This is a genomic window from Flavobacterium sp. AC267, from assembly GCF_979258715.1.
Genome location: NZ_OZ409875.1, coordinates 807,015 through 864,685, shown reverse-complemented (window position 1 = coordinate 864,685; position 57,671 = coordinate 807,015). Strand labels below are relative to the sequence as shown.

Genomic DNA, 57,671 nt, shown 5'->3' with positions numbered 1-57,671 from the left:
TTGCATAAAAAACCAACATTGTAAAGATTACCGTTTTCTAAATACGGCATACTTCCCGTAATAATATTGATGTTGTACGAAATAGCAAATTCCTGAAAACGTTTTCTAATTGGATCAGAATGGCGTGCCAGTTCACGAATCGCTTCAGCTTCAGATAAATGATTATAATCAGCCATTAAAGGCGCGATGAATAATTCTGGAAAGAGGGCAAAATCAGATCCATATCCAGAAACGACATCGATAAAAAATTCGGCTTGCTCAAATAATGCTTCCACATTGTTTAACGGACGCATCTGCCATTGAATTAATCCCAGGCGAATGATGTTTTTCTTAAGGTTTATTAGTCGTGGACTTTCATCGTAATAAATGTTATTCCACTCTAGTAAAACGGCAAATTCTTTAGATTCTTCATCACCTTCCAAATAATTTTTGATGATTCTTAAAACGTGAAAATCGTTGCTTAACTGAAAAGAAAGTACAGGGTCGTAAAGTTCTTTCATTCTAACTTTTTCAATATAAGTTTTAGGAGTCATTTTTTTGGCGTGCTCTCTATAACTCGGAATTCGACCAGCAAAAACAATGGCTTTTAAGTTCAGTCGCTCGCAAAGTTCTTTTCTGGCATCATACAATCGACGGCCTAAACGCAGACCTCTATAGTTGGGATGAATAAATACATCTATTCCGTATAAAATTTCAGCATTAGGATTATGCGTAGAAAATTTGTAATCACCGCTAATCTGCTGATAATTATGTTTTTTGTCTACCATTTTTTCATCAACAATAAGTGAAAGTGCAGAGCCAACTACTTTTCCATCAACTAAAATTACCAGTTGTCCTTCTGGAAAAATAGAAAGAAGTCTCTCTATGTCTTCAGATCCCCAATACGAATCGGCCATTTCTGGATACGACTCGATCATTGATTTTTTTAATTGTTTATAGTCTTCAATTTCTAAATTTCGTAATTCGACTTTATTAATTTTTGCCTGCATATAGTAAGATTTATCTCAAATATACAAAAAAGAATTTCCATTTACAAACGCTTACAAATAGTTACAGTCGATAGTAAATAGTTAGTAACCGACTGTCACTCGCCGCATTTTTTCATCTTTGCACCGTTGAAGTTGATAAACAATTTCAATTTATAATAACTTTAAAATAATATACGCCATGAATGCAATGAAAAACAGAGTACAATTAATTGGGAATGTAGGGAATGATCCAGAAATTAAAACATTAGAAAGCGGTAAAAAGCTGGCGCACTTAACAATCGCTACAAATGATGTTTACAGAAACGACAAAGGTGATAAAGTGGAACAAACCGAATGGCATCGCGTAACGGCTTGGGGAAAAACGGCTGAAATTATCGAAAAGTTTGTCGTGAAGGGAAAAGAAGTTGCGATTGACGGAAAGCTGACGCATAGAAGTTACGACGATAAAAACGGCGAAAAGCGTTATATAACCGAAGTAGTGGTAAATGAAATTTTACTTCTTAGTAAATAATCTTTGTTGGATAAAGCAAACCCGACAGTCCCGAAGCGTCGGGATAAAACCTGTCGGGTTTAATTTTTATCAATATCTAATTATAAAACCGATGCGCCATTTATATCAGTTGTAAGTACTTCGCTCATATAATCAAAAAACGATCTCATATTTTTGAATGCTTCTAAAGCTTGTTCTAGAAAAAGTGGACTCAAAACCTCTTCATCTGTAAAATGTTTAATGACCAAAAATTGCTTAAAACGAAGTAAATCAATTGCTGGATGATTGACATCAAACCCTTTTGGTGCTGTTTTGAGTTGTTCGCCCTGCAAAGTCCCAAAATTACTGACGAAAGATTTTGAGTTCAATATTTCCTGGAAAGTTTCGGGATCGTGAGCAAACTCTGCTCTGATTCTTTTTAAATCTGCGGCATTTGGTCCCCAAAAGCCTCCGGCAAAGAAACTATTCCCTTTCTCCAAATGGAAATAATAACCACCGCGTCTTGCTTGCTGTTGAACGGGTATAACTTCCGCCCCAAAAAGTTTTGAAAGGAGTTTTGTCTTTAGAAAAACGAATGTCACGATAAATTCTGTAAACGCTTTTTTTGCCTGAAGCATTTTCCAAAACATCGGTTTTAGAAAGTTCTTTCAGTAAAGCGCCTGCAAATGTTTCAATGTGGTTTAATTCGACTAAATATTCAGATTTATGATTTTCAAACCAAGGCTTGTTGTTGTTTTCTTTAAGTTTAGATAAGAAATCAAGACTTGATTTGGGTATAATGATGTTGTTTTCCATAATTAAATTTGAAACCTTTTTAGAATAGAAGATAAAAGTAAAAAACCCACCAGATGTGGTGGGTTTTTCTATATTTTGTTAAGCCGTTTTTTTGAATAAATCAAACATAGGACAGCGTGAACAGCGTTTCTTTTCGCTCTTTTTATATTTTTCACAACAAGAAGATTTACAATTTTCAATCTTCTTAATTTTATCAAGGATATCTTTATTCTTCTTTTTCTTTTTATCCTTTTTCTTGTCCTTGTCTTTTTCTTTCTTGCTCAATTTTCCTCCGTATTATAAAACAGAGACAAATATAAAAGAAAAAAGTTATTTTTAAATATTCTAAATAAACTTTAACTTTTTTATTTAGGATTAATTGCGATCGAGCTAGTAACTGTTAACTGCTGAATATCACGGTCAAACAAGTAAAGTCCACCTTTATCTTCACCAATCAAGTTGATTTTATCTAAAATAGACTTAGCTGTAGCTTCTTCTTCAATTTGTTCAGAAACATACCATTGTAAGAAATTATGTGTTGCATAATCTTTTTCTTCAAAAGTTATGTGTACTAATTCGTTGATAGATTGCGAAACAAAAATTTCATGATTGTAAAGCTCTTCGAACATTTCTTTAAAAGTAGAATATGTTATTCTAGGCGCTTTTAGATCTGTAACCTGAGCATGTCCTCCGCGTTCGTTAACATACTTAACCAATTTAAGCATATGTGCGCGCTCTTCGTCTGACTGTGTGTACATAAATTGAGCAATTCCCTCAAGTCCGTGTACTTCAGCCCAACAAGCCATAGAAAGATAAGTTTGCGAAGATTCTGCTTCTATGCGGATTTGCTTGTTTAAAGCCGATTCAATATTTTTTGATAGCATAATATGTGTCTTTTTGGTAAAGTTAAAAAAAATAATCCACAACGTTTTTTGAAAGCTCGAAAACATTAACATTTGGATTAATTCTCAATAAATTTAACGGGTTTTTATTTCACCAAAAGAAGTTGGTTTTGAAAAAACAGCTTTATTTATAATCGGATTTGTGTTTTCCTCAGGCATGAAACCATCATTGAATTTTCGCATTATAAATTGTTTTGAAGTAAAGTCATAATAGCCCAAAATATAATAATCTTTAAATTTGAATATATTTTGAAATGTCTGCTCTTTTCTGAAGACTTAAAAAATAATAAATATTATCTGTGGCGAATGGCTGTTGGGGCTCTTTTATAAAATCCAAGTTGTTATTTAATACACTTTCAAAATAAACACTTTGGCTGTTATATGTTTGTGGAAAATTTCCATAAATATTATAATATTCTTCTTCTTTAGGAGATCCTCCTATGGTGATAAATGTATTTTGTTTGTTTTTAAAAGCGGTCAAGCCGATGTTTAAGAATGCTAAACGGTTTAAAAAATCAGCTGTTTTTTTTAATTCGACTGGTCTTCTGCTGTCTGTCAAAAGGAATAATGGAGAATTTTTAAAATTAATAGTGTCATTTTTCAAAGTGCTGACAGTTTTTAGTATTTGGCCGGAGTTATAATCTTTAATTTCAGCCACTATCACGTATTTATTGGCGTTTATTTGATAGAGTTTATCATCAGCGAGAAATGAATTGCTTACATTATTTGATTTATCAATAAGCGTACGCGGAAAAGATTTTTCCTTAATGGTTTGATTTTCTAGATCCAGATCAAATACGTGTGTGTTTTTTGTATTGTAATCTAAAGTCAATATTAAACGATTGTTTTTTAAGTAAATTTTGCTCTTTTGTGCGCTTTTATCTAAAGGAGTAAAATCATCTGCATCAATTTTTTCGATCGGATTTTCATCAACAACTTTATTAAAAGTGATCAATTGCGAGTTTCTGTACTTAAAATCAAAAGAAGAAAAATCAAATTCTTTTTTTCTACAATTCCATTTTTAAACGTATGCACTATTAAAACCTGCTGGTCTTCATATTTTGAAAGAACATAAAATGTATTGTTTTCTTGAAAAGTAGTTACGATGTAGTTTGGTATTGAAGGGAAATCAAACTTTACCATTTTTACTGTTTTATTCTCCAAAGAATATTTTACGGCAATAATGTTTTTGAAATCTTCAGAAGCCCAATATAAATAAGGGTTTCCATCTTCTTCAAAACTATATCCAACAAGTAATTTATTGACCGTTTTGGGAAAAGTCAATTGATCTTTAAAAAATAAGGCGCTATTGTATTTTAGAATAGTGATATTTTCGCCGCTAGTGACAAAAACAAATACATCGTGGGTTTGCTTGTTCTCGACATTTAAAATCTGAATGTTTTCATCCGTTTTTTTTAGATCTAACGGAAATGAAGTCAGCATAGTTTGACTAAATAGCGCTGAATTAGAGACTAGTAAGAATAAGAGTAGCAGTTTTTTCATGAATCTTGTCTGACAAAAATCATTCCAGTCTGAACTATTATTTAACTTCAAGTGTCCAATACAAAGCTCAAAACCTTGAATTAACTGGATTTTGAATAAAAAAAAGCCCTAAAGAATTTTCTTTAGGGCTTCAATTTTTGCAGTGAAAAAAATTATTTCACAATAAAAGTAACTCTACGTGCTAATCTTCTAGCTTCGTCAGAATCTTTTTGGATTGATGTATCTGCACCATTCGCTACTACATTTAGACGAGAAGAAGCGATTCCAGCTTTTTCAAAAATTGTCTTAACATTTGTTGCTCTAGCGTTTGATAATCTTTCGTTGTATTCTGCTTTTCCAACTTGATCAGCATAACCTACAAGGTCAATTGACGCAGATGGGTTTTTTCTTAAGTAATTTAAAACAACATCGATAGTCGCAGTTGAGTTTTCGATTGGAGTTGATTTGTTGAAATCAAAGTATACACTGTAGTACTTATCATTGATCATTTTTTTGATCAAATCGTTATCAACTACTTGTGCAGGACTAACTTGTTTCTCGATAACTACTTCTTTTTGTGCAGGAATCTTTTTGATTTGCGCTTCAAGATCTGCTACTTTGTTTTCTAAAGCTGAAATATCAGTGTTGTCGCTTGACATTACTGTCCAATCTGCATGTTTAGTGTTTTTACCTAGATACACATTTAATCCAACTGTACCATTGAAAAGTAATCCTGAAAAACCTCTGTTTCCAGCAACATAAGCACCATCAAAAGTATGATCTTGTGTTGAATTTAAAATTGTAGAGAAATCACCGGTTAAGGCAACTCTGTTTGATAATCTTATTTGTCCGGTAACACCAGCAATAAAGTTACCAACTCTGTCTCTTCCTTTAAAATTATCACTCTCTAATTGACCAACACCAAAACCAGCATGTCCTAACAAACCAAACGTATTAGTCCAAGTTTCAAAATTCATGATTCGGCCTAAGTTTGCTACAGCCTGCAAATCTATTCTGTAGTATTTTGAGTCAAATTCCAAAGAATTACTTTTATTAGTAAAACTATTGTACCCAAAATCAGCTTTCAAACCAAATTTGTTGTTAAACATATAACGCACTCCAAAATCACCAACCCAAGGGCTTGGAGTATCCGTAGAATAACCTGCCGCAAATGGTCTTTGAGGTTTAGTCAATCCGCCAGCTAACTCTATAGACCATTTATTAAATCCACTGTTGTTTTCTGTTTGTGCATGAAGTCCTGTTAATCCAAGAGCAAATGCAAGAGTCATTACAACTTTTTTCATTGTTATTGATTTTAAATTTGGTTCAAAACAACGACAAATTGTAAGTAAAAGCTTCCAGTAAAAGTCAAAAAAGTATCAGAATAGGGTAAATAACAAACTCATTTCGCATTCAAAAACTTTTTAAGAATGGAGAAAAAGTAATTTTAAATTATAAGTATTTGATGTTGATGTGTTTAGTCAAATCCGTCAATGAATTTTCGCAAAACGTATGCTTTTGAGTTCACATCATAATATCCCAAAATACTGTAATTATTTAATTTGAGAATGTTGATAAGAAAAACTTCTTTGTGAGAATCTATAAAGTAATACATCTTATCGGTCGCCAATGGTTCGTGTGTTTCTTGCGTTAATTCAAATTTTTTAGTCCAGACACTTTCAAAATATACCGAATAATTTGTGTCTAAATTATAATAGCCCGAGGAAGGGAAGTCTCCCATAAAATCATCAAACATATTGTGGCCGTTAATAAATATGGCTTTAGATTCTTGGCCGCTTCCTCCCAATGTTATAAAAAGATTTTTATTGTTTTTAAATACAGAAAGACCTGCGCTTAAAGAAGCTAATTCTTTTAAAAACTTACTTGTTTTCTTTAGATCTTTTGGTCTGCGATTTTCAATCTGCATTAACAGCGACGAATTGCTAAAACGAATAGTGTCGTTTTTGGAAACAACAAATGTTTTTACAGCTTCACCAGAATTATAATCTTTAATGTCAAATAAAAGTTCGTCTGAATTGACATTAACTTGATAAAGCTTGTTTTCGTGGTAAAAAGAGTTTGACGTTTTTGGGTTTTTATGGCCCGAAGGTCTGCATAAATGTTTTTTCTGTTATCTCTAAATTTTCTAGATTGATGTCAAACAGCTGTGTCTTTCTTATACTTTGATCTAAAGTTAGAATCAAGCGATTTGGAAGTGTATATAATTTGCTTTTTGCAACCGCTTTATACAACGGATTATATTCTCCAGAATCCATTTTTTCAATCGGATTTTCATTCAAAATCTGATTAAAGGTTTTCTCGTCGCGTTCTGCGATCACGGAAAGTAAAAGAACTAAAATCGAGAAATTTCTCCTCGGCCATTCCGTTTTTAAATACAAAAACCGTTAAAGCCTGTTTCTCGTTATATTGCGAGCAACAGATAAAAATTATTGTCCTTTTGATATTGCGTAATTATAGATTGCTCTTCAAGAGGAATTTTAAACTTCAATGCTTTGGAAGTTTTATTTTCAAAATAATATTTAATTATAATAATGCTTTTCTCCTGTTCAGAAAACCAATATAAGGTTGGGTTTCCATCTTCGCTGAAACTATAACCTATTAAAGATTTGTTTTCTACGAATTGTCGAGAGGTAACAAATTTATCCTTTAAGAAAAGGGCGCTGTTGTATTTTAGTATGGAAAGACTGTCGGAATCCGCGATAAAAACAAAAACATCATGAGTCACTTTGTTCTCTGCATTTAAAATCGCGCTGTGTGATTTACTTTTTAAATCTAATGGATAAGAGGTTAGTACTGTTTGACTTAACGTGACAGTGCTAAAGACTAAAGACCAAAAAAGAAAGATTTGTTTCATGTTTTTTTACGCTCAAAAATCATTCCGTATATACTATTTATTCATAAGCTCCTGAAATAAGTCTACAAATTGACCAACATGCATTCCATCCATTAAACCATGATGTACATAAACCGCCATAGAAATGGTTCTTTTTCCAGTTTCAGAGACCATCATTTTTCCAAATGAAATTTTAGGACAGCTGTCAGGATAAGTAAAACTTCTGGCATGTGTAAGTGATGTGAAATTTAACCACGGAATTGCCGAAAAGTGAATTAAATTATCATCATCAAAAGACCTTGTGAAAAGTCCGGTTGTGTTTTGAATGCGTTCGATTTCTGTTAATGCAATTTTTTCAAATGTTTTAAAATCGGGATCGTATTCAATTAATGAAAATCCGAATGTGCCGTCTTCGCGCCCAATTGTCGCAGATGCATCTATGCGATCGTTAATATAGATTTTATTTTCTGAAATTCGGTATCTAAAATTTTCAATTGCATTTACAGCAGTTAAAGTTTTATGCAGATAGAAAATGAAAAAGGAGGCGTTCATACTTTTTGCGGTTTGATAAGCTTTGGTACAATCAATTTCTACAGTGGCGCCAAAAAAAGGTTCTTCCATCTGTTTAAAATGAGCAAAATGCTCTTTTCTATTCCAGTTTTCTAAGTCTAAAAGTGTTTTCATTATAGTAAATTAGGAACAACTTCTGCAATAGTTTCAAATGAACTAAAGTGTTGGTGTTCTACTTTGTGATTTATTTTTTCGTGTTCCCAAGTCGTGTGAAAGGGAATATGAACTGCGTAACCGCCAATTCCCAATACGGGCAGAACATCAGATTTTAATGAATTTCCGATCATTAAAAACTCATGCGCCTGAATGTCTAAACGGCCCAATAGTTTTTCATAATCAATTTCCTGCTTGTCTGACATTACTTCGATATGATGAAAATAATGCCCTAAACCAGAACGATGCAGTTTACTGTGCTGATCTTTCAAATCGCCTTTTGTAGCAACGACCAATTTGTATTTTCCGTGTAAAGACTGTAACGTATCTTCGATTCCGTCCAAAAGTTCGATTGGTTTTTCGAGCAGTTCTTTTCCATATTGAATGATTTTTTCGATTACTTCAACTGGAATTGTGTTGTTCGAAATATTCATCGCGACTTCAATCATCGAAAGAATATAGCCTTTAATTCCGTAACCGTACAAAGGTAAATTGGCAATTTCAATTTTAAATAACTCTTGCGAAATGCCTTGATGCGAAAGATAATCTTCCATCAAAGCGCAGAATTTATGTTCGGTTTCTTGAAAATAAGGTTCGTTTACAAACAAAGTATCATCGGCATCAAATGCGATTACTTTTAAATTTGGAATTTTGCTTTTATGTAACATATTTTTTTTGTTTCAGGTTTCAGGTTTTCTTTGTTTCAGGTTTTTTCTGCCACGAATTCACGAATTTTAGCTAATTTTTTGCCACAGATTGAGATGATTTAAAGATTAAAATATCTGCTCAATCTCCAAAATCTGCGAGAGAACTTTTCCATCACAAATTGCACGAATATTTAAAGCCAATCTGTATGAAAAATTTCTCCATCTAATCCTTAGAAAAAAGCCTTTTCAAAGAAATAGTTTTATCGTAAAAAGTGATTCGGATTCCGAAAAGTAGAACGATACCGCCGAAAACCATTTGTAAAGTTATTTTTTCTTCTAAAAACAACCAAGCTAAAATCGATGTAATTACTGCTTGACTTAATAAACTCAACGAAACTCTGGTCGCGCGCATATGTTGTGTCGCGTAACTAATCGAAAGCCAGGCGCACAATTGACAAATTACGGCTTGTAAAACTAATACGAACCAGCCTGCATTTGAAAATCCTGTAAAAGGTTCGTCCAGCGAATAACATAAAACTCCCAAATAAATGCTCGAAGCAAATAAACTAATTGTCATAAACGATAAAACATCTACTTCTGAAAGTACATTTTTGCTGACCAAAAGATAAATCGAATATAAGATTCCCGATAAAACCGCAAATAGAAATGCCTGATTGAAATTTAGATCAATAAAAAATTCAAATCCAACCAAAGTTATCATTCCGAATAAAGACACGACAGTTCCGATCCAAAAGTTGGTGGCAGGTTTTGATTTTAAAAATAAAAAAGTACCAATTCCAACCCAAACTGGAGATAAATTCGTCAGCGACGAAGCCTGAGTCGCACTTGATTCCTGAATGGCAATATTCCAAACCGCCACATCTGATGAAAATAAAACACCGCAAAGCATCGCTAAAAGTGCAAATTTTAGAGTTGGAAGTTTGAAGTTATTACTAAAAAGAACGTAGGGAAGTAATAAAATAAAAGCAAAGAACATTCGATAAAATGCCGAAATTAATCCTGGCGTCAAACGCAGTTTTACTAATATCGGGAAAATCGAAATACAGAGTATACCGCAGATTAAAGCTAATCTTGGTTTGGTGAGTTTCATTGAATGAATTTTAATCGTGTATTATTTTTCAAAGATAACTTAGAAAGCAACTATTTTGAAAGGAAAAAGCGCGAATCGATTAAAAATAGTAATTGATTCACGCTTTTTTGTTGTTTTAAGCGACTAAAAATTTACTGCAGGCTTTCTGAATTTGTTTATCCGAAAACGGTTCGAGTGTTTCGGCAAGCATTTCAACGGTTTTGATGCATTCCATCATTTTTGATCTTAGCTCTTTGTCATCTCCCAATTCTGTTTCAAGAATTCGATTGAAAATTTCGGACAGATAATTGGGCTGTTCTCTAAAATCTCCTTCAAACCATAAATCGGAAAGGAATTTTGCTATCGATGGTATCACATCGTGGTGTGTTGGTTTTTGATTTTCTCTTTTTTGCATAAACCTGAAAATATTAAACGCACGAATCCCTCGTTTTAGATGTGCAAAAAATACCCCATAGGGATAGGTTTTCCCATTGTTTCCGCAGGGACATCATGACGAGGGATTCGCTTATGTTAACTCTGTTTGAAAGTTTCTAAATAAATCCTATAGTGTATTTTTTGCAGAACAAACTTACAAATATAAATTTGAAAGAAACAACAAAATGTAAGAATTTTATTTTGTTTTTGTTTTGCCGTTTTGTCATTTCGAGGAACGAGAAATCGCACTAGAAACTCAACAACAGTGCGTGAATCTCGCGTGCGATTTGCTTCGCTTATTCGCTATCGCTCGAGTCTCGTTCCTCGAAATGACAAACGATATATTTACTGTCTAAATCAGTTTAGTTTACAGTCTCTCCATTTGGTACATCCGCATCTGGATTTACAAAAACCAATTTTCCTTCCGCGTTTGTTGTCATCAAGATCATTCCTTGGCTTTCAACACCGCGTAAAGCTCTTGGAGCAAGGTTTGCTAATACAGAAACACGTTTTCCGATAATTTCTTCTGGCGAAAAACTCTCTGCAATTCCTGAAACAATCGTACGAACATCAATTCCGGTATCAACTTTAAGAACTAACAGTTTGTTTGCTTTCGGCATTTTTTCAGCTTCCAAAATAGTTCCGATACGAATATCCATTTTCGCAAAATCCTCAAACTGAATTAAGTCTTTTTGCGGTTCTGGTTGCTTGCTTTCAGCAAGATTAGCCGTTTTTGTTGCTTCCAATTTATCTATTTGTTTTTGTATTTCTTCGTCTTCTATTTTTGCAAAAAGCAATTCTGCTTCACCAATTTTATGTCCTGCTGGAATTAAATCTGAATTTTCAGAAATGTCATTCCAACCTAATTTTTTATCCAAAATAATGTCTTTTGCATCACGATCTTTCTCTTTCAAGAATTTGCTGAATCCTGCAAAATGTTCTTTAAGATCACCTAAATTCAGGATTTTAGACAATTTAGCCGATGTAAAAGGTAAAAACGGTTCAGCTAAAACGCTCAAAGCAAGAGCAATTTGCAACGCCACATAAATTTGCGTTTTTACACGCTCTGGATTGTCTTTCATTACTTTCCAAGGCTCTTCATCAGCAAGATATTTATTTCCTAGACGCGCCACATTCATCAATTCGCCCAAAGCTTCACGGAATCTGTAACGCTCAACCGAACTTGAAATCACAGCTGGATACGCTTTTAATTCGGCTAAAGTTTGTTCGTCAACTTCAGTAAATTCATTTGGCGTCGGAATAACACCTTCGTAATATTTGTTGGTTAAAACCACAACACGATTAATGAAATTTCCGAAAATCGCAACCAATTCATTATTATTTCTCGCCTGGAAATCTTTCCAAGTAAAATCATTATCTTTTGTTTCCGGCGCGTTTGATGTTAATGCATAACGCAAAACATCCTGTTTGTCTGGGAACTCTTCTAAATATTCGTGTAACCAAACCGCCCAGTTTTTAGAAGTCGAAAGTTTGTTTCCTTCCAAATTCAAAAACTCATTTGCAGGAACGTTGTCTGGCAAAATATAACTTCCTTCGGCTTTAAGCATGGCAGGGAAAATGATACAGTGAAAAACAATATTGTCTTTCCCTATAAAGTGAACCAATTTCGTTTCTTCATCTTTCCAATACGGTTCCCAGTCTTTTCCTTCGCGCGTCGCCCATTCTTTCGTAGACGAAATATATCCGATAGGTGCATCAAACCAAACGTATAATTTTTTTCCTTCCGCACCTTCAACAGGAACATCAATTCCCCAATCCAAGTCACGTGTTACCGCACGAGGTTCCAATCCGCCGTCGATCCAAGATTTTACTTGTCCGTAAACGTTAGGTTTCCAGTCGTTTTTATGTCCAACCAAAATCCATTCTGTCAAGAAATCAGAATAACGGTCTAAAGGTAAAAACCAGTGTTTCGTTTCTTTTAAGATTGGAGTTTCTCCTGTAATCGTAGATTTTGGATTAATCAAATCTGTCGCATTCAAAGTCGATCCGCAGTTTTCACATTGATCGCCGTAAGCTCCTTCATTACCACATCTTGGGCAAGTTCCAACCACAAAACGATCTGCTAAAAACTGATCTGCTTTTGCATCGTACAATTGCTCTGTTACTTCTTCAATAAAATCACCATTATCATACAGTTTTCTAAAAAATTCCTGAGCCGTATCATGATGAATTTTTGCCGAAGTACGAGAATAATTATCAAATGAAATTCCGAAATCAGAGAATGATTTTCTTATAATTCCATCATATTTATCAATAACTTCTTGTGGTGTAATTCCTTCTTTTTTGGCTTTCATCGAAATTGCAACGCCGTGTTCATCGCTTCCGCAAATAAATGCAACGTCTTTTCCTTGCAAACGCAAGTATCTCGAATATATATCTGCAGGCACGTAAACACCCGCCAAATGCCCAATATGAATAGGTCCGTTGGTGTAAGGCAATGCCGCTGTGATAGTATATCTCTTTGGATTCTGTGTCATAACTCAATTTTATTGAGTGCAAAAATAAGCAATAGAATTGAGATTTTAATATTGATAGGAGAATCGCACGTAATTTCGCAGAGTCGCACGAATAAAAACACAAAGTTTCGCAGAGATTTTTTATCTGTTTGTGTTAAAAGAATCTCGCAAAGTCGCGAAGTCGCAAAGTTTTTGTTTCACGCAGATTCCGCAGATTTAATTAGAAAATCCCTTTAATCCTTTAATATGGGGCATTAATTTAAAAATTTTGCGACTTCGCGACTTTGCGAGATTAATTCGATTTGCTTTAAAATAGATTAGCGTTTCACTTCGAAAAATCTCTTTGCATCTCTGTAAAACAACCCCACAAAATAGAACCAGTTTAAACTACGTTTGCCTCTTATAAATAAAGATATATTTCGCAATCTTTGCACTCGAAAAAAACAAGTTTATGAGCAAGACAAAATTAATCATCAATAAAAACGGATCTATTAAAATCGAAGGAGATTTTGAAATCATGGATCCAGAAGGAGTACTTTACGGTTTACAAGGAAGAGTCGCACTTGGCCTTTGCCGCTGCGGATTATCTGCAAACAAACCATTTTGCGATGGAGGACACAGAAACAATTTCGAACACGACTCAGTTGCGTTTGATTTACCGCCAATGAAAACAAACTAAAATTCATTTAGGTTAAAATATTTTAAAACCGCATTCTATTTGGATGCGGTTTTTTTGTGCAGTTTTTTTATAAAAGTAAGTTATTACTTAGAAAACAATATTACATTTACGCAACTTTAATTTCCCAAAAATGAAAAAACTAATAATACCACTGTTGCTTTTGTTTTTGAGTACAACGTATGCTCAAACTCAAAAAACGATTTCCAGCGATTGGACTTCTTTCAATCAGACAATTGATATTCAGACTGCTGTTACGAAGAAATTTAAGGTAATTGCTTCTGTTAAAGTCGAAACTGCAGAACCAGCATCTTGGGCTGGTGTCTGGGCAAGGGTTGATACTAAAAATGACGAAGAAGGTTTTTTTGACAATATGCAGGACAGGCCTGTAAAATCTAAGGAATGGAATTCTTATACCGTTGAAGGAACTTTAGATAAAAACAGCAAATCATTAAGTTTTGGAGGTTTGTGTATCAATAACGGAAAATTCTATTTTGACAAATTCGAATTGTTGATTGAGAACGATAAAGGTGTTTTTGAACCTTTTACAGTTTTGAATTCAAGTTTTGAAACGCCTGTAAAAAATGGGGATATTCCGAAATGGAGCTTTGGAACCTCAAAAGAAGCTATTGTTAAAGTAAAAGAATTTAAAATTTCTTCAGACAAGTCAAGTGTCGACGGAAAAAGCAGTATACTATTAGAAGGAAGCGGTATTAAACCAAGACCAGAAGCTAGAATTGGAAATGTTGAAGGAGCTTCTCCAAAAATCAGTGACATGATTTCGATGTTGGAAGACCTTAAATCTCGCGTGGAAAGAACAGTGAAAAACATGAGCCAATATGAAATTGATTATCTTCATGATGAAGAAGCCAATCGAATTGGAGCTTTGGTAATGCATTTGGTCGCGACCGAAAAATATTATCAGGTTTTTACTTTTGAAAACAGGGATTTTAATGAAGAAGAAAAGAAAATATGGAACAACGCTTTAAATCTAGATCAAGGCGGACGAGACGATTTTAAAGGTCACGATATTCAATATTATTTGGACATTTATAATCAAGTGCGAGCAAAAACAATTGAAGAATTAAAGAAAAGAGATGACGCTTGGTTTGCCCAAGTTCAGTTAAAATACGATATGACAAATCAATATTGCTGGTTTCACGTTATGGAACACCAATCAAGTCATTTAGGTCAGATTTTGTTTTTGAAAAAACGAATTCCACCAGAGAAACCGCAACAAAAAACGCTTCCAAAAGAGATTAAGAAATAAAACCAAAAAAGCCGCATCTTGAAAAATGCGGCTTTTTTTATGGATTTACGATAGTTTAAATAATCTTAATTTTAAAATACTCATTTATAAATGATAATGCAATTAAAAAAATAGAACACAATAAAAAGCTGATCAAATTAAATTTCAACGTAAACTGATGTTTTTTGGAACTTTTGTAAACCAAGAAAAACAAAAAACAGCAAACTATAAATGAAAGTGTAAGTAAGCCGATACCAAGAGAAAGTCCAAGTCTTCCTTCGTCATTTGGGCCTAATAAATTGGCTAAACCTGCCCAAAATCGCATCGCTAGCGGAAAGAGTAAAAAAGGGTATAATTCTCTTTGAGGATATTTGTTCAGCAGAAAGTAAAATACAACAGCTTGCAAAATTGTAAACAACGGTCCTGCCAATGTTACAATATTTCTATGCCACGCTTCTCTGTATTCACCAGAAACTAAATTGACAGAATTTAAAGATGCGGTCATTTTGTTTCCAAGTATTTCGCCCATGCTCCAATGAGCCAATTCGTGAAAAAGCGTGCTTAAAAAAACCGCTGTTATAATAATTAAAATGTATTTTAAATCTACTTTATTATGTGTACTATTTTTAGTCATTTTATTAATGTGGTTTTTTAATATTGTTAATGCAGTTTTATTTCTTGGTTGGTAAATAAACAAATAATAGTTGTAATATTATTCTTTCTACATCTAAAGTTCTCAGCGTATTTTTAGTATATTTTATCAGCCGACATTTTATATCAAATAATTCTTTAAACATTAAATAAATCCTACTTCAGATGAAGTAATTTTTTAAAATGTAAGTGCTTGTATTTAAATTAATTACTTTAATTTTAGTTCGGTATAAATAATGTACTTATTTATGGAAGAACTTACTCATATCAAATCAATTATCGGAATCATTCTGGGTTTAAGTTTAACGCATCTTATCAAAGGATCTGTAATTTTTATTCAACATCCCGGACGTAAGAAATTTTATTTTGTGCATGCACTGTGGGTGTTTTATGTTTTTTTAATGCTGATTCATTTTTGGTGGTGGGAGTTTAATCTTAAATTAATTCATGAATGGTATTTTGCAGATTATTTCTTTATTATCTGTTATATTTTGATTTATTATCTGCTCTGCGCCATTCTTTATCCAGACGATTTAGTAGAGTATACAGGTTATGAAGATTATTTTTATTCCAGAAAGAAGTGGTTTTTTTCTATTTTGGCCATAAGCTTCACGCCGATATAATTGATACCGCAATTAAAGGAGGAGATTATTTTTTATACAATCAAACCGAATATTTTGTTCGCGTTGTAAGCCACATTATTTTATGTTTTGTGGCAATAAAAGTCGATAATAAAAGGTTTCATATTATTTTAGTACTGCTTTTTATTATTTACGAACTCTCTTATATTTTGAGATTGTTTAATGTTGAATAAAATGATGAAAATTAAATTGCATTTAGAATGAAAATTAAACTTTCCATAGCACTCTTTTTTCTTTTGTTTTTAAACAAAGGAATGGGGCAGAACAAAATAAATCTATTCTCAGAAATCAATTACAATTCAATTCCTGCGATAAATTTAAGCGAATATAAATCGGTTCAGGAACGTGATTCACGATTTCAAAATCCGAATATTGCGTTGGGAGTCGGAATTTCTGGCAGTGGATCGAGAGCACAGTTTTTTAGTATGGGCGTTCTTTTAGGATTGGAAGAAGTTCAGGAAGAAAGTTCCAAACGCAATTTTTTAAATGAAATTGATTATTTCTCCACCGTTTCTGGAGGCTGTTATTCGGCGGGATATTATTTAACAATATTGAAAAATAAATTGCAATACGATAATTGTACTTTCAATGAATTTTATTTTTCTAAAGCAGATGCCTTTAAATCGGAAGTAAATAAATCGGCGACGCTTTTCTCTCTTTTAAATAACAGCAGAAACGAAAAAGGAGAAAAAATCTCTATGGCACAGCGGACTGGATTTAGAAGTTTTGCAATACGACAGCTCCAATCCTGAAAATCAGAATAAGTTTAAAAACCAAATGCTTTTAGCTGATTTCTTTGTTCCGAAAGACAGTAAAAAAACTCCAGAATTACCCATGATGGTGGCCAACGGAACTGCCTATAATAATGGAGAACGATTTCCTTTTATGCCGCATATTATTCGGGCATTAAAAATCAATTCGTCTTTGGCTCCCAATAAAGCATCAATTCCGCTTGACGAAAACCTAATTAATAACGGATATGATTTTCCTCTTACGTATGCTATTACGGCGAGTTCTGCTTTTCCAGGGGTTCTTCCCAAAACAAAATTCGGAATCAAAAATCAGGATAAAATTTTGTGTGTGATTGATGGCGGCGCTTCAGATAACATGGGTTATGAAACTTTGATTGAACTGCTTCATAACGACTCAAAAGTGAAAGACAAAAACAAAAAAGCACTTTTTATAGATTGTTTAGGCCAAGGTAAAAAAGCACCTTTTATAAATGATGAAAAAATCAGATTGATTTCCTTGTTAGAAACGGCTTCATTATATACCGTGCAAACCCGATACATGACTTTTGAAAGAGATGTCGAAAATGTACTGGAACGCTATAAAATTCCAACTTCAAATTATCAGGTTATTGGATTTACCACTTTGCGAAATCATTTGTCAGATCTAAAAAAAGATCAGCAATACGAAGATTTGGTTACGCAGTTAAAAAACACCGATGACGAAGCTGGCAAGCTGGCTGAAGGTTCATGATGATTTTAGAAATCTGTTAATTGCTAAATTTGGAGCTGAAAGTTTTAAAAAAGACAAAAATGGCGAATTGCGGCTTTCAAGTTTAGAAAAAGAAAAGTTTAAAGATTTTGGTGCCAGCGAACTTTTAATGCTTTATGAATATTCGTCGCACGTAGAAACCAAACTCAAAATTACACCCGAAGAAAAAGAAATGCTATTGCTTTCCGGACGTTTTGCGACGTATTTAAAAACAAATGAACTGAAAGGATTACTGGCAGAAAATAAGGGCTTTTAGATTACTGTTCAAAAACAATCTTTTTTGTTGTTTTTGCTATTTTTATAATGTCATAAGGTCTCGATAATCTAGAACTAAGATCTCCGTTTTTCAATTTTTCAATTTCGACAATTATAGTATTGCGGTTTTCTGTAATTCCAACAACATCTATTGAGTGTCCGCCGCTTCCTTGTGTTCGATCAATAATGACAATGATTTGATATTGGCTGAAATCAATATTCGTTTCTTTAAAATCTTTGGTTAAATTATTTACTGCATCCATTTCAGTCAATAATTTGTTCCATGTTGCAAGCATCTTTAATAATTAAATGCCTTTGGGCTACACTTTCGTCATTAGGGAAAGAATCTCCCTTACCAACCACAGAAAACGGCACATCAGACTGAGGTAAATCGTCATTTTCACAGCTCGTTAAAGCAAGCAAAAGAGCGAAAATTAGTAAAATATGTTTCATGACTTTTGGTTTTGGTTGGAAGAACGATAAAGCACTGCTTATTTAATAGATGCTTTTTTTGTAAAAGGTTGCTTAAAGTTAGTTAAAATTTTTATGCATCATTCTTATTTATAACGTAAATTTTCATTAAAGATTGCAATAAGTTAAAGGAATGTCGTAAAAATATATTTTTTATAAAAATAGAGTTCAGAATTTAAATTTCGGTTTACTAATTTTAATAAAATTAATTGCCTCCAGCTTTAGCTGGAGGTTTTGTTATGGATCGTTAAATAGGCTTTAGCCGAAGTGTATTATTTGGCTAAAGCCCTTTATGAAGCAATATTTTTTGATCTCCAGCTAAAGCTGGAGGCAATTCAAAGATTTAGATTTTTCAATTTTTCACTTTCGAAGCTAAAACACCTTTGTCAAAGTTTCAAACTTTGACAAAGGTTTCTGTGGTTAAGGAAAATACGAAACAAGTTTTGATTGGAATAAACTATTTCAATTCATTCTCATCCATCAACATTTGTTCTCTTATGTAAGTTTGAAAAGATTTATTAGTGTAATAAAGCTCTCCGCTTTCATGCCAAAATTCAACCACATTTCCATCGTTACGATCAAAGTCAAAACCGGAAAAATCGCCAGAAAAATTATCGCCAAAAAAATAAATATTGGATTTCAATTCGTAATGATCACTAAGACCCAAATCTTCTAAGTCAAACAAAGATGATGTGATATTAAATTGACAATTTCTAAAACTACCAGAACCAATTTCTTGTAAATAAGTTAGGTAATCTTGAGGTAGTTTTGGATATTCTAAAAGAAGATTTTTAATTTGATTTTTGCTTGCAAATTCCCTTTTGTTTTGCTCATCATTGTTTTCAACCTTTTTCAGGAATTCCTTTTCTAAATTATAGTTTGTTGACATAAACCAAATTAGTTTTGTTTTCTTTCACAAATATCAGAATTATAAAGTTGCAATAAACGTTTGCCTAATTCTGAATTCTCAGAATTTGCAGATATAGTTGTTTTCAGTTCTATGTTCGAAGAATTGTTTAAATAGCTTTCGATTATTAAAATAAGATTATACTCGTTTGCGCCTCCTATACTAAAACGTTTGTAATTCTTCTCAAAACTAACTATAGTTCTTTCTTTGCTTGCCTTTAATGCTTGCCAGTCTGATTTTTTATGATGAATACTAGTTCTGTCTTTTAAACTGAATTTATTGAAGTTTCTTCTTATGCTCTCACCAATGATTTCTATTGGACTTTTAAAATCAATAATCTCATATGTTTCTTGTTCAAAATATATAGGAGTTTTTATTTCCCTGCACATTGGCACAAAAATTATTTCAGAATATTTCTCCGAAATATATACATGTAAACTCTTTTGAACCTTTTTTTCCACTGTGGATTTTCGAAGAAATAAATTTTTTATTTTCATCACATTTAAATTAAAACGACAAATGTAGTGTTACTTTTCTTACTTTAAAGAAGTAGCGATTATTTATCTAATTATTTGAAATCAATTAAATTTTCCCGCAACTTTGCAAAACAAATTTTAAAAACAAATTCAAAATGGAATTCGGTAAAATCATCATTTCAGAAACTGCGCCGAAAAGCGAAAATCCGCAAGATGTTGTTAATTCAAATATTTCGGTAATTAATTTAATGCGAGAAGAAAAAATAGACGACGATTTGATTCACGAAGATGCGTTGATGAGTTACTACTTGGATTTTTACACCTCAAAATATACCGAAGGAAATTTTTCAAAATTCGTGTACGATTCTGGCTGGAATAAAGAACTTAATGAATTAATTGAAGAAGGTTTGGCCTTAATTGGAGCCGAAAAACATTTGGCTTTATTTCAGGAACAAAGTAGAAAACTGCGTTTACAAAGCAACATTAAATTGGGGAAATTTCTGCAGGGAAAATTCGACGTTCCAAATCCGTTTCGTGATCTTCTGAATAATAATGATTATTTTGAATTGGATGAAAATCTGGTCGAATTAAATGCATCGTTTTTAAAATCACATCCGGATACAGAAGTACTTTCGGTTGAAGAGATGTTCTCGGCTTTAGAAGAATTTGTTGGGCATGAAATAAAAAGAGATTAAATTATCTAAAGGGCTGTTTTTAGTTGGAATTTTTATTGTTTTAGGAAATAGGTTTTGAAATTTTAATTTTTTTAGTATGAATTGTAAGAAAATTATATATTTGAGCACCCTAAATCTTCTAAACAAATAATGCCTATGAAAAAATGTATTCTCTTAAGTGGCGTTTTATTGTCCTTGATCGCCTGCGGAAAAAGTGACAAGAGTACAAACGAAACAGAAATTCAGAATCAAGAACTGCTTTCTCAAACAGAATCAAATACTGATTTAAATAACAAACCGCTAAAAAAACTCATTTTCAAAAATCTGGATGAGATAAAAGATTCGGAAGAATTAAATCTGCCACTACTTTCTAAAGTTGCTTCCAACCTAAAAATCAAATATTCAAACATTAAAATAGACGAAACGAGTTCTATTAACTACGACGATAAAACTGCTTTTTTTGTTCTAACAACTGTAGAGCGTAATAAAAAGAGCCACAAAGCGGAAGGTTATGAAAATTTGGGAAATTATTTTCAGCGTAAATATTTATTTGTAAACAGAGAAGACGGATGCATTATTGCAGAAGAATTTGATGCTAATTTAGGTTATTATGATAATGAATCAATCCGTTTTTCTAAATCACATATTTTAAAAGATTTAGTTTATTTAAACGAAAATACTCCGGCAATTGCTTTTTACACAGAAGCCAGCGCGAGCGACGAGAATTGTATTGTATTCCGAGCGAAAATTTACATTGGTAACTTTAGCCGATAAAGAAATTAAAAAATTTTTATACGGATATCCAATTCGAATGACAAATGGAGATTCTAACGGAGGCAATACGTACCAAATAGAAACTTTGGAAACCGGTTTAAGTTTTGGAGATCATAAAACAAATGGTTTTTTTGATTTAATCATAACCAAAAACTTTTCGTACGAAGAGGCATTTGAAAGTGATTCTGAAAATAATTTAGCAGAAGAAACGAATCTGAAAACCAAAAAAGAATCGGAGAAAATAAAGTTTAACGGCAGGGAATATGCTTTTCATAGAGATGATAGGCATCGTTTTCTGGAGTAACATTTATAAATTTTAACTAATACCAAGAGCACTTTTTTAGTGCTTTTGCTGTTTCTGGGAGATTTGAGTTTTCCTTGTAAACTTTGTCCTATTGTTAACAAACATTTCCTTAAATTTGCTTCCGTTATAAAAAATACAATAGTTATAAAAATCAAGCTATGTTACAAATTGCATTTATTAGAGAAAATCAAGAGAAAGTAATCAAAGCTTTAGCAAAACGAAATATCGATGCTAAAAGCGTTGTTGAAGAAGTGGTTCAATTAGACGAAAATCGTCGTGTCGCACAGGTAGAATTAGACAATACTTTATCAGAATCTAATAAATTGTCCAAAGATATTGGCGAATTGATGAAAGCTGGTGAGAAAGCAAAAGCGGCAATCTTAAAAGAAAAAACAGTTTCGCTAAAAGAAAAAAGTAAAGAACTAAGCGAAAAAGCAGAAGCTTTGGCGGTTGAGTTAACGAATAAATTATACACATTACCAAATCTTCCAGCAGATATCGTTCCTGAAGGAAAAACTCCAGATGACAATTTGAATGTTTTTCAAGAAGGAGATATTCCAGTTTTACATGAAGGCGCACAGCCTCACTGGGAATTGGTAAAGAAATACGATATTATCGATTTTGAATTGGGTGTAAAAATCACTGGAGCTGGATTTCCTGTTTACAAAGGAAAAGGAGCAAAATTACAGCGTGCTTTAATCAATTATTTTTTAGATAAAAACACTGCCGCAGGATATAATGAAGTTCAGGTGCCTCATTTGGTAAATGAAGCTTCTGGTTTTGGAACAGGACAATTGCCAGATAAAGAAGGGCAGATGTACCATTCTACAATTGACGATTTATATTTGATTCCAACGGCTGAGGTTCCGGTTACGAATTTATTCCGTGATGTAATTTTAAACGAAAGCGATCTGCCGGTTTTACATACTGCTTATACGCCATGTTTCCGACGTGAAGCGGGTTCTTACGGAGCACACGTACGCGGATTAAATCGTTTACATCAATTTGACAAAGTAGAAATTGTACGTGTTGAACATCCTGAAAAGTCTTATGAAGCACTTGACGGAATGGTAGAACATGTAAAAGATATTTTAAAAGAATTAAAACTGCCTTATAGAGTTTTACGTCTTTGCGGAGGCGATATGGGATTCACATCTGCTTTAACGTATGATTTTGAAGTGTTTTCTACAGCACAAGACCGCTGGTTAGAAATTAGTTCTGTTTCTAACTTTGAGACTTTCCAGGCAAATCGCTTGAAATTACGTTTCAAAGACAAAGATGGAAAAAATCAATTGGCGCATACACTTAACGGAAGTTCATTAGCGCTTCCTAGAGTTTTAGCCGGAATTATTGAAAACTACCAAACTCCAGAAGGAATCGTAATTCCAGAAGTTTTACGCCCTTACTGCGGATTTGATATTATAAACTAGTTTTTTAGTTTTCAGTCGCAGTTTTCGGTCTCAGTTAGATACTGGACTGAAAACTGCGACTGCGACTGAAAACTGAAAACTGCGACTATAATGATGGATGGAATATTAAACTGGAACGTAGATCCTGTTATTTTCTGGATTACAGATAGTTTTCCTTTAAAATATTACGGAGCTCTTTTTGCCAGCGGACTTCTTCTAGGATTTTATATTGTTAGAAATATCTATAAAAAAGAAAATCTTTCGCTGGACAATCTCGATACTTTACTTATTTATGTAATTGTTGGAACCGTTCTTGGCGCGAGATTAGGACATTGCTTTTTTTATGAAGCAGATTATTTTCTAAAACATCCTATAGAAATTCTTTTACCAATCCAGAAAATAAAAGGTTCTTATGAATTTGTGGGCTACCAAGGATTAGCAAGTCACGGGGGTTCAATAGGAGTTATTACAGCAATGATTTTATATTGCCGCAAATATAAAGTAAAATTCTTAGGCCTTTTGGATAAAATGGCAGTTGCAGTTCCTGTAACAGGTACATTTATCAGATTGGGAAATTTTATGAATTCTGAAATCTACGGAAAACCAACCAATGGAAATTGGGGAGTTGTTTTTCAAAGAGATGATTTAATTCCCAGACATCCAACGCAATTGTATGAAGCATTTGCTTATTTATTGATCTTCGGGATTTTGTTTTACATGTACAAATCGGAAAAAATTAGAAATGCACAAGGATTAATCTTTGGAACTTTCTTAACTTTATTATTCTCAGCTCGATTTATAATTGAATTTTTCAAAGAAAATCAAGAGAGTTTTGAAAATAATATGCTGATTAATATGGGGCAGATTTTAAGTATTCCGTTTATTGTAATTGGTTTAGCCTTGATAATTTGGAAAAATAAAAAAGTCACAGTTTACAGTGGCAGTTTACAGTAACTGACTGAAAACTAAAAAAAGTCACAGTTTACAGTCACAGTTTACAGTTTGTAAGACTGAAAACGGCGACTGCGACTGAAAACTAAATAAAAGCAGTATGAAAAACATATTGATTTATATCGTTTTATTATGTTCTGGTTTTGCATTTAGTCAAAACGAGCAGACTGGCTCAATATTACTACGATAAAGGGGATTTCGATAAAGCTAAAATCAGCTACGAAGAACTTTTAAAAAGTGCGCCTTCTAATACGCAGTATTTTTTAAGAACAGTCGATTGTTATCAGCAGTTACAGCAGTTTACAAATGCTGAAAAAGCAATTCAAGACCGTTACAATCGTTATAAACAAGGTGTTTTTTTAGTTGAATTGGGATATAACTTTCAACTGCAGAAAAAATGATTCGAAAGCCAAAAATTATTACGAACAGGCAATTGAAAAAATAAAAACAAATCCGAATGATGTTTACGGAGTTGCAAATTCATTCGAGAAAAAAGTATTGTTGGAATATGCCTTAAAAGCGTACCAAACCGCAATGCAGATTCAGCCGAACTTCAATTTCAATTTTCAAATCGGAATGCTGTACGGACAATTAGGAAAAACCGATCAAATGATCGATTTATTATTGACAGAATCTTTTACAAATCCGCAAAACACCAATCTGATCCAAACGCGACTTTCTCGATTTATGAATGGAGAAACAGATAATACGGCTTTTAAAGATGCAATGCGAAAAGCATTAATTCTTAAAACCCAAAAAGATCAGGACGTTTTCTGGAATCATTATTTAAGCTGGTTTTATGTGCAGCAGAAAGAATTCGGAAAAGCCTTTATTCAAGAAAAAGCAATTTACAAACGGGAGCCCGAATCTTTGATGAGTATCGTCAATCTGAGTCAGTTTGCAATGAATGAAGACGATGATGAAACTGCTGTAGAAATTCTAAATTTTATTCTTCAAAATACCAGAGATTTAGATTTATTGATTCAATCTAACGCCTATTTAATGCAGATTAAGATTGATAATGCTCAGGAAAAAGATTATCCCGCTATCCATCAGGAATTACAGCAGTTACTGGCAACTTACGAAATCAATCCTTTTACCTTATCTTTGCAACTGATTCAAGCGCATTTTCTGGCTTTCAATTTGAAAAAAACAGAAGAAGGAAAGGCAGTTGTCAAAAAGGCTTTAGAATTAAATTTAAACGAATATCAAAAAGCCGACGCCAAAATGGAGCTGGCAGATATTTTACTTTTAGAAGAAAAAATACAATCAGGCACTTATTTATTATTCGCAGATTCAATTGGATTTAAAGAATGATGTAATGGCGCACGAAGCCAGTTTAAAAGCGGCAAAAACCAGTTATTACAAAGGCGATTTTGAATGGGCGAATAAACAGTTTAAAGAATTAAAAGCGACCAATACGCAGTTAATTGCCAACGACGCACTAGAATATTTTCTATTAATTAATGATAACACCGCCGCAGATTCGACTCAAGTCGCTTTGAAGCAGTTTGCAAAAGGAGATTTTTTAATTTATCAGAATAAAAAACAAGACGCCATAACGCAGTTTCAGAATATTTTAAAAACCTTTAAGGGACAAGAAATAGAAGCTGTAACATTATTGCGTTTAGGTAAAGTCTATGAAAGTCAGAAAGATTTTGCTTCGGCTTTAAGCCAATACCAGCAGATTATTGACAATCACAGTGACGGAATCTACGTAGACGAAGCACTATTTTTCTCAGCCGAAATTTACAATGACGAATTGAAAGAGGTAGAAAAAGCAAAACCACTTTATGAAAAGGTAATTTTTAATCATCAAGACAGTATTTACTTTGTCGATGCCAGAAAAAAATACCGCGAATTAAGAGGAGATAAGAATTTGTAGTTTGGTTTAATCGGTTAAACGTTTAACCGAATAAACGATTAAACAATTAGACAAAAAGAATTAGTAATACGATGATTCAATAAAGGATTTAAGAGCCTAAAATAAAAACGTAGAACCTTAGCGCCTTAGAATCTCAGAACTTTAGAAAAAAAATGATTATTTACAACGTTACCACAAACATACACGAAAGCGTTCACGACCAATGGTTAAAATGGATGCAGGAAAAACATATACCAGAAATATTGGCTACCCAAAAATTTTCATCGGCACGAATTGTAAAAGTTTTAGTTGAAGAAGAAATGGGCGGTATTACTTATTCTGTACAATATGTAACCGACAGCAAAGAAACTCTAGATAAGTTTTATATCGAAGATGAACCAGAATTTCACAGAGAAGCTTTAGGTTTATTTGCAGATAAAATGCTTTCTTTTAGAACAGAATTAGAAGTTATTTCGGAACACTAGGTTTTTAGTTTACAGTCACGGTTTTCAGTTTACAATTCAGTTAAAAAAAGTTTATGGAAATAAGATTCCAAACTAAAGAAGAAAGTAATAAAAAACGACAAGAAGAATTTTTAAAGTTGTCAAAAGTTGAAAGATTTTATAACTTTTTACGTCTGAGTGAAAGAATTAGTAAGTTTCCTGTCAAAAACAAAGTAGATAAGAACAAAGATAATTTTCAGATTATAATCGATCGAACAATTAAAAAATAAAGCTTTGTTTCTTTGAGCCTTAGTGGCAAAAAAAAATAAAATAGGCATTGCCTTTACAGCAAAAAGAATACTTTTGCGCCCTCGCGGCAAACAAGAAATAAAATGGAAAAAGTAAAAGCCAAAAAACATTTAGGACAGCACTTTCTTAAAGACGAAAGCATTGCAAAAGCTATTGCCGATACTTTAAGTCTGAAAGGATACGACGAGGTTTTAGAAATAGGACCGGGGATGGGTGTGCTTACTAAGTATTTACTTGAAAAGCCGGTTAACACACACGTTATTGAGATTGATACAGAATCTGTAACGTATCTGGGTGCCAATTATCCAAAATTAAAAGACAAAATTATCTCTCAGGATTTCCTGAAATATAACATAAACGAAGTTTACGAAAACAAACAGTTTGCCATTATTGGTAACTTTCCGTATAATATTTCGACTCAAATTGTTTTCAGAACTTTAGAATTTAAACATCAGATTCCAGAATTTTCAGGAATGTTTCAAAAAGAAGTTGCCGAAAGAATTTGCGAGAAAAAAAGGCTCAAAGGCCTACGGAATATTATCCGTTTTAGCCCAGGCTTTCTATATTACAGAGTATCTGTTTACGGTTGATGAAAACGTTTTTATTCCTCCGCCCAAGGTTAAGTCGGGTGTGATGAGAATGACCCGAAAGGAAGATTACAGTCTTCCTTGCGGCGAAAAGTTGTTTTTTACAGTTGTAAAAACCGCTTTTCAGCAGAGACGAAAAACATTACGTAACAGTTTGAAAACATTAAATTTATCAGACAAATTGCGAGAAGACATTATCTTTGATAAACGTCCAGAGCGACTTAGCGTCGATGAGTTTATTGAACTAACTCTAAAAATAGAAACCGATGGAGTTCAAAGTTAGTAGAGAATTTATACATCAGTTAGAAGATCTTATCAATAAGAAAAACGACAATGAACTTGAAGTTTTGCTTAATGATATGCACCACGCTGATATTGCCGAAATCTTAGACGAATTAGATTTCGATGAGGCAACCTATATCTTTAAGGTTTTAGATAGTGATAAAACAGCCGAAATTCTTCTGGAATTAGAAGAAGATCTGCGTGAAAACATCTTAAGCCGACTTTCGCCAAAAGAAATTGCAGAAGAGCTTGATGAGCTTGAAACGAACGATCTTGCCGATATTATTGCGGAACTTTCGCAAGAAATAAAAGCTGAGGTAATCTCCGAGTTAAATGACGTTGAGCACGCCAAAGATATTGTTGATCTTTTGCGTTACGACGAAAACACGGCTGGTGGTTTGATGGGGAAAGAGCTCGTGAAAGTAAATGAAAACTGGAACGTCTTGACTTGCGTTAAAGAAATGCGAATTCAGGCAGAAAATGTTTCCAGAGTTCATTCTATTTATGTTGTTGATGACGAAAACAGACTAAAAGGGCGACTGTCTCTTAAAGATCTACTGACTTCTTCTACCAAAACTCAGATTGGGGAAGTTTATATCCGAAAATTAAATTTTGTAAATGTTGATACGGAAGATGTTGAAGTCGCGCGTATCATGCAGAAATACGATTTAGAGGCAATTCCGGTTGTTGACGAATTGGGACGTTTGGTTGGAAGAATTACTATCGACGACATTTTGGACGTAATTAAGGAAGAGGCTGATAAAGATTACCAATTAGCGACGGGTATTACACAAGACGTTGAGTCGAATGACAGCGTTTATGAATTGACAAAAGCGCGTCTGCCTTGGCTTTTAATCGGGATGGTGATCGAAATCGTGGCTTCTTTTGTTTTAAAAGGCAATGAAGCAACCTTTCAAAAATATTCGACTTTAATTATTTTTGTGCCTTTGCTTTCTGCTACAGCTGGAAATATCGGGGTTCAGGCTTCGGCAATTGTTGTGCAGGGTTTGGCAAACGGAACATTGAAAGAATTCAGCCGTGCTTATTTTACCAAAGAAATTACCGTTTCGATGATTTCGGGAAGCATTATTTCATTACTGCTTTTAGGCTATCATTCTGTGATGTACCAGCAGTATTTAGTGGGATTTGCTATTTCTATCTCAATGATTGTTGTGATTTTGTTTGCGGCAACTTTAGGAACTTTAGTGCCGCTTTTCTTAAATAAAAATAAAATTGACCCCGCAATTGCGACCGGTCCATTTATCACAACCACAAACGACGTATTCGGAATTATGCTTTACTTCGGAGTGGCCAATTTGATTCTTGGATTTTAGATTTTTGCCACAAATTAGCATTTTACAGTGATTTAAAATCTCTAAAATCTGCGTAATTTACAGGCGGAAAATATACTGTTAATCAGTCATCATAAATTCAAACCAAGAAGAATGAAAGTACACATTATTGGAGGAGGAAACCTTGGGGTTTCTATTGCCTTGGGAATCGCTAAATTTTCAAAAAACAACCAAGTTACCGTTACAAGAAGAAACACAGCAAGTATTCAATATTTAACTGAGTACGGAATTACTGTCTCTAACGATAACAAACATACTATTCAAGAAGCTGATGTCGTAATTTTAACTATAAAACCTTATCAAGTCGATACTGTTTTGGCTGAAATTCTTCCAGTGATTCAAAATAAAACAATTGCTTCGGCTGTAAGCGGATTATCTCTTGATGTGCTTCAGTCGAAAACAAATAATGAATATCCAGTTGTACGTATCATGCCAAATATTGCGGCACAATTTGGAGAATCGGCAACTTGTATTTCTTTTCCTGAAAAGTATAAAGAAAATGCAAGACCAATTGTTGATTTATTCCAAGATCTAGGAACAGCTCCAGTAATTGACGAAAAACTAATGGATGCGGCAACTGTTTTAGGTGCATGCGGTACTGCGTATGCATTGCGTTACATTCGTGCGTCTATGCAGGCAGGAATCGAAATTGGATTTGATTCTCAAACTGCTTTAGCAATTGCGGCACAAACGGTAAAAGGAGTCGCAAAAATGCTTTTAGAGGAAAAAGTACATCCAGAACAATTAATCGACCGTGTAACAACGCCTCAAGGCTGTACAATAGTTGGTTTAAATGAAATGGAACATAACGGTTTCAGTTCCTCTTTAATCAAAGGGATTAAAACTTCTTTGAAACAAATTAAAGGTTAAAATTATTAAAATTCCAAAATATGAAAATTCCAAATTCCAATTTTTAAGTTGGGATTTGGAATTTTTTGGTTTTAATATTGGCGTTTAACGGAGCAATAATCTATTATTAAATTCAGCTCTTTTTCTTTCACGTATTCTGTAAACTTTGTTCTGTGGAAATCCAATCCTAATTCTTCAATTTTTGAACTGTCAATTTTATGATTCTCATTAATAATCCATTTTACAAATAAAAGAGAATCTACACCACGTAGTGCTGGTCCAGTAGTTCTTGCATCAAGTTTATGACAAGCGCCGCAATTTGAATTAAATAGTTCTCTTCCTTTTTCTTGGTCTTTTGAAAAATTAGGTGTGCCATAATATGCAGGAACAGGTATTTGGCAGTACCATTTTGTAGGAGACTCAGATGTTTTTATTTCATGTAAAATTACTCCAACTAAGACGATTATGAGAGAAATTGAGACGAGAAGTATTTTACGAATTCTTTTCACTTGCTGTTCTTAAAGTTGGAATTTGGAATTTATAACTTGGAATTTTATTTTTTAACCAGCAGAATATACTTCAATCCGCATTCTGAAATCTTAGTATACGAATTCATAGCATTGCCATAATTCTGAATAGTTAAAGTGTCTTTCACATATACAGCATCGATGCCAACAGGAATCTCTAACTCTTTTGCAGTAATAGAATCATTTTCCTCTTCGTTGCTAATGTCACCTTCGTATTCGTCCCATGCAATTCCTTCTAAAACAATATACTTTTCACCCGAACTGTTTTTAGAATAAGATGCTTTTCCTTTTAAAGTTCGAACACTTGTTTTAAAAACATATTGATAATCATTTTTAATTTTTGAAATGATTAACGAAAGATTGCATTCTTCAGATGTATATGTTCCTTCAATTTCATCTTTAGAAGTTACTTTTGATACGTTTGTTTCTTCTTTTAAATTTCCTGAAGAAGCTGGATTTTCTGATTTCTGATTACAAGAAATTAGAAAAAAATAAAACGCTGAGAGAATAAAAAATTGAACTTTGCTCATAACTTGTAGATTAAACCGCAGGGTTTTTATTTAAAACATACTTCAAATACACAAAACCCATAAGACCAGCTAAAAATGAGGCAATAAGAATAGCTATTTTAGAAAAAACAATGATTTCTGGGTTTTTAAAGGCAAGAACAGTAATAAAAATTGACATCGTAAAACCAATTCCGCCGAGCATTCCTGCACCTAAAATATGCACCCATTTTAGGTTTTTTGGCAAAATACATAAACCTGCAGTTACTCCGACAGAAGAGAATAGTAAAATTCCAAGTGGTTTACCAATTACAAGTCCAAGGATAATTCCGTAGCTATTAGTATGGCTCAATCCTTCGTGCCAGTTTTCTGTGATAGTTAAGGCAGTATTCGCAACGGCAAATAAAGGCAGTATAAAAAACGCAACAGGCTGATGCAAAAAATGCTGTAATTTGTATGAAGAAGTCTTTTCGCCGCCATCACCAAACGGAATAACAAATGCTAGAATTACACCCGTGATAGTAGCGTGAACTCCCGAGTTGAGCATAAAATACCACATTATAATACCACCAATGATGTATGGAATTAAATTGTGAATTTTCATTCGATTTAAAACAAACAAAGCACACCAAATTCCAAGTGCAATTCCTAGATTTAAAAATGAAATCGAAGTTGTATAGAAAATGGCAATTACGATAATAGCGCCTAAATCATCAATAACAGCCAAAGCCGTTAGAAATACTTTTAATGAAGCAGGAACTTTATTGCCGAGAAGAGATAAAATCCCAATTGCAAAAGCAATATCTGTTGCCATCGGAATTCCGGCTCCGTTTTGAGTAGTTGTTCCGTAATTTAAAACCAAAAAGATCGCGACAGGAACCAGCATACCGCCAAAAGCGACCATGATTGGTAAAGATGCGTTTTTGAAATTAGACAATTCGCCATGATAAATTTCACGTTCCAATTCTAATCCAATCAGCAGAAAAAAAATCGTCATTAAACCGTCATTAATCCAGTCTGTTATAGAATGGCCTGCAATTTCTTTTTCCCAAAATGCTACATACGGAACTTGAAAAGATGAATTTGCCAAGTAAAGAGATAAAATCGTGACAACGAGCAAGATAATTCCTCCTGATTTTTCGTTTTCAAAAAAAGCTTTAAAAGTTTTGGTTAATTTCATTTTAGAAAAGTTCAGAAGATTTAGGAATGACATTTTTTTAAGGCTTGTATTTTCAAAGTTAAAAAAAATATGACCAATAAAAAAGTTTGGTCGCGAAGTCACGAAGACTCAAAGTTTTGTTTTTAGTTATTTGAATTTAATGCAAGGGAAAAAATCCATAAAATCTGCAAAATCTGCGAGAGAAAAATTATGCGTCCAAGTGCTAACGATCATGTTTAGCCACAAAGTCACAAAGGCTCAAAGTTTTGTTTTCGGTTATTTGAATTTAGTGCAAAGGAAAAAATCCATAAAATCCATAAAATCTGCGAGAGAAAAATTATGCGTCTAAGTGCTAACGATCATGTTTGATCGCGAAGTCACAAATGCTCAAAGTTTTGTTTTTAGTTATTTGAATTTAGTGCAAGAGAAAAAATCCATAAAATCTGCAAAATCTGCGAGAGAAAAATTATGCGTCTAAGTGCTAACGATCATGTTTGGCAGAAAAGCAACGACGACTCAAAGTTTTTATTTTATTTAATTCAAGAAAGAAATCTACATTAAAAAAACTTTGTGCCTTTGCGACTTTGCGAGATTAAATTAACCGTATTTTTGTTTATCATAAATCTGAAAAAATAATGAGCATAAAAATTCTTCATATCGACAATAATAATCCAATACTTTGGAATCAATTAGAAGAAGCAGGTTTTGAAAATCATGCCGATTTTAAATCTTCAAAAGAGGAAATAGAAGCAAAAATACAAGACTACAACGGAATCGTAATTCGCAGTCGTTTTAAGATTGATAAGACATTTTTAGACAGTGCAACAAAGTTGCAATTTATCGCAAGAGTCGGCGCTGGCTTGGAAAGTATTGATTGTGAGTATGCTTCTTCAAAAGGAATTCATCTTATTGTCTGCTCCAGAAGGAAATCGCAACGCTGTTGCAGAACATTCACTAGGCGTAATTTTATCTTTATTTAATAACCTAAACCAAGCTGATGCAGAAGTAAAAGCAGGACATTGGAACCGAGAAAGTAATCGTGGTCACGAATTGGATTTAAAAACGGTCGGAATTATTGGGTACGGAAATATGGGAAAAGCTTTTGCTAAAAAACTCAGAGGTTTTGATACAGAAGTTTTATGTTATGACATTTTGGATAATGTCGGTGATGAAAATGCAAAACAGGTTTCGTTAGCCGAATTACAAGAAAAAGCAGATGTTTTAAGCCTTCACCTGCCGTGGACTCCAGAAACCGACAAAATGGTGAATAAAAGTTTTATCGACGCATTTAAGAAGCCGTTTTGGATCATAAATACTTCGCGTGGTAAAAATATAGTCACAGCAGATTTAGTTGAAGCTATGAAGTTAAAAAAGGTATTAGGTGCAGGTTTAGATGTTTTGGAGTATGAGAAACTATCGTTTGAAACGCTTTTTCAGAATGAAAATACTCCAGAAGCATTTCAATATCTGCTGGAAGCAAAGAATGTTTTGCTGACACCTCACATTGCGGGCTGGACTTTTGAAAGTCATGAACGTTTGGCGCAAGTAATTGTAGATAAGATAAAAGCGGTTTATAAAGTATAGATTTGTTTTAGGATTTAAATAGAATCTTTTTCGATTTTAAATTTTATTGAATTAGTTTTATGTGTTAATTTTTAATAATATTGTTTCAGTTTTTAACAAAACATTTTGAATGTTTGAGTTGAATTCCCCAAAAACCAAAAACTAAACTAATATTTAAAAATCCTATGATTATCTACGGAAGAAAAACGGTTCAAAGTACCCTTAAATCTGGAAAATTTGATTGTCCGAATTGCAGAAGACAAGAAAGCTATCAATTAAAAAACTATCAGCTTTATTTTCATATTTTCTTTATTCCATTGCTTAAAATTAAAGATGTAGGCGATGAGTTAAGCTGTTTCTTCTGTAATACAGCTTACATTCCCGGATCGGTTTTGTCTGCGCATGAATACGATACAAGAAATAGAATGGGAAATACTTCGCAAGAAGAAAACAGTGTAATTGGTCTTGTGCCGTGTGACTTTGGAAAAAGAATTGGAGCTTTTGTTATAGATATTGCTCTTTTGTATGCGGTCAACCTAATTCTTATTTATTACATAAAATCTGGACTTGGATTTATTCCTTTAATTGGTTTCGGGTATTTTATGCTCTGCGACTTTTTATTCAAAGGCTCCTCTGTAGGGAAATTAGCGCTGTCTATTAAAACAGTTGATTATAATGAGGGGCAAAATGTACTTCCTTTCTATACGATTATAAGAAATCTAATTAAAGGAATTTGTGTTTTCTTCCCCTTAATTTATTTAGCTTCATTATTGAATCAGGAAAAAAAGAGCGCTTCATGATTTGGTCGCCCAAACGATGGTAGTGGATAAGTAATACATTATTTGTCTTGTCGGATTTGATCTGAGGTTTAACGATTTGTAAACTATATTATTAACTATAAAGGAAATAAAAATGGAGAATACAAAAAGAGAAGATTGGAACAATCCAATACACTATCGAAGAGAAAATAAAAAAGTAATTTCAGCTATTCTGGCAATTCTATTAGGTTATTTGGGAATTCATAAATTCTATCTTGGTTATACCAAAGAAGGTGTGATTCAGCTTCTTTTAGGACTTTTGTTTGGCCTTGGCGGACTAATTGGTATTATCGAAGGAATTATTTACTTGACAAAATCAGACGAAGAGTTTTATCAGACTTATCAAGCTGGTTATAAAGGCTGGTTTTAAGAAAAGTCTATTATATTTTAGAAACCCATTCAGCAATGAGTGGGTTTTTTTATGCTTAAAAATGTCCTTTTCTGATACAATTTGAACTTTTAGGAGCTACTGGCAATTTTCTAAGTGAGTAATCTTGCACTCTGTTAGAGAGAAGTAATGGAGTAACTGAAAATCCATAAGAGTAGGGAATTTATAAAGATTTTTATTATGTTAGAAATGTACAAAAAAGTAGTTTTACAGAACTACGCAAATTTTAAAGGAAGAGCTAGAAGAAGAGAATATTGGATGTTCTTGTTAGTAAATGTAATCATTAGTGCTGTTCTTGGGTTTGTTTTGGGATTAATTTCTCCTAGTTTAGCAATTATTGCAAATATCTATAGTTTGGCAGTTTTGGTTCCAGGAATTGCTGTTGCAATTAGAAGAATGCACGATATTAACAAAGAATGGTGGTTTTTATTTATTCCAATTTATAATATCATTTTACTTGCCACAGAGGGAGAAAAAGGTCCTAATCAATACGGAGCAGATCCAAAAAATCAATTAGAAGATATTAGCGAGATTGGAAAAGATCAAAACTAGTTTTAAATAAAAATTGTAATTAAAAAAAGTCCCATTTGTTTATACAGGTGGGATTTTTTGTAGAGATGAAATATTGTTTGTGTGAGTAATTATACATAAAAAACAAATATTATGGAAAGTATATTGTTTGAAAAAGTAAACAAAAAAGTTAAAGGATGGTGTAAAGGGTTTGCAGATAAGAATAAAGATTTTATGTGCCATAGTCAATATGTTAATATTGAAGAACAATTATCTTCTTTAGATACAAAGAAAACTTATGTTCGTTTATGTAATTCTAAAAATATTTATGAGCGTGAAATGTCTATAGAAAAGACGAAACACGATTATATTCGACTAGGGAGTGGAGCTAAGATGCTTTCGACTTGGTATTGTGCTGATTTTTTAGAAAAGTATCTGTATAACAAAGGTGATTATTCATATTCTTTAAAACAAAGTATGTTGTGGGGTTCAATTGACCCTTTATTGTACTCAGTTGGTAAAAAAGGCAATATTCTTCCCGTCTGGTTTGTAAATGTATATTTGTCAGCTTGTAATTTGTTGATTTTACAAAAAAAAAGATGAAGCAAGGTTATTGTTGCAATATTCATCTCCTGACAAAATTAATTTTAGAATTGAACCTCCGGAATCTGTTTGCCAATTTGTGTCTAATATGTCTTCTGTTTTTTATAATGATAGAATAACTGAATATCAATTTCCTAAACCATTAAATGAAATATATAGTAAATTTTTACAAAATTTAATGTGTAATTCTGAGGATGAAATGAGCAATTCTATAAATCAAGTGTCTGAATTCCACTTAAGCAGAACAAAACAATATCAAGAGTTTGATACCGAAACAAAAATGCTTTTACCTTCGGAAATATTAGCACCGCTTTTATTTAGAAAAAAGAACGGACTAGAAGTAAAAGATATTGAGCATCCGTTAATAAAAGATTTATTTCCAGTAATTGAAAGATTAATTGATGTTGATACAGATCCAATGTTTTTAAAAGTTATGGAGTATGTTTTATAAACCTGATAGCACGGATTTCAAAACCGCGCTAGCGGGATTATAATAATTAATTAAAAAATATGGAAAAAGATAAACTCCAATTAAAAAATTTTGTGAGGATTTACGATGATTTCTTTCGTTTTATTTATACATTAAAAAAAGTAACATATAGTTCAGGAGTGATTTTCTATAAACCATGTACTGATGAGTATTTTGCAGAGGTATTTCCTTTAATAGAAGATGTGTTATTATGGCTTGAACAAGTTGTGGATAGTATAAAGTCACAAGTTCGAGATAAATTGCCTATGAATGCTGATCCATGCATTTTCGAGCGACTTTATATTATTTCTTTTTCATTGTTTTTTAAAGAAAAATGCTATATTCCTAGCGTGCAATTGGCTTATGGAAATGAAGAAGGGGAAACTTATTTGATTGTAATATTACGAAATAAGCAAATAGTTTCAATTGATTTGAATGAATAATTAGAGAAACGTCACATCGATAGCGCAGATTTGTAATCCGTGCCCGTTCCAATATGAAAAAATCAAGAAGACTACTATTTTAGTTCTGCCAGAAACTATGCAGGAGTAGAAAACGATTTAGATGTTGTCGTGTTAGATTTATGTGATATTCTTTGCGGGCACGGATTGCAAATCCGCGCTATCGGGTAAATGGGATTTTTTGCAGGAGAAAAATCTTTTAGTCTGAATAATATAAGTCAATCTGCTAACGCGAGTATCCCGTTCGTGATTCACAAAAACAAGGAGAAAGATTAATAAAATATTTAAAAGTTATGAAAGAAATGTTTGCTAGATGTATTTCTTATGATAAGCAATTAAGGAGTCGGATAGGTGGAAATGCACCAATAATAATCGAAGAACAAATCCCGAATAATTACAAATTTTATGTTACCATAATTCATCCAGAAAAAGAAGATATGATGCTTTCAGTAATTATTCATGAGGACTTTGATACTTTGATAGAAAACAATATTTATCCTTCAATTGAAGTAAAAGTTATAGAGCATAAATTTTCTGAAATTGGAATAAATTCTGAAAAAAGTATTGCAGAGTTAGGTATAAACTCAATAACTAATTATTCTGAAAGCCCACAGGAAGAATTTTTGTTTATTAAAGTAGGAGGTGAGCCACGTTTTATTCAGTGGAACGATTATTATTATAAAGAATTAGAAAATAAAAATTACTCCTATTTTTTACAAATAGATGAAGAAGGTTATGCTGAGAATATGGATTATGTCTTTATGTTTGGTGGGTTGTACTTATACAAGCATAATGAAACAGGAGAAGTTATTGCTGGTTTTTGGCAATATTCTTGAAAATTGCCTCCGCTAGCGCGAGCGTCCCGCTCGTGCCCAAAAAGTTTTTAGTACATAATTAAAAAATCCCATTTGCTTTTTTAAACAAATGGGATTTTTAGCCTTTATATATCAAACAATAATCTTAATCTTCCTTCTCAAATAATTTACGTTCCAATTCAATCTGAAACTCTTCAATAACAGGTTTCATTGTGCTTTCTGGAATATCTGCGATTCTAATGTACATTAAACCGTCTATAGCGTTGTTAAATAAAGGATCGACGTTAAACGCAACAACTCTTGCATTTTGTTTGATGTATTTTTTAATTAAAACCGGTAAACGTAAATTTCCTGGTTCTAATTCATCAATGATTTTGTCGAATTTATTTAAGTCAGATTCTGCTTCGTCGAAGATAAAGTCTTTATCTGCATCTTTTAGTTTTACTTTATATGCTTTTTTCGGGTGGATGTACTGCGCAATATACGGATCGTAATAATTTGATTTCATGAACTCAATCATCAAAGATTTAGAGAAATCTGAGAATTGGTTACTGATACTTACACCGCCAAGCAAATACTTATGTTCAGGATGGCGTAAAGTGGTGTGTATAATACCTTTCCATAATAAGAATAAAGGCATTGGTTTCTGCTGATATTCTTTAACGATAAATGCACGTCCCATTTCGATAGATTTGTGCATCATATCATGTAATTCTGGTTCAAATCTAAAAAGGTCATTTAGGTAAAAACCTTCAATTCCGTATTTTGGATAAATTTCAGAACCCAGTCCCATTCTGTAAGCACCAGCAATTTTTTTGGTTTCATCATCCCATAAAAACATATGGTGATAGTATTGGTCAAATTTATCTAAATCGATAGATTCATTCGTTCCTTCGCCCACTTCACGGAAAGTAATTTCACGTAAACGGCCAATTTCGTGTAAAATATTCGGAACCGCTTTTGCTCTTGCAAAAAAGACTTCGTAGTTTTTGCTTTGTAATAATCGGCAATCACTGTTTCTCAACGCATTTACTTCGTCGATCATTTTTGATTCGTCGACAGGCGTAACGATTTTTTTAGGCGATTTTGGTATTTTTAAACTTGCGGTGTCCAGCAATTTGCTATCCTTTTCAAAAGGATTTGCCAGCATATAAGTTTTCTTTCTTAAGAATTCAGAGTATTCTTCAAAAGATTCAATTTCGTTTTGCTCATTTACAGAGATTGGTTTTCCAATACGAACTTTAATTACACGATCCTTTTGAGTCAAAAGCTCAGAAGGTAGTTTTGCAGTTCGCGACGTGTCATCAATTTTAGAAAGCCAGTAAAATAATTTACTGTTTTTAGCATGAAAATAAATGGGTACAACAGGAACTTTGGCTTTTCTGATTAATTTCAGAGCGCCTTCTTCCCACGGTTTATCCACAACTAATTTTCCATCTTTATAAGTAGAAACTTCTCCGGCAGGGAAAATCCCTAAAGGTTTTCCGTCACTTAAATGACGTAAAGTTTCTTTAATACCAATTACGCTCGATTTAGCATCCTTATGATTTTCAAAAGGGTTAACCGGCATAATATATTTTTTCATAGGAACAATTCTATGTAATAAGAAATTGGCAATGATTTTGAAATTTGGTTCTCTTTCAAGCATTAATTTCAATAATAAAATTCCGTCAATTCCTCCAAGAGGATGGTTAGAAATAGTAATATAGGCACCATCTTTTGGCAGACGCTTTAAATCTTCTTCAGGAATTTCGAATTTGATTTCCATCTCATCTAAAATTCCGTTCAAAAACGCAACATCTTCCAGGTGTTTATTATGGTCGTAAATTTTATTAAGGGTAGAGATCTTAAGAACCTTCATAAGAATCCAGCCAGAAAAGGTACCGAAAACTCCGTACTTTTCAACATTTATTGCCTTTGCAACTTCTTTCGCGGTAACTAAACCCATGTACTACTTTTAATTTATTAGAACAGCGAACAAAGATAACAAAAAAGTCTACTTTTCATTGTTTCCAAGATAAACTTTGCACTTTTTTATTACATTTGAAATCCTTTAAAAAAACACTGATGAAAATTATTTCTTATAATGTAAACGGAATTCGTCTTGCGATAAACAAAGGTTTTGTCGAGTGGTCGCAACAAGCAAATCCTGATGTGATCTGCCTTCAGGAAATAAAAGCTACACAGGATCAGATTCCGGTTGATGATATAACGGCGACTGGCTATCCTTTTCAATACTACTATCCTGCAACAAAAAAAGGATACAGCGGCGTAGCAATTTTGTCTAAAACAAAACCTAATAATATTGTTTTTGGAACTGGAATTCACCATATGGATTTTGAAGGACGAAATCTTCGAGCCGATTTTGACGATGTTTCTGTAATGAGTTTGTACCTTCCGTCTGGAACAAATATCGAAAGGCTGGATCATAAATTTATGTTTATGGATGATTTTCAGACGTACGTTAATGAATTAAAACTTACGATTCCAAACCTGATTATCTGCGGAGATTATAATATTTGCCACGAAGCAATTGATATTCACGATCCTGTTCGTAATAAAACAGTTTCTGGATTTCTTCCTGCAGAACGCGCGTGGTTAGATGGTTTTATGAAATCTGGTTTTATAGATAGTTTCCGTCATTTCAATAAAGATCCGCATCATTATTCTTGGTGGAGTTATCGTGCAGGCGCAAGAGGGAATAACAAAGGCTGGCGTATCGATTATAATTTAGTGAGCGATTCATTGGAAAGCAGATTAAAAAGAGCCGTTATACTTCCAGACGCTGTGCATTCAGATCATTGTCCGGTTTTAGTCGAAATTGACTAAAGTTTGGTATTGTTCTTGTTGAAAAGATTTAAGTTTTAAAATTGATATTGGCATTAAATTTTGAAATTTAAAATTATAAACGCCCCGAAATAAAAACCAATTAAGAAAGATGATTAAAAAAGCCTCCATCGGATTGCTAGTATTAGCCTTGTCCACAACGTCATGTGTTTCGAAGAAAATTTACAATGATTTAGAAACAAAGTATTCAGATTTAAAAAAAGAAAACCGATCTATTGTCGATGAAAATGAAAGTTTGAAGACAGCAAAAAATCAGTTAGAACTCGATCGTGATAAACTGACTAAGGATTTGGCCAGTACAAAAGACGATTTGGCTAAACAAAAAGCCGATCTTGTCGCAGAGCAGAAAAAATATAAAGTATTACAAGATTCATACAATGCTCTAGAGAAAAACAGCAATGATGCTTTAGAGAAAAACATGGCTAAAAACCGTGAATTGCTGGCGCAATTAGAAGCAAAAGGTAAAGCTCTTGCAGAGGAACAAGCTCGTTTAGATAAAACAGCAAGTCGCTTAAACGAACTTGAAGCTATGATTGCGGCAAAAGAAGAAGCAATGCGTAAATTAAAAGAAACTTTATCGAAAGCCTTAAACGGATTTGAAGGTAAAGGTTTAACAGTAGAACAGAAAAATGGAAAAGTATATGTTTCTATGGAAAACAAATTACTTTTTAATTCAGGAAGCTGGGCTGTTGGAACAGAAGGTAGAAAAGCAGTTGTAGAACTTGGAAAAGTTTTAGGAGATAATCCAGATCTTTCGGTTCTTATCGAAGGTCATACAGATGATGATCCGTATGCAGGTTCAGGACCAATTGCAAACAACTGGGATTTGTCTACTAAAAGAGCTACTGCAATTGTAAATATTTTGAGCGAAAATGCCAAAATAAACAAACAAAAATTAACAGCAGCGGGAAGAAGCGAATTTTCTCCATTAGCGAGCAATGCTACTGCAGAAGGAAAAGCGAAAAACCGTAGAATCGAAATCATCTTAACGCCAAGATTAGATGAAATCGCTGAAATGCTTAATAGTATTAATTAAAGGTTCTAAGGTTCTGAGGAACTAAGATGCTAAGATTTTAAAAGGGTTCAAAGTTTTACTTTGGACCCTTTTTTCTTCCTGCAAGGTTTTTAAAATCTTGTAGGTTTGATTCGGCTTATTTAGATTTAAAAGTTATACCAACAAGGTTTTGAAAACTTTGCAGGAACGCCTGCTAATAAACTTAGCGTCTTAGAAACTCAGTCCTTCAAAAAAATCTTGTACTTTTTTTAACCTTTGCCACATTTCGATTTGAATAATCCCTTTGTACCTTTGTTTCTTTGCAACTTTGAACCTTTAAGAAAAAAATGAAATACACAACATTACCCAACACCGACATAAAAGTTAGTAAAATATGCCTTGGAACGATGACTTTCGGGCGACAAAATACAGAAGAAGAAGGGCACGCTCAAATGGATTATGCTCTTGAAAGGGGAGTGAATTTTTTGATACCGCAGAAATGTATTCCGTTCCTGCGAGTGAGGCTACATACGGAAGTACAGAAAAAATTATTGGAACCTGGTTTAAAAAATCAGGAAATAGAGATAAAGTAATTTTAGCATCAAAAATTGCGGGTCCAAACGCGAATTTTGGATACATGCGTGAGAAGGTGGATTTTTCGCCTGCGAGTATAAAATATGCGGTTGAAAACAGCTTAAAAAGACTTCAGACAGATTATATAGATTTGTATCAAATGCACTGGCCGGAAAGAAAAACGAATAATTTCGGACAGCGTGCTTTTCACGGACACGATGATGTTTGGGAAGATAATTTTAGAGAAATCCTTGAAACGTTTGGCGGATTAGTCAAAGAAGGTAAAATCAAACATATTGGAGTTTCAAATGAAAATGCTTGGGGAATGATGCGTCTTTTGGAAGAAAGCAAATACAACAATCTGCCAAGAATCAAAACCGTTCAAAATCCGTATTCTTTGTTGAATCGTTTGTTTGAAGTAAGTTCTGCCGAAGTTTCGAAATATGAAAATGTTGGTTTGTTAGGATATTCACCTTTAGCATTTGGAGTTCTTACAGGTAAATTCTTAACGGGTGAAAGTCATCCAAAAGCGAGAGTTAATCTTTTTCCGCAATATACACGTTACAAAAGCGAACAATGTACGCAAGCAACAAAATTGTATCAGGACATCGCTAAAAAACATGGTTTAACGTTAACCGAATTGGCAATGGGATTTGTACTGCAGCGACCATTCTTGACAAGTTCAATTATTGGAGCTACCACTTTAGAACAATTAAAAGAAAATATCGATACAATTGATGTCGTTCTTTCTAAAGAAATCCTTGCAGAAATTGATGCTGTTCAAGCAATTATTCCTGATCCGGCGCCGTAATTGAGGGCAGGCTTTCTAGAAGATCAAGTCAGAAGGCAGGATAAAAAATTCCCGATGCACTTTGTATCGGGAATTTTTTTAAGTACTGGAATTTATAAATTTAAGCTCTGATCTTTAGGAAATCTGACTTTATAACTCATTCTGATTTTCTTGGTTTCACTTGGTTTTAGGTCAAATTGCCAAGTTAATATTCCTGTTTCTGTGTTCACCTTTGCGCTGTCGCTTTGCAATAGTTCAACCTCTATTTCTTTATTCGTGCTTAAAGGATATTGATCTTTCAATAACAATTCGACAATCTCTTTTTTATTGTTTCGGACAATTATGTCATATGTAAAAACTTGTTCTTTTTTTGAGGAGAAAAACTTAGTTCCTGATTTATCAGCAACTTTTTCGCGTTTAATAGAAACTTTTTTATCGCGACCCATGCTTAAATTGAGAGTGTCGCTTGTTTGATTTGGCTCTATAAAAGTTTTACCAACATACATACCTTCAAAAATAATATTGGCCTCGCCTCTTAGTAAATTGTATTTGCTGTAATCTGCAATTTCTGCTAAAAGGAAAGCTTCGTTTTCTGCTTTTGGTACAGCATAATATTTATAAGTTGCCGGGAGTTTTATTTCTTTTAGTGAAACACTGTGTATTTTTCCATTTGATAATATGTCATAAGGAATATCAATATCAAAAGAAACATTAAGCTGGTTTTCCTCAACAGTTGTGTAATTTGAAATAGATGATTCGGTCATAACTGGAGATGGAACAGGTGTTGCTTTTTCGACAACCTCATCATTAGTTTTTCTCATTGCTTGCAGATAAACTTTGTAACTGATTCATCCGGTTTTTTTGATTATAACCAAGGTTTGTTGGTACATAGTTTCTCAAAAACCATGAACTAAGCATTGGCGCTTGATTGTTTTGGTTGGGCAGTCCACTTGATAGCGTAAGTTTAACTTTTTTCCAGTCGATACCCGTATTCTGAATAACCTGAGCTTTGTACATCATATTTATTGATGATGATACTCCATCACTTCGTAAATCGTAAAAAGGCACCCAGGCGGCATCATTAGTTAAGTATGAAATATCCAAGGGAACTACACCCGCGGTAGTATTCATAATCTGAATAATTAATTTACCAGATGATGTCTTTTCTTCCTTTCCTTCATTTATTTGTAGTTTGTTTTGAAGTTTATATAGCGACTCATTTAATTTTTGCTCTTTTTCGTTAAGGTTGTTAATGTTATTGGCAATCTCGATTTGTTTATTTTTATAATAATCAACCATTTTTATTAATTCGGTTACATTTAAACCTGAGTTTACGCCTGAAATTTGTTGGTTTTTGTCTAAAAGCTCAATCGTTTTGGTTTCAGAATTAATTATATTTTGAACTTTCAGAATTTCTTTTTGAACCAAAGAAATGCTGTCCCTTACGCGTTTCAACTCTGGAGATTTTGTGTCAGATTCGTATTCTGATATGTAATTATTCGTAAACTGTACAGATAATACTGTAACATTTGATGGTGCACCAATCTGTATAGAACTTTCGTTTAGTGATGCTTGCGACATTTTTTATCACAATTTCAGTTGTTCCTGCTGGTAAGGTTACTGTCGCGGTCTGCGAAATTTCGGCGGCATTAAAGTATACTGTTGCTGATTTTACTTTAGCTGTTGTAAAAATTGGTTTTTGAGCTAATGCAAAAACACAAAATAGCAATAAAACAGATGTAGCTTCTTTTTTTTCATGATTAATTATTTTTTTTGCAAGATATAGATTACAAATATCAATAATTTTAGATGGATTATGACATGTTTGATACAAAGATTTCACTTGTTATGGAATATTTTAAAAAAAGCGCTGTATAACTCTAGATATACAGCGCTTTTTTTATGGGAATAAAAACGATTACAAATCAAATTCCTCTTCAATAGACAATAACGAATCATTTTTAATCGCAGTAGAATCTGGAACTTTAATTTTAATTAAAGATCGGGCGTTTCCTGAAATATAAACCGGCAATAAACCAATCGTATCCTCAGGAACCAAAAGACCGCGACGGAACATTAGGTTCTTTAGGAATTTCTGATTTTTTAATAGCATAATCTTTGAGATTGCCTTGGTCATTAAACTGATACATGAATTTTCTTGGTTTCGGAATAATCGTTGCCAAGTACAAACATTCGTCAACGTTTAAAGCCGAAGGACTTTTTTGGAAATAAAAATGACTCGCTTCACCAATTCCGTATACATTTGGTCCCCATTCGATAATATTGAAATAAACCTCTAGCATTCTTTCTTTGCTTACAATTCGGTTATTTTCTAAAATGTAAACCAATAAAATTTCTTCAAGCTTTCGCGAAAGCGTTTTTTCACGAGTCAAAAAGACATTCTTTATCAATTGCATACTGATTGTGCTGGCACCGCGAGAGAATTTTCTGGTTCTGATGTTTTTTAGAATCGATTGTTTGAAAGCTTCATTAATAAAGCCGCGATGTGAAAAGAATGACGGATCTTCTGTTGTTAAAACAGATTTTCTTAAGTAAGGGGAAATCTGGTCTAAAGGCGTATAATTCGGATTTGCATTTCCGACCAAAACAGGGCGCCGCAATACATTTTGAATAATCGCGCGGTATACAAATTCGCTATTTAATTTATTTAAATCGGCTTCGCCGTATTTGGTAATTCTTAAATCTTCCTTATTGAGTTTGCTGTCGAAAACAAGTGTATTAGGTTTGTTTTTGTTGAACTTGAAATCCAGTTTATAATTGAAATTTCCAGTTGCCTGCATTCCTTGAAAATGAGTAAATAAACCGTCTGGAAGCGAAACGATAAAATCCTGAGCTTTCATTTTCGGAATATCCATTTTTAAAGTATAAACCGTATCTTTTTCAGTATCATAAGAAATGTAAGGACGTACTTTAATTTTATTTAACTGCATTGTTGAAGTGCTGTCGATAGAAATAAAACTATCTCCCAATAAAAAGCGGTAATCAAAACGCGCATTTTTTATAACCACATCTTTACTCGCAATTTTTGGATGGTTGATTTTAAGATTCGCGATAGAAGTATAGCCGTCAATATGCAGTTCACTGCCGCTTTTATCAATGTTTTGAACATTTAATCGAATCGAATCAAAACTTGCTTTTAAGTTATAACGCTGGTCCAGATAAGGAACGCGGATTGCGCCAGTGTCTAAATTGAAAAATCGGATATCGGCTTTTTTATTTCTTGGATCTGCAAAACCTTTTATGTTCCAGCGCTGGTCAAAATCTTTTGCCTGTACATGCAGGTTGGTTTCTAGTTGTTTGTTGTTTAAAACTAATTTATTTACATCGACCGATGTTTGTTTTCCATTATCATCGATTTTGAATTTGAAGTTTTTCAAATCCATATCGGTCGGAACCAAATTCAAGAGTTTAGAAATGATTCTATAAGCAAAAGTACCATACTTACGTTTTTCGTTTGACTCTGATTCTTCTCGGTCTCTCTTCAAGAAAGCATCAAAATTTCGTTTTTTGCCTTTTTTGACCAATTGAATGTAACCATTATCAATTTTTAAAGTACCGACTTGAACATCGCCTATCAATAAACTGCTTAAACTTATGCTGGTTTCTACGTTTTTAATTTTGCATAATGTGTCCGCATTTATCGGTGCCAAAACCACATCTGTCAAATGTATAGTAGACAAGCCATCAAACGAAGCCGATTTTACAGAAAAATTACTGTTATATTCAACAGCCATTTTATGGGTTACTTTTGCAATTGCCTGCTTTAAAAGTGAATTTCGGAAATAATACAATCCGATGCAAAGCAAAACCAATACTACTCCTAGTATTTTTAATGCTTTGTATATTTTTTGTTTTGGAAAATTCATAGTGGTATTTTTATCAGAAATCAACCAAAAAGAATGCTGGCGACATCTTCTATTTTTGCTACAAGTTCAATTTTAATTCCCGTGTTTTTTAAAGCAATTTTATTGTATTTAGAAACAAAGATAGTATCAAAACCTAGTTTTTCGGCTTCCTGAATGCGTTGGTCTACACGATTTACAGGACGAATTTCGCCAGAAAGCCCAACTTCCCCGGCAAAGCAGAAACCTTTTCCAACAGGAATATCTTCATTAGATGAAAGAATGGCGGCTACAACTGCCAAATCAATTGCTGGATCATCAACAGAAATTCCTCCGGTAACGTTTAAGAAAACGTCTTTTGCTCCTAAACGAAATCCTGCTCTTTTTTCTAAAACAGCCAAAATCATATTTAGTCTTTTAGCATTATAGCCAGTTGTGCTTCGTTGTGGTGTTCCGTAAACTGCAGTACTTACCAACGATTGTATTTCGATCATTAACGGACGCATACCTTCAAGAGTTGTGGCAATTGCGGTTCCAGATAACTCCTCGTCTTTATGGGAGATCAAAATTTCAGAGGGATTGCTGACTTCTCGCAAACCACTTCCGAGCATTTCGTAGATTCCAAGTTCTGATGTAGAACCGAACCGATTTTTTAAAGAACGTAAAATTCTATAAATATGATTTCGATCGCCTTCAAACTGAAGAACCGTATCTACCATATGCTCCAAAATTTTGGGACCAGCAATGTTTCCATCCTTAGTAATGTGACCAATTAAGATTACAGGAATATTACTTTCTTTGGCAAATTTGATAAGTTCGGCAGTTGTTTCTCTAATTTGAGAAATACTTCCGGCTGTCGATTCGATATAGTCGGTATGCAGAGTCTGAATCGAGTCAATGATGACGACTTCAGGTTGAATGGTTTCAATCTGTTTGAAAATATTCTGCGTCTTAGTTTCCGTCAAAATATAGCAGTTGTCGCTATTTGGTGTTATTCTTTCGGCGCGCATTTTTATCTGTTTCTGACTTTCTTCTCCAGAAACGTATAATGTTTTATAAGGTAATTTTAGAGAAACCTGAAGCAAAAGCGTACTTTTTCCTATTCCAGGTTCTCCTCCTAAAAGTGTCAAAGATCCAGGGACAAGACCGTCGCCTAAAACGCGATTTAATTCGCCGTCAGTTGTATCCATGCGAACTTCCTGAGCAGAATCAATTTCGTTTATTTTTAAAGGTCTTGGCGCTTTGCCGGCTGGAGTAGATTCACTCTTCCAAGCCACTTTTTCTTGTTTTTGAATAATTTCTTCGGCAACCGTATTCCATTCTTTGCAGGCATTGCATTGTCCCTGCCATTTGGAATATTGCGTTCCGCAGTTTTGACAAAAAAAGGAAGTTTTAACTTTTGACATTATTTACTTTTTTTTCGAAAGTGTATTCATTTCGTCGATTTTCTCATACATCAAATCTTTGTTCAAATCTCCAATCGGCTCCATTTGCGAAGCGTTTTGGTATTTTTTTGAAGCATGTTTAGGATCGCCTTGTTTTTCATACATTAATCCTAGTTCATATTCTCCCAGCATAGCTTTTGGATAATTTACATTTCCTATTTCGGCCATTTTGCCTAACTCGCTGTAAGCATTATTTCTTAAAATAATATTTTCTATAACTTTAAAATCACTCATACGAACTGGAATTTGTACTCCCAGAACTTTTGACATTTCATTGTATTTGTTCTCCAGATATTCTGCATAACCAGATTGAAGAACGGCAATTTTATTGTTGTACTCGGCAGAATTTATTGGTCTGTAAACTTCAAAAATCTGATAAAGCGCACTTGGAATAGAATGCAGTACTTCTGTATAATGTGTTGTGCCTTTAAATAATTCGTATTTGTAATTTACTAACGGATTATTTGCGATTTTAATATTGCTGTCTAATTTTTCTATTGGTTCTTTTATTTTTTTAATATCGCCTTCAGAAGCAGATAGATAATAAAAGATAGGCTCTTTAATTTTGGCAAATTTTTCAGGAATACGAACTTCCATTTTTGGCGCTAATTCTGGACTGAAACAGATATAAGCATTGAAAATTGGATTTTCTTTGTATAAATAAAAATTGGCAAAACTTGCTGTTAAATCATGTCCGGCAATAATCCTGAAAGGAGAAGTGCGGTATTTTTTTTCAATGTATGGAATTAATTCTGCTCCAATAAATTCAAAAAACTGCGCCCCTTTTTCAAAAGGAAGTCCGTTGTTCTGGTCGATTGTTGTGTCGTCAAAACGTTCACCGTCTTTGTTTTGGTGAATTCCGATAATAATCATTTCTGGAATATCATCCCAATAAGAACCATAACTTACCGCTCCAGAAAACGGATCAAATAAGTAATCTCCATCTAATAAATAAAGAACAGGATATTTTTTGTCTTTGCTCGCCTCGTAAGAAGCAGGAAGTCCAATCGTAATTCTACGTTCTTCTCCCAGTTTTTCCGATTTAATATTATCAAACGTTTTTTGGGCAAAAGACGAGATTGAAATTAAAATCGCTAGTAGGTAAACTTTCTTCATGATTTGTGGCATTTCAGTGAATTAAAAAGTATTAAAAATAGTGTAGCAATATACTATTTTATTTGCTTCTTTGTTAAGCAGGTTTAAATTTGAAGCACAGTGTTTTAGAGTCAAAATCATTTCTGATTGAGACAAAAGAGGAGGTTTTTGTGCAAAATAACTTTTGACAAATAAGGGAAATTCTAAGAAAAAAGAAAAGATTAAGTCAGCGAATTGTCATTTTCGTTAGGGAAAATAATCCAAGGCTTGAAAGTTTTAGCTTCTTCAAATTCTAAGGTAGCATAAGAAATGATAATGATGATATCATCTTTTTGAACTTTTCTTGTCGCAGGACCATTCAAAGTGATTTCGCCTGAATTTTTTTCACCTTTAATAGCGTAAGTTTCAAAACGCTCGCCATTATTAATATTTACGATAGATACTTTTTCGCCTTCAATAATGTTTGAAGCCTCTAGTAAAGTTTCATCAATAGTAATACTGCCAATATAATTTAAATCGGCACCCGTTACTTTAACGCGATGAATTTTTGATTTTATAACTTGAATTTGCATGCTCGCAAAGTTAGATTAATTTAATGAAATGGTGTCAATCAGTCTTATAGAATTAACAAATACCGCTATAAATGCACGATATTTTTTATCATTCTCTTTCTGATCGATAGTTAAAAGTGTGGATTCGTCAGCAATGACAAAATATTCAAGTTCAAACTCTTTATTGTCTTTGAAAGAATTTTCTACAAATTCAACAGTTTCTTCTGGAGTTTGAGTTTGAAAAATGTCTTTTGCTTCGGTTAAAGTTTTGTAAATGATAGAAGCATCTTTTCGTTCCTGTGCAGTTAATCGTTCGTTTCGGGAACTCATAGCCAGCTGATTTTCTTCTCTAAAAATTGGACAGCCCACAATATTTACGGGTAAATTTGTTTTCTCGACCATCTTTTTAACAATCTGAAGTCGCTGAAAATCTTTCTCTCCAAAATAAGCATTTGTTGGAGTTACAATTTCAAAAAGTCTTTTTACGATTGTTCCAACGCCATTAAAATGCCCCGGCCTGAATTTTCCTTCCATTTGATTTTCCAATCCATCAAAATCAAAATCTTGAGAAATTGTGTTTCCTTCATAAATATCTTCAACAGAAGGTGCGTATAAAATGATTTTGTCACTTAATGTACGCATTTTCTTAATATCTTCTTCCAGTGTTCTTGGATATTTTGCCAGATCTTCAGGATTGTTAAATTGAGTTGGATTGACAAAAATGCTTACAACTGTATCGTCGTTTTCTTTTAACGAACGCCGCATTAAAGCCAAATGACCTTGGTGTAAAGCGCCCATTGTAGGTACAAATCCAATAGTTGAATTTGCGGTTTTGATAGTTTTAAGATAGGCTATCAAAGTCGCTTTACTGTAGAAAATATGCATTGAGGTATTATTAAAATTTAGTGCAAACATAATATATTAGTTATAAACTGCATAAATTTTTGTAATTTTGCGACGTTTTTATTACCAAAATTAAGTAAAATACTATTATGAAAGATAAGAGGATATTATATGTATCATCTGAAGTCGTGCCTTATTTGGCTGAAAATGAGGTTTCTTTAATGTCTTATGACGTTCCAAAAATGATTAACGATCAAGGCGACCAGATAAGAATTTTCATGCCAAGATACGGGAATATCAACGAGAGAAGACATCAACTGCATGAAGTAATTAGACTTTCTGGGATGAATTTGGTAGTGAATGATTTAGATATGCCATTGATTATCAAAGTTGCATCAATTCCAAAAGAAAGAATTCAGGTTTACTTTATTGATAATGATGAATACTTTAAACGTAAAGCAACCTTTGCAGATGAGGAGGGTGTTTTATATCCTGATAATGACGAAAGAGCAATTTTCTTTGCAAAAGGTGTTGTTGAAACAGTAAAGAAATTAAACTGGGTTCCGGATATTATTCACGTTCACGGCTGGCTTGCGACTATGCTTCCAATCTACATGAAGCATTATTACAAAAATGAAGCATTATTTTCTGAAACTAAAATTATTACTTCTGTTTACGGACAGTCGTTTGATGAAAATTTAGATTTGGAGATGATAAATAAAGTTAAATTTGATGGTGTTCCTCACGAAGCTGTTTCAGATTTAGAAGTTCCAAATTACGAGAATGTTTTAAAAGCTAGCATATTACACTCTGATGGAGTAATTATAGCATCAGAAAATGTTTCTCCAAGTTTAACAAAATTTATAGAATCTTCAGGAAAACCTTTTTTACCTTTCGCCCCGAAAGATGCATTTGCTGACGCTTATACAAATTTCTACAGAACGTTTGGACTTTAAATTTTAACTTTATTATAAAACATGTATAATACTTCTTTTATTAAGAAATTTCTTTTAGCTTTAATTGTTGTTTGTTTATATTCTTGCGATAAAGATTTTAATGCAATTGGTGATGGTTTAATTGGGGATGATCATTTTGGTCTTGAACCAGAAGAATATAGTGTTTTAGCTTTTAATCAAGAAGTAACTCCTGTTCAGTCTAATAACCTGCCTGTAAATGCTTTAGGTATTTTTACTAATCCGTTGTTTGGTACTACTACGGCTAACTTTGCTACACAAGTAGGACTTGTTTCTTATGCGCCAACAATTGGTGAGTCACCTGTAATTGAAAGTGCGGTACTTACTATTCCTTATTTTAATCATGTAACTGCCACTGGTACTGATGGAGCAAATACATATGTGCTGGATTCGATCTATGGAGGTCAAGGAAAGGATTTTAAATTAAAGTTGAGTGTATACGAGTCGGGTTATCAAATGAGAAGCAGTTATTTTAGCGATGGTTCTCAATTGCCTCAATTCTACTACACAGACCAAAACAATGATTTTTTTAGTAATGCAAATAAGGTATTGTTGAATAATGGGCCAGTTCAAGAAAATGAAGAATTCTATTTTGATCCTGCTGAAATTGTAACTAAAACGACTGATCCAGATACTAAAGTGGAAACAGTTACAAGAACGGCACCGCAAATGGTGCTTAATCTTAGAAAAGAATTTTTTCAAGAAAAGATTTTAAATGCAGCGAAGATCGAAGCTGTCTAGCGAGGACCTTTTTCAAGAGTATTTTAGAGGTTTATATTTTATGGTCGAAAAATCTGGAGCTAATAGTAATATGGCCATGATGGATTTTTCTAAAGGTGTGATTACTATTAAATATAAAGCAAAAACTGCCGCAACAACAGATGGGGAAGCTACTGAAGACAAACAGATTTTAGTGAATTTAAAAGCTGGTGTTTCTACTGCTATTACAAATACAGCTAGTTTTCTTCAAGATGATCGAGAAGCTAATTATCTAAGTGCTGTAACAACAAATGTGAATAAAACCGAAGGTGACGAAAGACTGTATTTAAAAGGTGGTCAAGGTTCTTTAGGGGTTTTGAAACTTTTTAATCCGACGGACGTACTTAGTTACAATGTTGATGGTACTGTGAAAGATGGAGCGAATCAGGTTCCTGATGAATTAGACGAAATTAGAAACAATGTTATCTATAAAAACTGGAAAGTAAACGAAGCAAATCTTGTTTTTTATATTGACGCTGATAAAATGGGTACTACAAAAGCGCCACAGAGAGTTTACTTGTATGATTTAACCAATAATACTGTTTTGGCAGATTATTCTGCAGACCCTGCAGATCCTTTTGGCGGTTTGATTATTCTTGATTCTGATAAAAAAGGAAAAACCTATAAACTTAGAATTACAAGTCATATTCGTAATCTTATCAAAGATGCGACAGCTAAAAATGTTGATTTAGGAATAGTTGTTTCTCTAAGTGCTGGGGTTGTTGCCTCAAATGCACTAAAGCAAAAGAACGAAACTATATCACAAGCGCCGAGAACATCGGTTATGAGTCCTTTAGGTACGATCTTATATGGCGGAAAAGCTTCTGTTCCAGATGATAAAAGATTAAAACTTCAGGTCTACTATACGAAACCAAATTAATAAATATATATGTGTGGAATTGTTGGATATATCGGTCATAGAGACGCTTATCATATTGTAATCAAGGGGCTAAAGCGACTTGAGTACAGAGGGTATGATAGTGCCGGTGTTATGTTGTACGACGATGAGTCGGGTATTAAAGTTTGTAAAACAAAAGGTAAAGTGTCAGACCTTGAAGCTAAAGCTGAAGAAGGTTTTACAATAAATGGAAATATTGGAATTGGACATACACGTTGGGCAACACATGGTGTTCCGAATGATGTAAATTCACATCCTCATCTTTCAAATTCTGGAGATCTTGCGATTATTCATAATGGAATTATCGAGAATTATGCTCCACTAAAAGAAGAACTTATAAAAAGAGGCTATACTTTTAAATCGGATACAGATACGGAGGTTTTAGTTAATTTAATAGAAGAAGTTCAGAAGAAAGAAAAGATTAAATTAGGTAAAGCAGTTCAGATTGCATTGAATCAAGTTGTTGGAGCATATGCAATTGCTGTTTTTGATAAAAAAAATCCAAACGAACTTGTTGCGGCTAGATTAGGAAGTCCATTGGCAATTGGAGTTGGTGAAGGAGAGTATTTTATTGCTTCTGATGCATCGCCATTTATCGAATACACTTCTAATGCAGTGTACTTGGAAGATGGAGAAATGGCAAATATTAGACTGCACAAGCCAATCAAAATTAGAAAAATTAAAGATGACTCTTTAGTTGATCCTTATATTCAGGAACTTCAATTAAATTTGGAGCAGATTGAAAAAGGCGGCTATGATCATTTTATGCTAAAAGAAATCTACGAACAGCCAAGTGTTATTAAAGATACTTACAGAGGCAGACTTCATGCAAATGAGGGGATTGTTCAAATGGCAGGTGTAGAAGATAATATTGAAAAATTCTTAAACGCTAAGCGAATTCTAATTGTTGCGTGCGGAACTTCTTGGCATGCAGGTTTAGTAGCAGAATATATCTTTGAAGAGTTTACTCGTATTCCTGTTGAAGTAGAATATGCATCTGAATTCAGATATAGAAATCCAATTATCAATAAAGATGACGTAGTTATAGCTATCTCGCAATCTGGTGAGACTGCAGATACTATGGCGGCTATAAAACTGGCTAAAGAAAACGGAGCGTTTGTATTTGGAGTTTGTAACGTTGTTGGTTCTTCTATTTCTAGAGAAAGCCATGCAGGTGCTTACACGCATGCTGGACCAGAAATTGGAGTTGCTTCTACAAAAGCATTTACTACTCAGATCACTGTTTTAACTATGATCGCTTTAAGATTAGGAAAAGCAAAAGGAACATTATCAAACACAGATTTCCGTACATATCTTCAAGAATTGGAAATCATTCCTGAAAAAGTAGCTGAAGCATTGCAGACTAATGATAAAGCAAAAGAAATTGCGTACGCTTTTAAAGATTCGCCAAACTGTCTTTATTTAGGTAGAGGATATAATTTCCCAGTTGCTTTAGAGGGTGCTTTAAAGTTAAAAGAGATTTCATATATCCATGCCGAAGGTTATCCAGCAGCGGAAATGAAACACGGTCCAATTGCTTTAATTGATGAACTTATGCCAGTTATTGTTATTGCGCCTAAACAAGGGCATTATGACAAAATCGTAAGTAACATCCAGGAAATTAAATCAAGAAGTGGTAAAATTATTGCTGTTGTTACTAAAGGTGATACACAAGTTCGTGAATTGGCAGATTATGTAATCGAGATTCCTGAAACTTCAGATGCGTTGTCTCCATTAGTTACGACAATTCCGTTACAATTACTTTCTTATTACATAGCTGTAATGAGAGGTTGTAATGTTGATCAGTCGCGTAACTTAGCAAAGTCGGTTACAGTAGAATAGATTTATTTTAAAATATAAATATGTTAAAAAAGCGAGATTTAGGTCTCGCTTTTTTTTATTGTCAAATTTTTTTTTCGGGTTATGCATTTTTATGAATTTTTCAGTTTTTTGTCAAAAATTTATATGTATGCATAGTAAATTGGTTTTTCTTCTCGTTTTCTTTGTTTTTATTACAACAAATTCAATTAGCAAATAGTTAAAATATTGTACAAATACATGATAAATATTAATTTTATTTAACGTTTTTTTATGTATATGGAAATATTTGTTTATTTTGGCTATATATACTAACAAAAAAACTAACCCAATGAGAGTCTACTTGCTAATTATGTTGTTATTCAGCGGAATATCCTTTGCGCAGAATACAATAACAGGTTCGGTTACAGATGGTAACAAACAATCTATTCCCGGTGCCAACATTGTTGTTGTCGGTGATAATAGTGGTGCTTCCACTGATTTCGACGGATCATTTAAATTGACGACAAATACTAAACTGCCTTTTTCTGTAAAAGTTTCTGCCGTGGGATTTGAATCAAAAACGATTAATGTAACCACAGTTAATCAAAAATTGAATGTAATTTTAATAGATGAAGAAACTAAATTAGATGAAATAGTAGTTTCTGCTTCTAGAACACCAGAAAGGGTTTTAGAATCTCCAGTGACAATTGAAAGAATGGGTATTCAGGAAATTAAAAGAACGGCTTCTCCGACTTTTTATGATGGTTTAGAAAATATGAAAGAGGTACAAATGAATACCAGTAGTATGTCTTTCAAATCAATTAACACCAGAGGATTTGCCGCCGTTGCCAATACTCGTTTTATGCAGTTGGTAGATGGTATGGATAACTCTTCTCCTTTGTTGAATTTCGTTTTAGGAAACATGATTGGAGTTTCGGAAATTGATGTGCAGAGTGTAGAGCTTCTTCCAGGTGCTTCATCTGCATTATACGGTGCGAATGCATTCAATGGAATTTTATTTATGACGAGTAAAAGTCCGTTTACAAATCAAGGAATTTCTGCTTATTTCAAATATGGTGCAACTTCTCAAGAAGTCGCGGGTACAAATAGTTATTATGATTTTGGTGTTCGATTTGCTCACGCCTTCAATAAATATTTTGTCGCGAAAGCTAACTTCACTTATATGCAGGCTACAGATTGGTATGCTACAAATTATAATGATAAAACAAGAAATGGTTTAGATAGAACAGATCCAAGTTATGATGGTATAAATGTTTATGGTGATGAAGCTTCGACAAACATTAAAGGAGTTGGTTTAAAGCTGGAATCAATGGGAATAATTCCTATAGGAGCATCTAATCTTCTGCCAAATTCAATTGTAAGCAGAACTGGATATAATGAAATAGATTTGACTGATAATAAAGCGACAAATACGAAGATTGACTTTTCTCTTCATCTACGACCATTTGCAGATGAAAGATTCGAAGTTATTTGGCAAAGCAAATTTGGTAATGGTAATGCAGTTTACCAAGGGGCTAATAGATACTATCTTAATGATTTTTTTATGCGAGCAACATAAATTAGAACTCAAAGGGAAAAACTTTTTCGTTAGAAGTTATATGACTACTGAAGATGGAGGAAATTCTTATGATATGGTTTTTACGGGTATTAATGTAAATAGAAAATGGAAAGACGATAATACTTGGTTTGGTCAGTACGCAGGAGCATATATTCAAGGCACTTTGGCTGGTATGACACCGCAGACAGGCGCATGCGCGGGTAGAGCAACTGCGGATACAGGTCGTTTTTTACCTGGAACAGTGGAGTTTAAAAACGCTTTTAATCAAGTTATAAATGAGGAAGATGTTCTTTCTGGGTCAAAATTGGTAGATAACTCAAAAATCTATCATTCTGATGCAAACTATAACTTTAGAGATTTAATAAAATTTGCCGAAATTCAGGTTGGAGGTTCGTTTAGGGCGTATGAGTTGAATTCTCATGGTAGAATTTATACGGATGCAAATGGTCCAATCAATTATAATGAGTATGGAACGTATGCTCAATTGATGAAAAAATTCATGGATGACAGATTGAAGTTTACGGGGTCTCTTCGTTATGATAAATCTAAAAACTTTGATGGAAACTTTTCGCCACGTTTGTCTTTAGTATATTCAGGTGGAGAGAAGAGAAATCACAATTTTAGAGGATCTTTCCAAACCGGTTTTAGAAATCCTTCAACTCAAGATCAGTATATCGGGTTTAATATTGGAAGTGCTGTGTTGATTGGTTCTGCGCCAGACAACTTAACTAGATTTAGTGAGACATTTGCATTAAGCGCTGAAGGGCAGTCTTACAGCAATGGCAGTGCTACAAAAGATATGACAGGTGTAGATGCTTATGGTAACTCTTACTTAGCGAGTTCGGTTAGTGCTTTTTCTGCAATGGCAGGAAGTAATCCAATCGCATGGCGACATTATTAAAAAAATCAACAGCCAATTATGTAAAACCTGAGGAGGTAAAAGCGTTTGAGGTAGGGTACCGTTCTGTTTTTGAAGGTATGTCTGTTGATCTTAATGCTTATTATAATATCTACAATAACTTTATTGGGAATTTAAATGTAATTGCTCCTTATTACGGAACAGCTCAAGATAATCCAAATCTTGTCGCGGGAACTACAGATGCAGGTGTTCAATCAGTAAGAGCTATTCAAAATGGAGAATACAGAGTGTATCAATTGTATACTAACTCAGATGTCGAAATACATTCATTAGGTTTTGGTGTTGGGCTTTCTAGAAAAATAATTTCTGATTTTGAATTAGGTGTAAATTACAACTATGCTCAATTTGATTTTGATCAAGAAAAAGATGCGAGTTTTGAAGCTGGTTTTAATACGCCAAAACATAGAGTTAAAATGTCAATTGGAAATGATAAAC

The 57,671-nt window shown here is 33.4% G+C and carries 54 protein-coding genes and 10 pseudogenes (2 of these 64 cut by a window edge); 34 read left to right on the top strand and 30 right to left on the bottom strand.

The annotated features are described in order from the left end of the window. A pseudogene (locus tag ACZZ95_RS04600) lies at window positions 1-989 on the bottom strand (GNAT family N-acetyltransferase); it reaches 542 nt to the left of the window's first position. Between the two features lie 178 nt (window positions 990-1,167). Between ACZZ95_RS04600 and ACZZ95_RS04595 the strand changes: the two are divergent. After that, window positions 1,168-1,500: a single-stranded DNA-binding protein gene (locus ACZZ95_RS04595; protein ID WP_095952966.1), complete on the top strand. Its 333-nt coding sequence runs from the start codon at window positions 1,168-1,170 to the stop codon at window positions 1,498-1,500. A gap of 80 nt (window positions 1,501-1,580) precedes the next feature. Here the strand turns inward: ACZZ95_RS04595 and ACZZ95_RS04590 are convergent. The 14 genes and pseudogenes from ACZZ95_RS04590 to metG form a co-directional block, all read right to left on the bottom strand. Then, window positions 1,581-2,274, bottom strand: a pseudogene (locus ACZZ95_RS04590) (DUF2461 domain-containing protein). A 78-nt stretch (window positions 2,275-2,352) separates the two neighbouring features. Further along, a complete protein-coding gene (locus tag ACZZ95_RS04585; RefSeq protein WP_029271150.1) occupies window positions 2,353-2,538 on the bottom strand; it encodes a hypothetical protein in 186 nt (61 codons plus the stop codon). A gap of 80 nt (window positions 2,539-2,618) precedes the next feature. After that, complete coding sequence (locus ACZZ95_RS04580; RefSeq protein ID WP_057115352.1) at window positions 2,619-3,137, bottom strand: ferritin; 519 nt, start codon at window positions 3,135-3,137, stop codon at window positions 2,619-2,621. Window positions 3,138-3,387: 250 nt separating this feature from the next. After that, a complete protein-coding gene (locus ACZZ95_RS04575) occupies window positions 3,388-4,110 on the bottom strand; it encodes a hypothetical protein (RefSeq protein WP_463468189.1) in 723 nt (240 codons plus the stop codon). Further along, entirely contained in the window at window positions 4,107-4,598 is a 492-nt protein-coding gene (locus tag ACZZ95_RS04570; protein ID WP_463468188.1) for a hypothetical protein, read from the bottom strand. Before ACZZ95_RS04570 ends, ACZZ95_RS04575 begins: the two co-directional genes overlap by 4 nt. Before the next feature lie 212 nt (window positions 4,599-4,810). Then, on the bottom strand, window positions 4,811-5,941 hold the full coding sequence (locus tag ACZZ95_RS04565) for an OmpA family protein (RefSeq protein ID WP_463468187.1): 1,131 nt from the start codon (window positions 5,939-5,941) through the stop codon (window positions 4,811-4,813). A gap of 173 nt (window positions 5,942-6,114) precedes the next feature. Then, window positions 6,115-6,564 (bottom strand): hypothetical protein, encoded by a 450-nt coding sequence (locus ACZZ95_RS04560; RefSeq protein WP_463468186.1) that lies wholly within the window; start codon window positions 6,562-6,564, stop codon window positions 6,115-6,117. A gap of 169 nt (window positions 6,565-6,733) precedes the next feature. Continuing rightward, complete coding sequence (locus ACZZ95_RS04555) at window positions 6,734-6,976, bottom strand: hypothetical protein (protein ID WP_463468185.1); 243 nt, start codon at window positions 6,974-6,976, stop codon at window positions 6,734-6,736. A gap of 83 nt (window positions 6,977-7,059) precedes the next feature. Continuing rightward, complete coding sequence (locus ACZZ95_RS04550) at window positions 7,060-7,512, bottom strand: hypothetical protein (RefSeq protein WP_463468184.1); 453 nt, start codon at window positions 7,510-7,512, stop codon at window positions 7,060-7,062. A 33-nt stretch (window positions 7,513-7,545) separates the two neighbouring features. After that, on the bottom strand, window positions 7,546-8,175 hold the full coding sequence (locus ACZZ95_RS04545; RefSeq protein WP_095952970.1) for a chloramphenicol acetyltransferase: 630 nt from the start codon (window positions 8,173-8,175) through the stop codon (window positions 7,546-7,548). Beyond that, on the bottom strand, window positions 8,175-8,882 hold the full coding sequence (locus ACZZ95_RS04540) for an HAD family hydrolase (RefSeq protein ID WP_463468183.1): 708 nt from the start codon (window positions 8,880-8,882) through the stop codon (window positions 8,175-8,177). Before ACZZ95_RS04540 ends, ACZZ95_RS04545 begins: the two co-directional genes overlap by 1 nt. A gap of 202 nt (window positions 8,883-9,084) precedes the next feature. Next, window positions 9,085-9,972 carry a DMT family transporter gene (locus tag ACZZ95_RS04535; protein ID WP_463468182.1) on the bottom strand — a complete coding sequence of 296 codons (888 nt, stop codon included), beginning with the start codon at window positions 9,970-9,972 and terminating at the stop codon, window positions 9,085-9,087. A gap of 115 nt (window positions 9,973-10,087) precedes the next feature. Further along, window positions 10,088-10,366 carry a hypothetical protein gene (locus ACZZ95_RS04530; protein ID WP_463468181.1) on the bottom strand — a complete coding sequence of 93 codons (279 nt, stop codon included), beginning with the start codon at window positions 10,364-10,366 and terminating at the stop codon, window positions 10,088-10,090. A gap of 382 nt (window positions 10,367-10,748) precedes the next feature. Continuing rightward, the gene (gene metG / locus ACZZ95_RS04525; RefSeq protein WP_463468180.1) at window positions 10,749-12,884 is read right to left on the bottom strand and encodes a methionine--tRNA ligase; all 2,136 of its coding nucleotides are present in this window, start codon (window positions 12,882-12,884) and stop codon (window positions 10,749-10,751) included. 430 nt (window positions 12,885-13,314) lie between these two features. Between metG and ACZZ95_RS04520 the strand changes: the two genes are divergently transcribed. Further along, window positions 13,315-13,542, top strand: a complete 228-nt coding sequence (locus tag ACZZ95_RS04520) for a CDGSH iron-sulfur domain-containing protein (protein ID WP_463468179.1) — start codon at window positions 13,315-13,317, stop codon at window positions 13,540-13,542. Between the two features lie 130 nt (window positions 13,543-13,672). Continuing rightward, window positions 13,673-14,809: a DinB family protein gene (locus ACZZ95_RS04515; RefSeq protein WP_463468178.1), complete on the top strand. Its 1,137-nt coding sequence runs from the start codon at window positions 13,673-13,675 to the stop codon at window positions 14,807-14,809. A 55-nt stretch (window positions 14,810-14,864) separates the two neighbouring features. On the opposite strand, the gene ACZZ95_RS04510 is transcribed toward ACZZ95_RS04515, so the two are convergent. Further along, window positions 14,865-15,422 carry a hypothetical protein gene (locus tag ACZZ95_RS04510; protein WP_463468177.1) on the bottom strand — a complete coding sequence of 186 codons (558 nt, stop codon included), beginning with the start codon at window positions 15,420-15,422 and terminating at the stop codon, window positions 14,865-14,867. Between the two features lie 265 nt (window positions 15,423-15,687). Between ACZZ95_RS04510 and ACZZ95_RS04505 the strand changes: the two genes are divergently transcribed. The 4 genes from ACZZ95_RS04505 to ACZZ95_RS04490 all read left to right on the top strand — a co-directional run bounded on the left by ACZZ95_RS04505 (window position 15,688) and on the right by ACZZ95_RS04490 (window position 17,836). Continuing rightward, the gene (locus ACZZ95_RS04505; protein WP_463468176.1) at window positions 15,688-16,062 is read left to right on the top strand and encodes a hypothetical protein; all 375 of its coding nucleotides are present in this window, start codon (window positions 15,688-15,690) and stop codon (window positions 16,060-16,062) included. Between the two features lie 218 nt (window positions 16,063-16,280). Beyond that, complete coding sequence (locus tag ACZZ95_RS04500; protein ID WP_463468175.1) at window positions 16,281-16,832, top strand: hypothetical protein; 552 nt, start codon at window positions 16,281-16,283, stop codon at window positions 16,830-16,832. Further along, complete coding sequence (locus tag ACZZ95_RS04495; protein ID WP_463468174.1) at window positions 16,807-17,562, top strand: hypothetical protein; 756 nt, start codon at window positions 16,807-16,809, stop codon at window positions 17,560-17,562. The genes ACZZ95_RS04500 and ACZZ95_RS04495 overlap by 26 nt, the downstream gene beginning before the upstream one ends. Then, on the top strand, window positions 17,528-17,836 hold the full coding sequence (locus ACZZ95_RS04490) for a hypothetical protein (protein WP_463468173.1): 309 nt from the start codon (window positions 17,528-17,530) through the stop codon (window positions 17,834-17,836). Before ACZZ95_RS04495 ends, ACZZ95_RS04490 begins: the two co-directional genes overlap by 35 nt. 1 nt (window position 17,837) lies before the next feature. On the opposite strand, the gene ACZZ95_RS04485 is transcribed toward ACZZ95_RS04490, so the two are convergent. The 4 genes from ACZZ95_RS04485 to ACZZ95_RS04470 form a co-directional block, all read right to left on the bottom strand. Then, window positions 17,838-18,131: a protease complex subunit PrcB family protein gene (locus tag ACZZ95_RS04485; RefSeq protein ID WP_463468172.1), complete on the bottom strand. Its 294-nt coding sequence runs from the start codon at window positions 18,129-18,131 to the stop codon at window positions 17,838-17,840. After that, on the bottom strand, window positions 18,100-18,288 hold the full coding sequence (locus ACZZ95_RS04480) for a hypothetical protein (protein ID WP_463468171.1): 189 nt from the start codon (window positions 18,286-18,288) through the stop codon (window positions 18,100-18,102). The genes ACZZ95_RS04485 and ACZZ95_RS04480 overlap by 32 nt, the downstream gene beginning before the upstream one ends. Before the next feature lie 475 nt (window positions 18,289-18,763). Next, entirely contained in the window at window positions 18,764-19,195 is a 432-nt protein-coding gene (locus ACZZ95_RS04475) for an SMI1/KNR4 family protein (RefSeq protein WP_463468170.1), read from the bottom strand. Window positions 19,196-19,203: 8 nt separating this feature from the next. Beyond that, complete coding sequence (locus ACZZ95_RS04470) at window positions 19,204-19,710, bottom strand: hypothetical protein (protein WP_463468169.1); 507 nt, start codon at window positions 19,708-19,710, stop codon at window positions 19,204-19,206. 134 nt (window positions 19,711-19,844) lie between these two features. Here ACZZ95_RS04470 and ACZZ95_RS04465 point away from each other — a divergent pair, with 134 nt between their 5' ends. The 11 genes and pseudogenes from ACZZ95_RS04465 to proC all read left to right on the top strand — a co-directional run bounded on the left by ACZZ95_RS04465 (window position 19,845) and on the right by proC (window position 29,508). Further along, window positions 19,845-20,384, top strand: coding sequence for a DMP19 family protein (locus ACZZ95_RS04465; RefSeq protein WP_463468168.1), 540 nt, complete (start codon window positions 19,845-19,847; stop codon window positions 20,382-20,384). 135 nt (window positions 20,385-20,519) lie between these two features. Beyond that, window positions 20,520-21,137 (top strand): hypothetical protein, encoded by a 618-nt coding sequence (locus ACZZ95_RS04460; RefSeq protein WP_463468167.1) that lies wholly within the window; start codon window positions 20,520-20,522, stop codon window positions 21,135-21,137. Then, window positions 21,118-21,441 (top strand): hypothetical protein, encoded by a 324-nt coding sequence (locus ACZZ95_RS04455; RefSeq protein WP_463468166.1) that lies wholly within the window; start codon window positions 21,118-21,120, stop codon window positions 21,439-21,441. Before ACZZ95_RS04460 ends, ACZZ95_RS04455 begins: the two co-directional genes overlap by 20 nt. 158 nt (window positions 21,442-21,599) lie before the next feature. Continuing rightward, window positions 21,600-22,871, top strand: coding sequence for a serine--tRNA ligase (gene serS, locus ACZZ95_RS04450; protein ID WP_463468165.1), 1,272 nt, complete (start codon window positions 21,600-21,602; stop codon window positions 22,869-22,871). A 90-nt stretch (window positions 22,872-22,961) separates the two neighbouring features. Beyond that, a complete protein-coding gene (gene lgt / locus ACZZ95_RS04445; RefSeq protein ID WP_463468164.1) occupies window positions 22,962-23,804 on the top strand; it encodes a prolipoprotein diacylglyceryl transferase in 843 nt (280 codons plus the stop codon). Between the two features lie 97 nt (window positions 23,805-23,901). Then, window positions 23,902-25,686 (top strand): annotated as a pseudogene (locus ACZZ95_RS04440) (tetratricopeptide repeat protein). A 152-nt stretch (window positions 25,687-25,838) separates the two neighbouring features. Further along, window positions 25,839-26,150, top strand: coding sequence for a DUF4286 family protein (locus tag ACZZ95_RS04435; RefSeq protein WP_095952990.1), 312 nt, complete (start codon window positions 25,839-25,841; stop codon window positions 26,148-26,150). Between the two features lie 53 nt (window positions 26,151-26,203). After that, window positions 26,204-26,398, top strand: a complete 195-nt coding sequence (locus ACZZ95_RS04430) for a hypothetical protein (RefSeq protein ID WP_463468163.1) — start codon at window positions 26,204-26,206, stop codon at window positions 26,396-26,398. Window positions 26,399-26,500: 102 nt separating this feature from the next. Next, window positions 26,501-27,287: pseudogene (rsmA, locus tag ACZZ95_RS04425) on the top strand (16S rRNA (adenine(1518)-N(6)/adenine(1519)-N(6))-dimethyltransferase RsmA). Next, window positions 27,271-28,620 carry a magnesium transporter gene (gene mgtE, locus ACZZ95_RS04420; RefSeq protein WP_463468162.1) on the top strand — a complete coding sequence of 450 codons (1,350 nt, stop codon included), beginning with the start codon at window positions 27,271-27,273 and terminating at the stop codon, window positions 28,618-28,620. The pseudogene rsmA and the gene mgtE overlap by 17 nt, the downstream one beginning before the upstream one ends. A 111-nt stretch (window positions 28,621-28,731) precedes the next feature. Next, window positions 28,732-29,508, top strand: a complete 777-nt coding sequence (gene proC / locus ACZZ95_RS04415; protein WP_463468161.1) for a pyrroline-5-carboxylate reductase — start codon at window positions 28,732-28,734, stop codon at window positions 29,506-29,508. A gap of 71 nt (window positions 29,509-29,579) precedes the next feature. Here the strand turns inward: proC and ACZZ95_RS04410 are convergent. The 3 genes and pseudogenes from ACZZ95_RS04410 to nhaA all read right to left on the bottom strand — a co-directional run. After that, window positions 29,580-29,840: pseudogene (locus ACZZ95_RS04410) on the bottom strand (c-type cytochrome); the annotation flags it as partial. A 200-nt stretch (window positions 29,841-30,040) separates the two neighbouring features. After that, entirely contained in the window at window positions 30,041-30,544 is a 504-nt protein-coding gene (locus tag ACZZ95_RS04405) for a hypothetical protein (protein WP_463468160.1), read from the bottom strand. A 10-nt stretch (window positions 30,545-30,554) separates the two neighbouring features. Next, on the bottom strand, window positions 30,555-31,700 hold the full coding sequence (gene nhaA / locus ACZZ95_RS04400; RefSeq protein ID WP_463468159.1) for a Na+/H+ antiporter NhaA: 1,146 nt from the start codon (window positions 31,698-31,700) through the stop codon (window positions 30,555-30,557). Window positions 31,701-32,314: 614 nt separating this feature from the next. Between nhaA and ACZZ95_RS04395 the strand changes: the two are divergent. The 8 genes and pseudogenes from ACZZ95_RS04395 (at window position 32,315) to ACZZ95_RS04360 (ending at window position 37,327) form a co-directional block, all read left to right on the top strand. Further along, a pseudogene (locus ACZZ95_RS04395) lies at window positions 32,315-33,263 on the top strand (2-hydroxyacid dehydrogenase). Window positions 33,264-33,427: 164 nt separating this feature from the next. After that, window positions 33,428-34,042, top strand: coding sequence for an RDD family protein (locus tag ACZZ95_RS04390; protein WP_463468158.1), 615 nt, complete (start codon window positions 33,428-33,430; stop codon window positions 34,040-34,042). A 112-nt stretch (window positions 34,043-34,154) separates the two neighbouring features. Beyond that, window positions 34,155-34,430, top strand: a complete 276-nt coding sequence (locus ACZZ95_RS04385) for a TM2 domain-containing protein (RefSeq protein ID WP_095952998.1) — start codon at window positions 34,155-34,157, stop codon at window positions 34,428-34,430. Window positions 34,431-34,637: 207 nt separating this feature from the next. After that, window positions 34,638-35,000: a DUF805 domain-containing protein gene (locus ACZZ95_RS04380; RefSeq protein WP_463468157.1), complete on the top strand. Its 363-nt coding sequence runs from the start codon at window positions 34,638-34,640 to the stop codon at window positions 34,998-35,000. Window positions 35,001-35,111: 111 nt separating this feature from the next. Next, complete coding sequence (locus ACZZ95_RS04375; RefSeq protein WP_463468156.1) at window positions 35,112-35,561, top strand: hypothetical protein; 450 nt, start codon at window positions 35,112-35,114, stop codon at window positions 35,559-35,561. Between the two features lie 178 nt (window positions 35,562-35,739). After that, window positions 35,740-36,012, top strand: coding sequence for a hypothetical protein (locus tag ACZZ95_RS04370; RefSeq protein ID WP_463468155.1), 273 nt, complete (start codon window positions 35,740-35,742; stop codon window positions 36,010-36,012). 59 nt (window positions 36,013-36,071) lie between these two features. Beyond that, a complete protein-coding gene (locus ACZZ95_RS04365) occupies window positions 36,072-36,473 on the top strand; it encodes a hypothetical protein (RefSeq protein WP_463468154.1) in 402 nt (133 codons plus the stop codon). A gap of 311 nt (window positions 36,474-36,784) precedes the next feature. Beyond that, window positions 36,785-37,327, top strand: coding sequence for a hypothetical protein (locus ACZZ95_RS04360; protein ID WP_463468153.1), 543 nt, complete (start codon window positions 36,785-36,787; stop codon window positions 37,325-37,327). 124 nt (window positions 37,328-37,451) lie between these two features. Here ACZZ95_RS04360 and ACZZ95_RS04355 read toward each other — a convergent pair whose 3' ends face one another. Beyond that, the gene (locus tag ACZZ95_RS04355; protein ID WP_463468152.1) at window positions 37,452-39,254 is read right to left on the bottom strand and encodes a GNAT family N-acyltransferase; all 1,803 of its coding nucleotides are present in this window, start codon (window positions 39,252-39,254) and stop codon (window positions 37,452-37,454) included. Between the two features lie 119 nt (window positions 39,255-39,373). Between ACZZ95_RS04355 and ACZZ95_RS04350 the strand changes: the two genes are divergently transcribed. The 3 genes and pseudogenes from ACZZ95_RS04350 to ACZZ95_RS04340 all read left to right on the top strand — a co-directional run bounded on the left by ACZZ95_RS04350 (window position 39,374) and on the right by ACZZ95_RS04340 (window position 42,531). Further along, window positions 39,374-40,135, top strand: coding sequence for an exodeoxyribonuclease III (locus ACZZ95_RS04350; protein WP_463468151.1), 762 nt, complete (start codon window positions 39,374-39,376; stop codon window positions 40,133-40,135). A gap of 109 nt (window positions 40,136-40,244) precedes the next feature. Continuing rightward, complete coding sequence (locus tag ACZZ95_RS04345) at window positions 40,245-41,189, top strand: OmpA family protein (protein WP_463468150.1); 945 nt, start codon at window positions 40,245-40,247, stop codon at window positions 41,187-41,189. Window positions 41,190-41,494: 305 nt separating this feature from the next. Then, window positions 41,495-42,531: pseudogene (locus ACZZ95_RS04340) on the top strand (aldo/keto reductase). Between the two features lie 92 nt (window positions 42,532-42,623). On the opposite strand, the pseudogene ACZZ95_RS04335 reads toward ACZZ95_RS04340, so the two are convergent. The 6 genes and pseudogenes from ACZZ95_RS04335 to panC form a co-directional block, all read right to left on the bottom strand. Beyond that, window positions 42,624-44,275 (bottom strand): annotated as a pseudogene (locus tag ACZZ95_RS04335) (DUF4139 domain-containing protein). 153 nt (window positions 44,276-44,428) lie between these two features. Then, window positions 44,429-46,397: pseudogene (locus ACZZ95_RS04330) on the bottom strand (transglycosylase domain-containing protein). 20 nt (window positions 46,398-46,417) lie between these two features. Next, on the bottom strand, window positions 46,418-47,779 hold the full coding sequence (gene radA / locus ACZZ95_RS04325; RefSeq protein ID WP_463468149.1) for a DNA repair protein RadA: 1,362 nt from the start codon (window positions 47,777-47,779) through the stop codon (window positions 46,418-46,420). A gap of 3 nt (window positions 47,780-47,782) precedes the next feature. Continuing rightward, window positions 47,783-48,934: an alpha/beta hydrolase gene (locus tag ACZZ95_RS04320; RefSeq protein WP_463468148.1), complete on the bottom strand. Its 1,152-nt coding sequence runs from the start codon at window positions 48,932-48,934 to the stop codon at window positions 47,783-47,785. Between the two features lie 200 nt (window positions 48,935-49,134). Further along, window positions 49,135-49,485: an aspartate 1-decarboxylase gene (panD, locus tag ACZZ95_RS04315; protein WP_463468147.1), complete on the bottom strand. Its 351-nt coding sequence runs from the start codon at window positions 49,483-49,485 to the stop codon at window positions 49,135-49,137. 15 nt (window positions 49,486-49,500) lie between these two features. Beyond that, complete coding sequence (gene panC, locus ACZZ95_RS04310; RefSeq protein ID WP_463468146.1) at window positions 49,501-50,379, bottom strand: pantoate--beta-alanine ligase; 879 nt, start codon at window positions 50,377-50,379, stop codon at window positions 49,501-49,503. 77 nt (window positions 50,380-50,456) lie between these two features. On the opposite strand from panC, the gene ACZZ95_RS04305 reads away from it, so the two are divergent. The 5 genes and pseudogenes from ACZZ95_RS04305 to ACZZ95_RS04285 form a co-directional block, all read left to right on the top strand. Continuing rightward, on the top strand, window positions 50,457-51,263 hold the full coding sequence (locus ACZZ95_RS04305; RefSeq protein WP_463468145.1) for a glycogen/starch synthase: 807 nt from the start codon (window positions 50,457-50,459) through the stop codon (window positions 51,261-51,263). 21 nt (window positions 51,264-51,284) lie between these two features. Next, the gene (locus ACZZ95_RS04300) at window positions 51,285-52,022 is read left to right on the top strand and encodes a DUF4270 family protein (protein ID WP_463468144.1); all 738 of its coding nucleotides are present in this window, start codon (window positions 51,285-51,287) and stop codon (window positions 52,020-52,022) included. 40 nt (window positions 52,023-52,062) lie between these two features. Further along, window positions 52,063-52,920: a DUF4270 family protein gene (locus ACZZ95_RS04295; protein ID WP_463468143.1), complete on the top strand. Its 858-nt coding sequence runs from the start codon at window positions 52,063-52,065 to the stop codon at window positions 52,918-52,920. A 9-nt stretch (window positions 52,921-52,929) separates the two neighbouring features. Beyond that, window positions 52,930-54,780 (top strand): glutamine--fructose-6-phosphate transaminase (isomerizing), encoded by a 1,851-nt coding sequence (gene glmS / locus ACZZ95_RS04290; protein ID WP_463468142.1) that lies wholly within the window; start codon window positions 52,930-52,932, stop codon window positions 54,778-54,780. Between the two features lie 307 nt (window positions 54,781-55,087). After that, window positions 55,088-57,671 (top strand): annotated as a pseudogene (locus tag ACZZ95_RS04285) (TonB-dependent receptor domain-containing protein) (it continues 248 nt past the right edge of the window).

Coding starts and splice junctions, on each gene's coding strand:
- ACZZ95_RS04595 (WP_095952966.1), top strand. CDS start 1,168: ATGAATGCAATGAAAAACAGAGTACAATTAATTGGGAATGTAGGGAAT.
- ACZZ95_RS04580 (WP_057115352.1), bottom strand. CDS start 3,137: ATGCTATCAAAAAATATTGAATCGGCTTTAAACAAGCAAATCCGCATA.
- ACZZ95_RS04570 (WP_463468188.1), bottom strand. CDS start 4,598: ATGCTGACTTCATTTCCGTTAGATCTAAAAAAAACGGATGAAAACATT.
- ACZZ95_RS04565 (WP_463468187.1), bottom strand. CDS start 5,941: ATGAAAAAAGTTGTAATGACTCTTGCATTTGCTCTTGGATTAACAGGA.
- ACZZ95_RS04560 (WP_463468186.1), bottom strand. CDS start 6,564: ATGCAGATTGAAAATCGCAGACCAAAAGATCTAAAGAAAACAAGTAAG.
- ACZZ95_RS04550 (WP_463468184.1), bottom strand. CDS start 7,512: ATGAAACAAATCTTTCTTTTTTGGTCTTTAGTCTTTAGCACTGTCACG.
- ACZZ95_RS04545 (WP_095952970.1), bottom strand. CDS start 8,175: ATGAAAACACTTTTAGACTTAGAAAACTGGAATAGAAAAGAGCATTTT.
- ACZZ95_RS04540 (WP_463468183.1), bottom strand. CDS start 8,882: ATGTTACATAAAAGCAAAATTCCAAATTTAAAAGTAATCGCATTTGAT.
- ACZZ95_RS04535 (WP_463468182.1), bottom strand. CDS start 9,972: ATGAAACTCACCAAACCAAGATTAGCTTTAATCTGCGGTATACTCTGT.
- ACZZ95_RS04530 (WP_463468181.1), bottom strand. CDS start 10,366: ATGCAAAAAAGAGAAAATCAAAAACCAACACACCACGATGTGATACCA.
- metG (WP_463468180.1), bottom strand. CDS start 12,884: ATGACACAGAATCCAAAGAGATATACTATCACAGCGGCATTGCCTTAC.
- ACZZ95_RS04520 (WP_463468179.1), top strand. CDS start 13,315: ATGAGCAAGACAAAATTAATCATCAATAAAAACGGATCTATTAAAATC.
- ACZZ95_RS04515 (WP_463468178.1), top strand. CDS start 13,673: ATGAAAAAACTAATAATACCACTGTTGCTTTTGTTTTTGAGTACAACG.
- ACZZ95_RS04510 (WP_463468177.1), bottom strand. CDS start 15,422: ATGACTAAAAATAGTACACATAATAAAGTAGATTTAAAATACATTTTA.
- ACZZ95_RS04505 (WP_463468176.1), top strand. CDS start 15,688: ATGGAAGAACTTACTCATATCAAATCAATTATCGGAATCATTCTGGGT.
- ACZZ95_RS04500 (WP_463468175.1), top strand. CDS start 16,281: ATGAAAATTAAACTTTCCATAGCACTCTTTTTTCTTTTGTTTTTAAAC.
- ACZZ95_RS04490 (WP_463468173.1), top strand. CDS start 17,528: ATGACGAAGCTGGCAAGCTGGCTGAAGGTTCATGATGATTTTAGAAAT.
- ACZZ95_RS04485 (WP_463468172.1), bottom strand. CDS start 18,131: ATGCTTGCAACATGGAACAAATTATTGACTGAAATGGATGCAGTAAAT.
- ACZZ95_RS04480 (WP_463468171.1), bottom strand. CDS start 18,288: ATGAAACATATTTTACTAATTTTCGCTCTTTTGCTTGCTTTAACGAGC.
- ACZZ95_RS04475 (WP_463468170.1), bottom strand. CDS start 19,195: ATGTCAACAAACTATAATTTAGAAAAGGAATTCCTGAAAAAGGTTGAA.
- ACZZ95_RS04470 (WP_463468169.1), bottom strand. CDS start 19,710: ATGAAAATAAAAAATTTATTTCTTCGAAAATCCACAGTGGAAAAAAAG.
- ACZZ95_RS04465 (WP_463468168.1), top strand. CDS start 19,845: ATGGAATTCGGTAAAATCATCATTTCAGAAACTGCGCCGAAAAGCGAA.
- ACZZ95_RS04460 (WP_463468167.1), top strand. CDS start 20,520: ATGAAAAAATGTATTCTCTTAAGTGGCGTTTTATTGTCCTTGATCGCC.
- serS (WP_463468165.1), top strand. CDS start 21,600: ATGTTACAAATTGCATTTATTAGAGAAAATCAAGAGAAAGTAATCAAA.
- lgt (WP_463468164.1), top strand. CDS start 22,962: ATGATGGATGGAATATTAAACTGGAACGTAGATCCTGTTATTTTCTGG.
- ACZZ95_RS04435 (WP_095952990.1), top strand. CDS start 25,839: ATGATTATTTACAACGTTACCACAAACATACACGAAAGCGTTCACGAC.
- ACZZ95_RS04430 (WP_463468163.1), top strand. CDS start 26,204: ATGGAAATAAGATTCCAAACTAAAGAAGAAAGTAATAAAAAACGACAA.
- mgtE (WP_463468162.1), top strand. CDS start 27,271: ATGGAGTTCAAAGTTAGTAGAGAATTTATACATCAGTTAGAAGATCTT.
- proC (WP_463468161.1), top strand. CDS start 28,732: ATGAAAGTACACATTATTGGAGGAGGAAACCTTGGGGTTTCTATTGCC.
- ACZZ95_RS04405 (WP_463468160.1), bottom strand. CDS start 30,544: ATGAGCAAAGTTCAATTTTTTATTCTCTCAGCGTTTTATTTTTTTCTA.
- nhaA (WP_463468159.1), bottom strand. CDS start 31,700: ATGAAATTAACCAAAACTTTTAAAGCTTTTTTTGAAAACGAAAAATCA.
- ACZZ95_RS04390 (WP_463468158.1), top strand. CDS start 33,428: ATGATTATCTACGGAAGAAAAACGGTTCAAAGTACCCTTAAATCTGGA.
- ACZZ95_RS04385 (WP_095952998.1), top strand. CDS start 34,155: ATGGAGAATACAAAAAGAGAAGATTGGAACAATCCAATACACTATCGA.
- ACZZ95_RS04380 (WP_463468157.1), top strand. CDS start 34,638: ATGTACAAAAAAGTAGTTTTACAGAACTACGCAAATTTTAAAGGAAGA.
- ACZZ95_RS04375 (WP_463468156.1), top strand. CDS start 35,112: ATGGAAAGTATATTGTTTGAAAAAGTAAACAAAAAAGTTAAAGGATGG.
- ACZZ95_RS04370 (WP_463468155.1), top strand. CDS start 35,740: ATGTGTAATTCTGAGGATGAAATGAGCAATTCTATAAATCAAGTGTCT.
- ACZZ95_RS04365 (WP_463468154.1), top strand. CDS start 36,072: ATGGAAAAAGATAAACTCCAATTAAAAAATTTTGTGAGGATTTACGAT.
- ACZZ95_RS04360 (WP_463468153.1), top strand. CDS start 36,785: ATGAAAGAAATGTTTGCTAGATGTATTTCTTATGATAAGCAATTAAGG.
- ACZZ95_RS04355 (WP_463468152.1), bottom strand. CDS start 39,254: ATGGGTTTAGTTACCGCGAAAGAAGTTGCAAAGGCAATAAATGTTGAA.
- ACZZ95_RS04350 (WP_463468151.1), top strand. CDS start 39,374: ATGAAAATTATTTCTTATAATGTAAACGGAATTCGTCTTGCGATAAAC.
- ACZZ95_RS04345 (WP_463468150.1), top strand. CDS start 40,245: ATGATTAAAAAAGCCTCCATCGGATTGCTAGTATTAGCCTTGTCCACA.
- radA (WP_463468149.1), bottom strand. CDS start 47,779: ATGTCAAAAGTTAAAACTTCCTTTTTTTGTCAAAACTGCGGAACGCAA.
- ACZZ95_RS04320 (WP_463468148.1), bottom strand. CDS start 48,934: ATGAAGAAAGTTTACCTACTAGCGATTTTAATTTCAATCTCGTCTTTT.
- panD (WP_463468147.1), bottom strand. CDS start 49,485: ATGCAAATTCAAGTTATAAAATCAAAAATTCATCGCGTTAAAGTAACG.
- panC (WP_463468146.1), bottom strand. CDS start 50,379: ATGTTTGCACTAAATTTTAATAATACCTCAATGCATATTTTCTACAGT.
- ACZZ95_RS04305 (WP_463468145.1), top strand. CDS start 50,457: ATGAAAGATAAGAGGATATTATATGTATCATCTGAAGTCGTGCCTTAT.
- ACZZ95_RS04300 (WP_463468144.1), top strand. CDS start 51,285: ATGTATAATACTTCTTTTATTAAGAAATTTCTTTTAGCTTTAATTGTT.
- ACZZ95_RS04295 (WP_463468143.1), top strand. CDS start 52,063: ATGGTCGAAAAATCTGGAGCTAATAGTAATATGGCCATGATGGATTTT.
- glmS (WP_463468142.1), top strand. CDS start 52,930: ATGTGTGGAATTGTTGGATATATCGGTCATAGAGACGCTTATCATATT.